48 protein-coding genes, 2 tRNA genes, 2 pseudogenes and 1 riboswitch are annotated in these 56,739 nt (G+C 71.5%); of the genes and pseudogenes, 23 read left to right on the plus strand and 29 right to left on the minus strand.

The window, feature by feature from the left end:
* Positions 1-475: 475 nt before the first annotated feature.
* The gene (locus ABD366_RS42690; protein ID WP_324769446.1) at positions 476-1,030 is read right to left on the minus strand and encodes a MarR family winged helix-turn-helix transcriptional regulator; all 555 of its coding nucleotides are present in this window, start codon (positions 1,028-1,030) and stop codon (positions 476-478) included.
* A gap of 118 nt (positions 1,031-1,148) precedes the next feature.
* Here ABD366_RS42690 and ABD366_RS42695 point away from each other — a divergent pair, with 118 nt between their 5' ends.
* A complete protein-coding gene (locus tag ABD366_RS42695) occupies positions 1,149-2,420 on the plus strand; it encodes an MFS transporter (RefSeq protein WP_324769449.1) in 1,272 nt (423 codons plus the stop codon).
* A 69-nt stretch (positions 2,421-2,489) separates the two neighbouring features.
* On the opposite strand, the gene ABD366_RS42700 is transcribed toward ABD366_RS42695, so the two are convergent.
* Both ABD366_RS42700 and ABD366_RS42705 read right to left on the minus strand, forming a co-directional pair.
* Positions 2,490-4,139: an ATP-binding SpoIIE family protein phosphatase gene (locus ABD366_RS42700; RefSeq protein WP_324769445.1), complete on the minus strand. Its 1,650-nt coding sequence runs from the start codon at positions 4,137-4,139 to the stop codon at positions 2,490-2,492.
* A gap of 247 nt (positions 4,140-4,386) precedes the next feature.
* Positions 4,387-5,790 carry an NAD(P)/FAD-dependent oxidoreductase gene (locus ABD366_RS42705; RefSeq protein ID WP_324769448.1) on the minus strand — a complete coding sequence of 468 codons (1,404 nt, stop codon included), beginning with the start codon at positions 5,788-5,790 and terminating at the stop codon, positions 4,387-4,389.
* A 361-nt stretch (positions 5,791-6,151) separates the two neighbouring features.
* Between ABD366_RS42705 and ABD366_RS42710 the strand changes: the two genes are divergently transcribed.
* Both ABD366_RS42710 and ABD366_RS42715 read left to right on the plus strand, forming a co-directional pair.
* Positions 6,152-6,916 (plus strand): TetR/AcrR family transcriptional regulator, encoded by a 765-nt coding sequence (locus ABD366_RS42710; protein ID WP_324769444.1) that lies wholly within the window; start codon positions 6,152-6,154, stop codon positions 6,914-6,916.
* Between the two features lie 249 nt (positions 6,917-7,165).
* A complete protein-coding gene (locus ABD366_RS42715) occupies positions 7,166-9,169 on the plus strand; it encodes a sigma-70 family RNA polymerase sigma factor (protein WP_411293715.1) in 2,004 nt (667 codons plus the stop codon).
* A gap of 24 nt (positions 9,170-9,193) precedes the next feature.
* Here ABD366_RS42715 and ABD366_RS42720 read toward each other — a convergent pair.
* Together ABD366_RS42720 and ABD366_RS42725 are read right to left on the minus strand one after the other, a co-directional pair.
* A pseudogene (locus ABD366_RS42720) lies at positions 9,194-9,630 on the minus strand (AfsR/SARP family transcriptional regulator); the annotation flags it as partial.
* A gap of 402 nt (positions 9,631-10,032) precedes the next feature.
* A complete protein-coding gene (locus ABD366_RS42725; protein ID WP_344443611.1) occupies positions 10,033-12,132 on the minus strand; it encodes an asparagine synthase-related protein in 2,100 nt (699 codons plus the stop codon).
* Between the two features lie 605 nt (positions 12,133-12,737).
* Here ABD366_RS42725 and ABD366_RS42730 point away from each other — a divergent pair.
* The 4 genes from ABD366_RS42730 to ABD366_RS42745 all read left to right on the plus strand — a co-directional run bounded on the left by ABD366_RS42730 (position 12,738) and on the right by ABD366_RS42745 (position 17,679).
* A complete protein-coding gene (locus ABD366_RS42730) occupies positions 12,738-14,159 on the plus strand; it encodes an NsdA family TPR-like regulatory protein (protein ID WP_324768507.1) in 1,422 nt (473 codons plus the stop codon).
* 69 nt (positions 14,160-14,228) lie between these two features.
* A complete protein-coding gene (gene lhgO, locus ABD366_RS42735) occupies positions 14,229-15,437 on the plus strand; it encodes an L-2-hydroxyglutarate oxidase (RefSeq protein WP_324768509.1) in 1,209 nt (402 codons plus the stop codon).
* A gap of 89 nt (positions 15,438-15,526) precedes the next feature.
* Complete coding sequence (gene trmB, locus ABD366_RS42740; protein ID WP_324768510.1) at positions 15,527-16,300, plus strand: tRNA (guanosine(46)-N7)-methyltransferase TrmB; 774 nt, start codon at positions 15,527-15,529, stop codon at positions 16,298-16,300.
* Positions 16,301-16,374: 74 nt separating this feature from the next.
* Positions 16,375-17,679: a PrsW family intramembrane metalloprotease gene (locus ABD366_RS42745; RefSeq protein ID WP_324768511.1), complete on the plus strand. Its 1,305-nt coding sequence runs from the start codon at positions 16,375-16,377 to the stop codon at positions 17,677-17,679.
* 6 nt (positions 17,680-17,685) lie between these two features.
* Here the strand turns inward: ABD366_RS42745 and ABD366_RS42750 are convergent, their stop codons facing one another.
* From ABD366_RS42750 to ABD366_RS42765, 4 genes are all read right to left on the minus strand, one after another.
* A complete protein-coding gene (locus ABD366_RS42750; RefSeq protein ID WP_324768513.1) occupies positions 17,686-18,642 on the minus strand; it encodes an aldo/keto reductase in 957 nt (318 codons plus the stop codon).
* A 69-nt stretch (positions 18,643-18,711) separates the two neighbouring features.
* Positions 18,712-19,752 (minus strand): M23 family metallopeptidase, encoded by a 1,041-nt coding sequence (locus tag ABD366_RS42755; RefSeq protein WP_324768514.1) that lies wholly within the window; start codon positions 19,750-19,752, stop codon positions 18,712-18,714.
* Between the two features lie 11 nt (positions 19,753-19,763).
* Positions 19,764-19,922: riboswitch (cyclic di-AMP (ydaO/yuaA leader) on the minus strand.
* A 244-nt stretch (positions 19,923-20,166) separates the two neighbouring features.
* Entirely contained in the window at positions 20,167-21,267 is a 1,101-nt protein-coding gene (locus tag ABD366_RS42760; RefSeq protein ID WP_324768515.1) for a PP2C family protein-serine/threonine phosphatase, read from the minus strand.
* 155 nt (positions 21,268-21,422) lie between these two features.
* Positions 21,423-21,496 (minus strand) — tRNA-Met (locus tag ABD366_RS42765).
* 85 nt (positions 21,497-21,581) lie between these two features.
* Between ABD366_RS42765 and ABD366_RS42770 the strand changes: the two genes are divergently transcribed.
* The gene (locus ABD366_RS42770; protein WP_324768516.1) at positions 21,582-21,857 is read left to right on the plus strand and encodes a hypothetical protein; all 276 of its coding nucleotides are present in this window, start codon (positions 21,582-21,584) and stop codon (positions 21,855-21,857) included.
* A gap of 78 nt (positions 21,858-21,935) precedes the next feature.
* On the opposite strand, the gene ABD366_RS42775 is transcribed toward ABD366_RS42770, so the two are convergent.
* Positions 21,936-22,343 carry a rodlin gene (locus ABD366_RS42775; RefSeq protein ID WP_324768517.1) on the minus strand — a complete coding sequence of 136 codons (408 nt, stop codon included), beginning with the start codon at positions 22,341-22,343 and terminating at the stop codon, positions 21,936-21,938.
* Positions 22,344-22,517: 174 nt separating this feature from the next.
* Entirely contained in the window at positions 22,518-22,928 is a 411-nt protein-coding gene (locus tag ABD366_RS42780; RefSeq protein WP_324768518.1) for a rodlin, read from the minus strand.
* A gap of 208 nt (positions 22,929-23,136) precedes the next feature.
* Between ABD366_RS42780 and ABD366_RS42785 the strand changes: the two genes are divergently transcribed.
* The 3 genes from ABD366_RS42785 to ABD366_RS42795 all read left to right on the plus strand — a co-directional run bounded on the left by ABD366_RS42785 (position 23,137) and on the right by ABD366_RS42795 (position 24,920).
* Complete coding sequence (locus ABD366_RS42785; RefSeq protein ID WP_324768519.1) at positions 23,137-23,547, plus strand: rodlin; 411 nt, start codon at positions 23,137-23,139, stop codon at positions 23,545-23,547.
* Between the two features lie 173 nt (positions 23,548-23,720).
* Positions 23,721-23,954 carry a chaplin gene (locus ABD366_RS42790; RefSeq protein WP_324768520.1) on the plus strand — a complete coding sequence of 78 codons (234 nt, stop codon included), beginning with the start codon at positions 23,721-23,723 and terminating at the stop codon, positions 23,952-23,954.
* A 114-nt stretch (positions 23,955-24,068) separates the two neighbouring features.
* Positions 24,069-24,920: a chaplin gene (locus ABD366_RS42795; protein ID WP_324768521.1), complete on the plus strand. Its 852-nt coding sequence runs from the start codon at positions 24,069-24,071 to the stop codon at positions 24,918-24,920.
* Between the two features lie 259 nt (positions 24,921-25,179).
* Here the strand turns inward: ABD366_RS42795 and ABD366_RS42800 are convergent, their stop codons facing one another.
* Together ABD366_RS42800 and ABD366_RS42805 are read right to left on the minus strand one after the other, a co-directional pair.
* Positions 25,180-26,457, minus strand: a complete 1,278-nt coding sequence (locus ABD366_RS42800) for an NAD(P)-binding domain-containing protein (RefSeq protein WP_324768522.1) — start codon at positions 26,455-26,457, stop codon at positions 25,180-25,182.
* Positions 26,457-27,749 (minus strand): carboxylate--amine ligase, encoded by a 1,293-nt coding sequence (locus tag ABD366_RS42805; protein ID WP_344443616.1) that lies wholly within the window; start codon positions 27,747-27,749, stop codon positions 26,457-26,459. The genes ABD366_RS42800 and ABD366_RS42805 overlap by 1 nt, the downstream gene beginning before the upstream one ends.
* A 130-nt stretch (positions 27,750-27,879) precedes the next feature.
* On the opposite strand from ABD366_RS42805, the gene ABD366_RS42810 reads away from it, so the two are divergent.
* Entirely contained in the window at positions 27,880-29,109 is a 1,230-nt protein-coding gene (locus tag ABD366_RS42810) for a glycoside hydrolase family 26 protein (protein WP_324766643.1), read from the plus strand.
* A gap of 37 nt (positions 29,110-29,146) precedes the next feature.
* Here ABD366_RS42810 and ABD366_RS42815 read toward each other — a convergent pair whose 3' ends face one another.
* From ABD366_RS42815 to ABD366_RS42855, 9 genes are all read right to left on the minus strand, one after another.
* The gene (locus ABD366_RS42815; RefSeq protein ID WP_324766642.1) at positions 29,147-30,271 is read right to left on the minus strand and encodes a GNAT family N-acetyltransferase; all 1,125 of its coding nucleotides are present in this window, start codon (positions 30,269-30,271) and stop codon (positions 29,147-29,149) included.
* A gap of 8 nt (positions 30,272-30,279) precedes the next feature.
* The gene (locus ABD366_RS42820) at positions 30,280-30,945 is read right to left on the minus strand and encodes a YveK family protein (RefSeq protein WP_324766641.1); all 666 of its coding nucleotides are present in this window, start codon (positions 30,943-30,945) and stop codon (positions 30,280-30,282) included.
* Positions 30,942-32,081, minus strand: coding sequence for a glycosyltransferase (locus ABD366_RS42825; RefSeq protein ID WP_324766640.1), 1,140 nt, complete (start codon positions 32,079-32,081; stop codon positions 30,942-30,944). The genes ABD366_RS42820 and ABD366_RS42825 overlap by 4 nt, the downstream gene beginning before the upstream one ends.
* A complete protein-coding gene (locus tag ABD366_RS42830; RefSeq protein WP_411293630.1) occupies positions 32,078-32,779 on the minus strand; it encodes a polysaccharide deacetylase family protein in 702 nt (233 codons plus the stop codon). The genes ABD366_RS42825 and ABD366_RS42830 overlap by 4 nt, the downstream gene beginning before the upstream one ends.
* A gap of 70 nt (positions 32,780-32,849) precedes the next feature.
* Positions 32,850-34,538, minus strand: a complete 1,689-nt coding sequence (gene murJ / locus ABD366_RS42835) for a murein biosynthesis integral membrane protein MurJ (RefSeq protein WP_324766638.1) — start codon at positions 34,536-34,538, stop codon at positions 32,850-32,852.
* On the minus strand, positions 34,535-35,932 hold the full coding sequence (locus tag ABD366_RS42840; protein WP_411293629.1) for an O-antigen ligase family protein: 1,398 nt from the start codon (positions 35,930-35,932) through the stop codon (positions 34,535-34,537). Before ABD366_RS42840 ends, murJ begins: the two co-directional genes overlap by 4 nt.
* Positions 35,933-35,936: 4 nt before the next feature.
* Positions 35,937-37,367, minus strand: coding sequence for an exopolysaccharide biosynthesis polyprenyl glycosylphosphotransferase (locus ABD366_RS42845; RefSeq protein WP_324766637.1), 1,431 nt, complete (start codon positions 37,365-37,367; stop codon positions 35,937-35,939).
* On the minus strand, positions 37,364-38,512 hold the full coding sequence (locus ABD366_RS42850; protein WP_324766636.1) for a glycosyltransferase family 4 protein: 1,149 nt from the start codon (positions 38,510-38,512) through the stop codon (positions 37,364-37,366). The genes ABD366_RS42845 and ABD366_RS42850 overlap by 4 nt, the downstream gene beginning before the upstream one ends.
* Positions 38,513-38,554: 42 nt before the next feature.
* Positions 38,555-39,652, minus strand: coding sequence for a DUF3344 domain-containing protein (locus ABD366_RS42855; RefSeq protein ID WP_324766635.1), 1,098 nt, complete (start codon positions 39,650-39,652; stop codon positions 38,555-38,557).
* A 331-nt stretch (positions 39,653-39,983) separates the two neighbouring features.
* On the opposite strand from ABD366_RS42855, the gene ABD366_RS42860 reads away from it, so the two are divergent.
* The 7 genes from ABD366_RS42860 (at position 39,984) to ABD366_RS42890 (ending at position 44,059) form a co-directional block, all read left to right on the plus strand.
* Complete coding sequence (locus ABD366_RS42860) at positions 39,984-40,223, plus strand: chaplin (RefSeq protein WP_324766634.1); 240 nt, start codon at positions 39,984-39,986, stop codon at positions 40,221-40,223.
* A 145-nt stretch (positions 40,224-40,368) separates the two neighbouring features.
* Positions 40,369-40,917 carry a hypothetical protein gene (locus ABD366_RS42865; RefSeq protein ID WP_324766633.1) on the plus strand — a complete coding sequence of 183 codons (549 nt, stop codon included), beginning with the start codon at positions 40,369-40,371 and terminating at the stop codon, positions 40,915-40,917.
* Positions 40,918-41,001: 84 nt separating this feature from the next.
* Positions 41,002-41,307 (plus strand): hypothetical protein, encoded by a 306-nt coding sequence (locus ABD366_RS42870; RefSeq protein ID WP_324766632.1) that lies wholly within the window; start codon positions 41,002-41,004, stop codon positions 41,305-41,307.
* A 173-nt stretch (positions 41,308-41,480) separates the two neighbouring features.
* Positions 41,481-41,984, plus strand: a complete 504-nt coding sequence (locus tag ABD366_RS42875; RefSeq protein ID WP_324766631.1) for a DUF5949 family protein — start codon at positions 41,481-41,483, stop codon at positions 41,982-41,984.
* A 135-nt stretch (positions 41,985-42,119) separates the two neighbouring features.
* Positions 42,120-42,680 (plus strand): vitamin K epoxide reductase family protein, encoded by a 561-nt coding sequence (locus tag ABD366_RS42880; protein WP_324766645.1) that lies wholly within the window; start codon positions 42,120-42,122, stop codon positions 42,678-42,680.
* Between the two features lie 98 nt (positions 42,681-42,778).
* A complete protein-coding gene (locus tag ABD366_RS42885; protein WP_324766630.1) occupies positions 42,779-43,183 on the plus strand; it encodes a tyrosinase cofactor in 405 nt (134 codons plus the stop codon).
* A gap of 6 nt (positions 43,184-43,189) precedes the next feature.
* Complete coding sequence (locus tag ABD366_RS42890) at positions 43,190-44,059, plus strand: tyrosinase family protein (RefSeq protein ID WP_324766629.1); 870 nt, start codon at positions 43,190-43,192, stop codon at positions 44,057-44,059.
* Positions 44,060-44,148: 89 nt separating this feature from the next.
* Here the strand turns inward: ABD366_RS42890 and ABD366_RS42895 are convergent, their stop codons facing one another.
* Positions 44,149-44,454: a chaplin gene (locus tag ABD366_RS42895; protein ID WP_324766628.1), complete on the minus strand. Its 306-nt coding sequence runs from the start codon at positions 44,452-44,454 to the stop codon at positions 44,149-44,151.
* A gap of 137 nt (positions 44,455-44,591) precedes the next feature.
* On the opposite strand from ABD366_RS42895, the gene ABD366_RS42900 reads away from it, so the two are divergent.
* The gene (locus ABD366_RS42900) at positions 44,592-45,788 is read left to right on the plus strand and encodes an FAD-dependent monooxygenase (RefSeq protein ID WP_324766627.1); all 1,197 of its coding nucleotides are present in this window, start codon (positions 44,592-44,594) and stop codon (positions 45,786-45,788) included.
* Positions 45,789-46,109: 321 nt separating this feature from the next.
* Positions 46,110-46,361 (plus strand): chaplin, encoded by a 252-nt coding sequence (locus ABD366_RS42905; protein WP_324766626.1) that lies wholly within the window; start codon positions 46,110-46,112, stop codon positions 46,359-46,361.
* Positions 46,362-46,426: 65 nt separating this feature from the next.
* Here the strand turns inward: ABD366_RS42905 and ABD366_RS42910 are convergent.
* From ABD366_RS42910 to ABD366_RS42930, 5 genes and pseudogenes are all read right to left on the minus strand, one after another.
* Positions 46,427-46,499: transfer RNA gene (locus tag ABD366_RS42910), tRNA-Lys, on the minus strand.
* Positions 46,500-46,644: 145 nt separating this feature from the next.
* Positions 46,645-49,692, minus strand: a complete 3,048-nt coding sequence (locus tag ABD366_RS42915; protein ID WP_324766625.1) for an FG-GAP-like repeat-containing protein — start codon at positions 49,690-49,692, stop codon at positions 46,645-46,647.
* Positions 49,693-49,900: 208 nt separating this feature from the next.
* Positions 49,901-52,159, minus strand: coding sequence for a DEAD/DEAH box helicase (locus ABD366_RS42920; RefSeq protein ID WP_324766624.1), 2,259 nt, complete (start codon positions 52,157-52,159; stop codon positions 49,901-49,903).
* A gap of 232 nt (positions 52,160-52,391) precedes the next feature.
* Positions 52,392-52,928, minus strand: a complete 537-nt coding sequence (locus ABD366_RS42925; RefSeq protein ID WP_344443622.1) for a hypothetical protein — start codon at positions 52,926-52,928, stop codon at positions 52,392-52,394.
* A 158-nt stretch (positions 52,929-53,086) separates the two neighbouring features.
* Positions 53,087-53,152, minus strand: a pseudogene (locus ABD366_RS42930) (metallopeptidase family protein); the annotation flags it as partial.
* A 100-nt stretch (positions 53,153-53,252) separates the two neighbouring features.
* Here ABD366_RS42930 and ABD366_RS42935 point away from each other — a divergent pair.
* Positions 53,253-54,935: a recombinase family protein gene (locus ABD366_RS42935; protein WP_344443624.1), complete on the plus strand. Its 1,683-nt coding sequence runs from the start codon at positions 53,253-53,255 to the stop codon at positions 54,933-54,935.
* Positions 54,936-55,013: 78 nt separating this feature from the next.
* On the plus strand, positions 55,014-56,135 hold the full coding sequence (locus ABD366_RS42940) for an IS630 family transposase (protein WP_324771134.1): 1,122 nt from the start codon (positions 55,014-55,016) through the stop codon (positions 56,133-56,135).
* A 9-nt stretch (positions 56,136-56,144) separates the two neighbouring features.
* Here ABD366_RS42940 and ABD366_RS42945 read toward each other — a convergent pair whose 3' ends face one another.
* Complete coding sequence (locus ABD366_RS42945) at positions 56,145-56,579, minus strand: hypothetical protein (RefSeq protein WP_324771135.1); 435 nt, start codon at positions 56,577-56,579, stop codon at positions 56,145-56,147.
* Positions 56,580-56,739 lie beyond the last annotated feature (160 nt).

The following is a 56,739-nucleotide window of genomic DNA, read 5'->3' on the forward strand; positions in this document are numbered from 1 at the left end:
CAAGGAACGGACGCTTCCTTTGTACTCACCCTCTCGGGCTTTCCTCCGGGCGCTTCCCTTCGATCTTGCGTTTCCGACTCTATCAGATCTTTCCGATCCGATTTCCTCGGGGTCCTGCTCGGTACTTCTTTCGCTTTCCGGCCTTTCGGCCTTCCTGCGGTGTCGACTCTATCAGATCCTTTCGGGCCTGATTCCCAGTCAACCGGGGGTGCCTTTCCGGCTGTTGGGCCGTTCCGACGTCCCAAACATTAGCGGATCCTCGCGGCAGTTCCTAATCGGACCGATCAGGTCGTTCGCAACCCAAAATCGAATTGAATTCGGGCACGCCGAAATCAATCCCAGGGGAAGATCGTGCTGGTGTTTGAGTGCCGCTTCAGCGGCGGGAGGTGCTGTCGCAGAACCGTTACGGCTCCGTGGCAACCCGAAGAACCTTACGGACCGGCCCGGGCAGTGTCAACCCCCGTCTGTGTAGGGCTCAGTCGAGATCGGTGAGGCGGCCGCCGGCGTCCGGCTGGGCGTCCTCGACGCGGCGCAGCAGGCGGATGAGGACCTCGCCGAGGAGGCCGCGCTCCACCGGCGTGAGGTCCTGGAGGAGGTCCTCCTCGAAGACGGACGCGAGACGCATGGCCGCGAGCCACTTCTCGCGGCCCTGCTCGGTCAGCTCCACGATCACGCGGACGCGGTTGTTCTCGTCGCGGTCCCGCGTGACCAGGCCCTCCTGGACCATGCGGTCGATGCGGTGCGTCATCGCCGCGGGGGTCAGACCCAGCCGCTTGGCGAGCTCACCCGGGCCCAGCCGGTACGGGGAGCCGGAGAGGACGAGGGCCTTGAGGACCTCCCACTCCGTGTTGCTGATCCCGATCTCCGCGGTCTGGCGCCCGTACGCCACGTTCATCCGGCGGTTGAGTCTGCCCAGCGCCGAGACGATCGCCTCGACCTGGGGGTCGAGGTCCTGGAACTCCCGCTGATACGCGGCGATCTGCTCGTCGAGGGTCGGCTCGGCTGGCGGCCCGCCGGTGGTGTCGGCCATGCCGCGCAGTATGGCACGCAAGTGGTTGGCGTTGAAGTCCTTCTCTGTGTATTGTTTAGTTTCTAACTTTAGCTTCGAAGTCTTGACTGCGAAAGGACAGGTGAAAGTGACCAGGGCGATGGGCGCTGCGATGCGCCGGGTTCAGGTGGGGAGCGCGCTGAGCGCGTTCGGCGTCGGCTTCACGGTTCCGTTCCTCTATGTGTATGTGGCCGAGGTTCGGGATCTTGGTGCCGGTGCGGCCGGCATCGTGCTGGCCGCGTTCGCCATGGCCGCCCTGGTCGTCCTGCCCTTCACCGGCCGCGCCATCGACCGGCGTGGTCCGCTGCCCGTCCTGCTGGTGGCGTCGGTCGTGGCGGCCGCGGGAGCGATCGGTCTGGGGCTCGCGACCAGTGAGCCGGCCGCCATCGGCGCCGCCGCGGTGCTCGGCGCCGGGACCGCGGTGCTGCAGCCCGCCCTCGCGACGATGATCGTCTGGTGCTCGTCGCCCGAGACGCGGACGCGCTCCTTCGCCATGCAGTTCTTTCTGCAGAACCTGGGGCTCGGCATAGGCGGCCTCATCGGCGGCCAGATCGTGGACGAGAGCCGACCGGACAGCTTCCTGCTGCTCTTCGGCATCGAGGCCGTGATGTTCCTGGTGCTCGGCGCGATCGTGCTGAGCGTGCGGATGCCGCACGCGCCCTCGTTCGGCGAGGCGATACCGACCGGCGAGTCCACCGGCGGGCTGCGCGCGCTGCTCGGGAACCGGGCGATGGTGCAGCTGTGCGGGCTCGGATTCGTGCTGTTCTTCGCCTGCTACGGGCAGTTCGAGTCGGGGCTGAGCGCCTACGGGGTCGAGGCCGCCGGTATCTCGCCGTCGACGCTCGGGATCGCGCTCGCCGCCAACACCGCGATGATCGTGGTCGCGCAGTTCGCCGTGCTGAAGTTCGTCGAGCGGCGCAAGCGGTCGCGGGTCATCGCCGCCGTGGGGCTCATCTGGGCCGTCGCCTGGATCGCCGCAGGTTACGCGGGCCTCGGGCACGGCAGCCAGGCCATGGCCACCGCCGCGTTCATCTCCACGTACGCGCTCTTCGGGCTCGGTGAGTCGATGCTGTCACCGACCCTGGCGCCCCTGGTCGCGGACCTCGCGCCGGCCGGGATGGTCGGTTCGTACAACTCGGCGTTCGCGCTGGTCAAGCAGCTCGCGCTCGCGGTCGGTCCGGCCGTCGGCGGGCCGATGGGGGCCGCGCTGCACGGTCCGTACATCGTGACCTTCCTGCTGTTCTCGCTGGGCATCACCGCCCTGGCGCTGCGGCTCGGGAAGCGGCTCACCCCCGTACAGAACCAGCCGTCGCTGGCCGGGAGCCGTGTCGTGATGCAGAGCTCGCCGGCGCCGGCCCCCGCGGAGGCGTGAGCGGGCAGGACGCGTGAGGCAGGGTGCGCAAGGCGGTCGGTTCCTTCGGGGGCCGGCCGCCTTCGTAATTCACCCGGGCGTGCTCGGCAGGACGAACTCGCACCAGACCGCCTTGCCGCCGCCCGGAGTGCGCCGCGAGCCCCAGTTCGAGGCGATCGTGGCGACGATCGCGATGCCGCGGCCCGTCTCGTCGGCGGGCTCCGCACGGCGGCGGCGCGGCAGATGATCGTCGCCGTCCGTCACCTCGATGATCAGGCGGCGGTCGGTGCGACGCAGGCGCAGGCGCATGGGCGGGGTGCCGTGCTGCAAGGAGTTGGCGACGAGTTCGCTCGCGGCCAGGACGCCCAGGTCGTGCAGGTCGGGGGCGAATCGCCAGCTGGTCAGGACGCCGGAGGCGAAGGCGCGGGCGCGAGGCGCCGCCTCCACGCCGCCGAGCAGTTCCAGAGCCGCGTTGCGGAAACGCTCGCCGTCAGGCCCCTTGCGCGCCGGATGCTGGAGGACGAGGACCGCGACATCGTCGTCATGGTCGGCCGTGACCCCCGCCGCCCTGATCAGGCGGTCGCAGATGACCTGCGGCGTGCCGGTCGCGCCCGACAGCGCGTGCTCGAGCGCCGCCACGCCCTCGTCGATGTCCTCGTCCCTGCGCTCCACCAGGCCGTCGGTGTACATGACGGCCGTCGAACCGGGGCCGAGCGGCACCGAACCCGAGGTGTGCAGCCAGCCTCCGGTACCGAGCGGCGGGCCCGTCGGCTCCTCGGCGCGATGGATCGTGCCGTTCTCGTCGCGTACGAGGATGGGGAGATGGCCCGCCGACGCGTAGACGAGGCGGCCCTCGTTCGGGTCGTGGACCGCGTAGACGCAGGTGGCGATCTGCTGCGGGTCGATCTCGATGGCAAGGCCGTCCAGCAGTTGCAGCACCTCGTGCGGAGGCAGATCGAGACGTGCGTAGGCGCGGACGGCCGTGCGGAGCTGGCCCATCACGGCCGCCGCGCGCACGCCCCGGCCCATCACGTCGCCGATGACCAGGGCCGTGCGGCCGCCGCCCAGGGTGATGACGTCGTACCAGTCCCCGCCGACCGCGGCCTCCGTCCCGCCGGGCTGGTACGTGGCCGCGATCCGCAGGTCGTCGGGCTCCTCCAACTCCTGCGGCAGCAGCGATCTTTGGAGGGTGACGGCCGTCTCCCGCTGCTCGCGCTCGCTCGTGCGCAGCCGCTCCGCCGCCTCCGCGTGGTCCGTGACGTCGGCCGCGAAGACCAGGACGCCGGGGCCCTCGGCCGTCTCGAGCGGGGTGCAGGTGACCGTGTACGAGCGGCCGCCCGCCTTGCGGGACTTGACCGTACGGGGCTTCGCGCTGCGCAGCACCTGGTCCAGGAGGGGCAGCAGGCTCAGCTCGTCGAGCTCGGGCATGGCCTGGCGGGCCGGCTCACCGGCGGGCCGGTCGCCGAAGGCCGCGACATACGCGTCGTTGACGTACGCGACGCGGTGCTCGGGGCCGTGCACCAGGGCGACGAGGGCGGGGATGCGGTCCAGGACGGCGCGGACGGGCAGCTCGTCCACGCCGCCACCGCCCGGGCCGCCCTGCTCGGGTTCGTCGGGCGGATGCTCGGCGCGGGCCGCGGGCACGGCGCTCTCGGCTCGCTGGGGGAGGCCGTGGTCGGCCCGCGCTGCGGCGCGGCGCTGTGTTCCGGGGAGCCGGGCGCTCCAGCGCGTGAAGTTCACTGTGGGGCAAGCCTCGTATGGTCGAGGGCGGGCGAGGGGCCCGCCCAGGGTCGTGGACCAGTCTGGCCGACCGTACTGACAAACGTCAGATGCCGTACCGGGAGGAGGAGTTCCGCGCTCCGGTCGAACGGCGGTCGAAACTTCGGTCGTACGGTCGTCAGGTCGTCGCCGGGGCGTGTCGGCGTGGCGCCTTCGGGGTGGGGTCATCGGGCTGGGGTTCTGCGGCGTGGCGCCGTCGGCCGATCGGTCAGGGTGACCCCTTCGGGCCGCCGGCCGGCGGTGCGGAAGGGTCCTCGGGAGGGACGGGCCCGGCCGCGAGTTCGAACTCGGCACGCGGCCGCTCCAGCGAGCCCAGCGAGACGATCTCCCGCTTGAACAGGGCGGACAGTGTCCATTCGGTCAGGACGCGGGCCTTCCGGTTGACGGTGGGCACCCTGCTGAGGTGGTAGACGCGGTGCATGAACCAGGCAGGGTAGCCCTTCAGCTTGCGTCCGTAGACGTGTGCGACACCTTTGTGCAGGCCGAGGGAGGCCACCGAACCCACGTACGCGTGCTCGTAGTCGGTGAGGGCCTGGCCGCGCAGGGACGCCGCGATGTTGTCGGCGAGTGTCCGGGCCTGGCGCACCGCGTGCTGGGCGTTGGGCGCGCACTGCGTGCCCTCCTCCTCGGCGGTGAGGTCGGGGACGGCGGCCGCGTCGCCCGCGCCCCATGCGTGCGCGGCGCCGTCGACGGCCAGGGCCGCCGTGCACCTGAGACGGCCGCGGTCGGTCAGCGGCAGGTCCGTGGCGGCGAGCAGCGGGCTCGGTTTGACGCCGGCCGTCCACACGACCGTACGCGTGGGAAAGCGGGAACCGTCGCTGAGCACCGCCGTGCGGTTCTCGCAGGACTCGAGGCGGGTCCCGAGGCGTACGTCGACGTTGCGGCCGCGCAGTTCGCGGATCGTGTACAGGCCCATCTCCGGGCCCACCTCGGGCAGGATCCGGTCACTCGCCTCCACGAGAATCCACTTCAGGTCCTCGGGCTTGACGTTGTGGTAGTACTTCACCGCATATCGGGCCATGTCCTCCAGCTCGCCGAGCGCCTCGACACCCGCGTAGCCGCCGCCCACGAAGACGAAGGTGAGCGCCGCGTCACGGACCGCCGGGTCGCGCGTGGAGGAGGCGATGTCCAGCTGCTCGATGACGTGGTTGCGCAGGCCCACGGCCTCCTCGACCGTCTTGAACCCGATCCCGAACTCGGCGAGCCCCGGCACCGGGAGCGTCCGGGAGACCGAGCCCGGCGCCAGGACCAGTTCGTCGTACGTGAGTGCGGCCGGGCCCGTGCCCTCGTCCTTGCTGGCGAGCGTGGTGTACGCCGCCGTGCGCTTGGCATGGTCGACGGAGACGACCTCCCCGACGATCACATGGCAGTGCTCCAGGACGCTGCGCAGCGACACGACGACATGGCGCGGTGAGATCGAGCCGGCCGCCGCCTCCGGCAGAAATGGCTGATACGTCATGTACGGGTCGGGGGTGACGACGACGATCTCCACCGCGCCGCTTCTGAGCTCCTGTTTCAGCTTCTTCTGGAGGCGCAGGGCGGTGTACATCCCGACGTAGCCGCCGCCGACAACGAGAATGCGCGCAGGTTCCCTCACCCACCCATGACGCATCGGGCTCTTGCGTTTGTCCACAGCCCCGACAATTTGTGTGACGGAGCGGAGGCGCTCGTACCGGTCGGGCGGTCCACCGCGCTGTGGGACAGGTGTGCAGGTCAGCGGGTGGGGCGGGGGCACGTGCCAGGGGGGCAATCGGGGTGGAATCGCCGCGTACTCCGTTCGAGGGGCGCTCCGTGCGGAACCTGCCCCTTCTGAATTGACCCCCGCTCAACTATGTTCGTGTGCTGTCGGGGTGTCGGGGGATGCGCTGTGGGGGCCGCAGGACGGACCCGAAATCGCTGTCTGTTCCGCACGCTCCGGCTGACAATGGCGGGGAGTGTCTCCGGGGGGAGACGTCATTACCGGGGGAACACATATGCACATTCAGGAAAGTCAATGGACCTCAGCGTCTGCCGTCGCGCCCACGGGCGCCTCGGGAGGGGCCAACGGGCGGCCGGGGAGCGACAGTTCACGCTCCACGCCGCTGCGGGTGGACGCCCAGCGCAATCTTGAGCATGTGCTGCGTGCGGCCCGCGAGGTCTTCGGCGAGCTGGGGTACGGGGCGCCCATGGAGGACGTGGCGCGCCGCGCCCGCGTCGGTGTGGGCACGGTGTACCGGCGCTTCCCCAGCAAGGACGTACTGGTGCGACGGATAGCCGAGGAAGAGACGTCCCGGCTGACCGACCAGGCGCGTACCGCGCTCGGTCAGGAGGACGAACCGTGGTCGGCGCTCTCGCGCTTCCTGCGGACCTCGGTCGCCTCGGGCGCGGGCCGGCTGCTCCCTCCGCAGGTACTGCGGGTGGGCGTCGCCGACGAGCGCTCCGACGGTGTCCGCGACGAGACGCGCGTCCCGGAGCAGCGCAGCGGGGCGCCCGAACTGCGGCTCGTGGAACAGCGGCCGGCCGTGTCCGACGACGGCCTGTCCGCGGACGACACCGGCGCCGCGACGCTGCTCGAGGTCGTGGGGCGGCTCGTGGACCGGGCGCGAGAAGCCGGTGAGCTGCGCGGTGACGTGACCGTCTCGGACGTCCTGCTGGTCATCGCCACGGCAGCGCCCTCGCTGCCGGACGCGGCGCAGCAGGCGGCGGCGTCGGCTCGGCTGCTCGACATCCTTTTGGAAGGGCTGCGTTCGCGGCCCTAGTGAGTGCGTGGGTGCGAGGGCCGCGGACGGCGTGCTTGTAGCGCTGTCCGCGGTCAACACCCCTGCTCGACACCCAGATTGCGCCATTTCTGCCCGTCCAGCGTTCCCCGGATGAGTGAACCGTAGTGCTCAGGTACGGGGAATCTCCACGGATGAGTGGTTGCTGTGCACGGACCGGATCCGTGGGACCCCTGTGTGGCACGCTTTGCCGGTGGTCGGGTCAGAGTGTGCGGTCGGGGGCTTTCCGCGATGAGCGTTGACGGGCGGGACGAGCAAGGGGCCGAGGGCGGGAGGGGTGGCGCGGAGGGGGTTTCCTCCGAGTCGCTCGAGCCTCCTCAGGTGCCACAGCCGTCTCATGAGCCGCAGCCGCCCCAGGTGCCGAGTCAGGGCGGGCCCGGTAGGACTTCCGGGCAGACTCGGGGCGCGGTGGCCGACGTCGCCACGGTCGACACAGTGGACGCCGATGTCTCTGTGCCCGCCCAGCGTGAGAGCGGCGGTTCGGCCGGCACCGAGAGCGCCGGCGGCGAAGGCGAACTGCCCTTCTCCGACGCCGACTTGATCGAGCGGATGCGCTCCGGCGACGACAGCGCCTACGAAGAGCTGTACCGCCGGCACGCCGCCGCCGTCCGCCGGTACGCCCGCACCTGCTGCCGTGACGGCCACACCGCGGACGATCTGACCGCCGAAGTGTTCGCCCGCATGCTGGGCGCCGTCCGCGGCGGCCACGGGCCCGAGCACGCCGTGCGCGCCTACCTCCTGACCACCGTGCGCCGCGTCGCCGCCCACTGGACGAAGAGCGCCAAGAGGGAACACCTGGTCGACGACTTCGCCGTGTTCGCCGTACAGGCCACCCGGTCGAACGAGGTCTCCGACGACGACACCCTCGACCTCGGCGCCGACGTCCGCGCCATGCACGAGGCCGAACAGTCCATGGCCATGCAGGCCTTCCGCTCACTGCCCGAGCGGTGGCAGGCCGTTCTCTGGCACACCGAGGTCGAGGACGAGTCCCCCAGCGACGTCGCCACACTCTTCGGCCTCGACGCCAACGGCACCCGCGTCCTCGCCAAACGAGCCCGCGAAGGCCTGAAGGAGGCCTACCTCCAGGCCCACGTCTCCGCCACCCTCACCGAATCCGAAGAATGCTCCCGCTACGCGGACCGGCTCGGCGCCTACGCGCGCGGCAGCCTCCGTACACGCGCCGAGCGCGGCCTGCGCAAGCACATGGAAGAGTGCGCCAAGTGCCGGCTGGCCGCCGGGCAGATCAAGGAAGTCGCCAGCGGCATCCCCGCAGTCGTCCCGATCGCCGTCATCGGCTGGTTCGGCGCCGCCGGATACGCGAAAGTCGTCGCCCTCATCGGCGGCGGCACCGCGGGTGCGGCGGGAGCCGGAGCCGGTGCGGCCGCGGCAGCGGGCGGCAGCTCGGGCAGCGGCGCAGCCGGCGGGGCCGCCGCCGAAGGGCTCGGAGCGCCCGCCAAAGCCGGGATCGCCGCCGGGGTCGCCGCGGCCGGAGTCGCCGTCGCCGTCGCCATCGCACTCGCCGGAGACCCGAAGGCCAAGCCCGAGGCGAAGGCCGACAAGCCGCCCGTCTCCCAGCCCGTCCCGCCGCCGGAACCCTCCCCGGAACCGCCGACACCCACCCCCGCGCCCGAATCCCCCGCGCCGAAGCCCGAGCCCACACCGTCGAAGCCCGCCCCTACGGTGAAACCGGCCCCGAAGCCCGCCCCTGCCGAGCCCACGCCGAAGCCGACACCCACTCCGACCCCGGCGTCACCGCCGCCGCCCGCAAAACCGAGGCCCAAGCCCACGCCTCCGCCGGCCCCCGCCGTCTACCAGTGGAACGCGCTGGCGTACGGCGTCGTCGGCGACGGCACCAAGCCCGAGATGCGGCTCGGCGAGAGCAGCTGGGTGTGGCAGCGGTATGGCATGTCGATCGGCGGCAAGCAGTATGCGAACGGGGTCACCGTGCACGCCAGGTCCTCCGTCACCATCGACCTGAACCGCGCCTGCACCGCGTACGACGCGTCCGTCGGCGTCGACGACATGACGCTGGGGCTCGGCGCCGTCCGGTTCTCCGTCTACGTCGACGGCGCCCCGGCCTGGAACTCCCCGGTCGTCCGGGGCAACGATCCGGCCGTGCCGGTGCACGTCGGGCTGACCGGGCACAAGACGATCCGGCTCGTGGCCGAACCGCACACCCCGTTCGGCGCGGTGGGGCTCGCGGACTGGGCCGAGTCTCGGTTCACTTGCGGTTGATTGGTCGGCGGGTGGGGGGCGCTCGCGGGTGGCCGCCGTGTGGTCGGGGAGGTCGGCCAGCGCCGGGCCCTGCCAGAGGGCCAGGGCCTCGCGCAGGATGCGGGCCGCTGTTGCCGGGTCGTGCGCGGTCAGGGCCGCGGTGCCCTCGCGGACCAGGCTCTCGAAGACGTACAGGTCGATGTCGGCGCGGGTCGCTGTGAGGCGGTAGCCGCCGGCCTCCGAGGTGATCGCTTCCTTGCCCAGGGCTCTGCGCAGGCGGCCTACCAGGGCCTGGAGGGCGGCTGGGGCGTCGGCGGGTGGGGTGTCGGCCCATACGTCGTCGATGAGGGCGTCGATGGGGGCCGTTCGCGGGGTGTGCGGGGCCAGGGACGCGAGCAGGGCGCGGAGGCGGGGGCCGCCTACGGGTACGGGGGTGCCCTGTCGTCGTGGGCCTGTGTCGTGCCCAGAATTGTGTACTGCACCGGGGCATTGTCGCTGGTTCTTGCGCTGGGGTCGTGTGGGTTGGGTGGGGCCGGGTTGGTGTACCTCCTCGGCCGGTTCGGTCTCCACGCCTGTTGTCCGCCATAGGCGAGTGGGCCGGGATTGTGTGCCTGCGGAGTCCTGCGGGGGCACACCAACCCGTCCCCACCCGCCCGTCTCGTACCCGACTGACCACCGGAGCACCGGGACACCGAGGGCACATCCCGCCCCGCCCCGCCTTGGGCAATCTGCCTCCCCCAGGCTCCGTTCGGGGGGCCCCCAGGGCGGCAGGGTGGGCAAGGCGGCCCCCAGCGCCGGGCGCGTGTCAACAACCGGGCCGAGGGCAGGCCCCGAACCGGTGCCGGGCGACCCTCGACAACCCGCCCGGGATGAATACCGCCGACCTAGCGGAGCGGACCCGCTCCGAGAGCCCTGTCCGGGACCACGCTCCCCGTAGGGACCGCCCGGGCGCGGGCCGGCGTGCCGGTCCAGCAGGTGCCGCGGCGCGACAACAGGCGGCGCAGCCACAGTTCCAGGGCGACCAGGTCGGCGAGGCCGTCCAAGGGGAGGGGCTCCCCGTCGGCCCCCGCACGCAGCGCCTTGCGGACCACGCGGGCCTCGATCAGGCCCGTCTGCGCCAGCAGCGGCGTGTCGAAGAGGGCGATGAGATCGTCGGCCGCCACGCGCAGGCCCGTGCGGGCCGCCGCCGCCGAGGAGGCATGGGAGGGTGCTCCCCAGCCCGGCGGCAGGTCGGCGACGCCGGCGCCCTCCAGGACCGTACGCAGGATCGTCGCGCGGGCCCCCGGCTGGACACGCAGGGTCTCGGGAAGCGCACGGCAGGCGCGGACCACCTGGTTGTCGAGGAACGGGGCGTGCAGGCGCTGGAAGCGGATCTCCGCGGCCTGTTCGAGGATGCGTAGGTCCGCGGCATGGCGGGCCAGGGCTGCGCGGGCCCGGAATTCACCGGGGCGTTGGCCGGGCCCGGGTCCGGGACGCGTCGTTCCGAGAGTGAGGCGAACCGATACTTCTCTGAGGGCCTCACCGGTCAGCCAGCGCGCGGCCGGGCCGGGCCTGGCCCACGTCAGTGCGGCGAGGGACGCTTCGACGGCGCCGCCGGGCTCGTCGAAGCTGCGTTGCAGGAGCCGGTCCGCCAGGCCCTCGAGGCCCGCCTTGTACGGCGTGCGGGCCAGTTTGCGGGCCGCGCCGTACACGCGCGCGGGCACCGCGAGAGAACCACCGTCCGCCTTCGTGAGCGCCGCCATCGGCCGCACCATGTGACGGCGTCTGCGGTCCATCAGGAGGTCGGTGAGACGGGCGGGGTGCGCGTCCAGGACCTGGCGTGCTCCGTAGCCCGTGAAGTGGTCGGCGCTCCCGGAGGAGAGCCGCGCGCGGTGCCGGGCCGCCGTGACGAGCGTGGCGCTCGGCTCGTCCGTGAGCGGGCCCTCCAAGTCGGCATAGGGCAGCGCTTCTTCGCCCGCCGCTACTACTACGTGGTGCAGGCGCGGGTTGGCCGCGATCGCTCCCGCTCGTTCGAGTTCGGCCTCGCGGGTCGCGGTGGTGGTGGAGATGTCGTTGAAGGTGACGGCCAGGAGTCGTTCGCCCGCGCCCGTGCCGTGGCCGAGGACCGTGCCGGGCAGGCCCGGCAGGCCCGCCGCGAGGAGGGCGAGGGTGCCGGAGGCGGGGCCGCCCGAGAGGTCCGCGCCGATGCCGGGCACGGGCATACCGCGGGCGGCGCGCCGCTCGGCGGGGCCCATGCCGGGCACGGGCCCGGGGTCCAGGTCGGTGCCGGGCACGTGCCGGGGCGCCGCGAGGCGGGTCCGTACGGCGTCCACGAGCGCGTCCCGTACGCCGCTCACCGCCGTGTCCGGGTCGACGGGGCCCGCGCCCACCGCGAGGGACGCCACGGCCTCGTAACCGGCGATCTCGCGCGCGCCGGCCCGCAGGATCAGCGCGTGGCCGGGCGGGATGCGGCGTACGCCCTGGTACGGCGTCGAGTCGTGCAGCGCTTCGGGGACGTCGGGGGTGGCGAGCAGCGCGGCGAGGTGGCCCACGTCCAGGTTGGCCTCGATGAGGTCGGCGAGGGGCAGGGCGGCGGTGGCGTAGGCCGTGCCGCCCGCCCACGGGGTGTAGAAGACCGGGCGGGCGCCCGCGAGGTCGCCGATGACCATGACGCGGCGGCCGACCTGGACGACGGCCGTGTAGCTGCCCGGCCAGTTGGTGAGGTGGCGCAGGGCGCCGCCGCGCGCGGCGAAGAGGCCGACCCGCAGTTGTTCGTCGGAGGCGCCGCACACGCCGAGGACCGCGATCCTCGTGTGGTCGTCGACCTTCACGACGCGCACCTCGTCGGGGCGCCAGTCGCCGACCGCCCAGAGCGGATCCGGGTCACCCCACAGGAGTTGGGAGCCGACCGGATGTACCGTTTCGCCCTCGCCTCCCATGGCTCCCGCGGATTCGAAGGCAACAGGCCCAGCGGTGGTACTGCTCCATCCCACCAACCACCGCATCGCCGCCTCCACAACCTGTGGACAACCAAGGGGAACCCATGCTGCCACGAAGGAGGCGTCGGAGAGGGGCCAAGTGGGGAGCGAGCCATGGCGTGCACTCCCCCTAATGCGCCCCTTTCGAGCCGTGGTTGAACCGTGGCACCACCACGGCGACGTAGGACGACGGGGGCGAGATTCGGCCAAATCGGCCGCGGTTGGCCGGAGCTGGACACCCCGGTTCGGCCACAGCGCGCAACGCACAGTCCGGGAGGCGCACATCGCCTCCCGGACCGGTCCGCCGCCCGCGGGGATGTAGGCGGCGGTGTCCCCCAGCCCACTGGATCCAGTACAGCGGGCCGACCCACGCAGGTCCCATGCAATCGCTCCCCCCATGCCCGAGTAAGAGCGCACGCACGGGCGCACGGCGCCACAACCGGAGCACACGGTCACGGGGCGTGGCCTGCGCCGTATTTCCGTACGGACAACAATCTCGCCATCCGGAACTGCGCCACTTAACGCTTGGGATCCGGCGAACTACGCTGGGTGTACGAATGCCGCGCGGTTATGCCAGGCCGAGATGGTCTGCGAAGTGCCGGCGCGGCAGCGTCTGTGTCGAGGGGTGGCGCATGTCCAGGGAGCTACGCGGACCGAACGAGAAGCTCGGCGCCGTCCTCGCCCTCGCGGGGATCAGTAACGCGGGACTGGCGCGGCGTGTCAACGACCTAGGTGGACAGCGCGGGTTGACCCTTCGCTACGACAAGACGTCGGTGGCGCGCTGGGTGTCGAAGGGCATGGTGCCGCAGGGCGCCGCCCCGCATCTCATCGCGGCCGCCATCGGCCAGAAGCTCGGCAGGCCCGTACCGCTGCACGAGATCGGTCTCGCCGACGCCGATCCCGCGCCGGAGGTGGGCCTCGCCTTCCCCCGTGACGTACGGGCGGCGGTGAAGGCGGCCACCGAGCTGTACCGGCTCGACCTCGCCGGGCGCCGGGCGGGCAGTGGCGGCATCTGGCAGTCCCTGGCCGGTTCCTTCGCGGTGAGCGCGTACGCGACGCCGGCCTCGCGATGGCTGATAAATCCGGCCGACTCGTCGGTGGCGCGCGAGGCCCACATCACGGAGGAGGGCTCGCCCCAGAAGGTCGGCCACAGCGACGTGCTGAAGTTACGGGAGGCCGCGCAGGACGCGAGGCGCTGGGACTCCAAGTACGGCGGCGGCGACTGGCGTTCGTCGATGGTGCCGGAGTGCCTGCGGGTCGAGGCGGCGCCGCTGCTGCTCGGCTCGTACTCCGACGATGTGGGGCGTTCCTTGTTCGGCGCCTCGGCCGAGCTGACGCGCCTCGCCGGGTGGATGGCGTTCGACACCGGGCAGCAGGAGGCGGCGCAGCGGTACTACATCCAGGCGTTGCGGCTTGCTCGCGCGGCTGCGGACGTGCCCCTGGGCGGCTATGTACTCGCCTCCATGTCGTTGCAGGCCACGTACCGCGGGTTCGGGGACGAGGGCGTCGATCTCGCGCAGGCCGCGCTCGAGCGCAACCGCGGCCTTGCGACCGCCCGCACCATGAGCTTCTTCCGGCTCGTCGAGGCGCGCGCGCACGCGCGTGCCGGTGACGCGCAGGCGGCGGGCGCCGCGCTGCGGGCCGCCGAGGGCTGGCTGGAGCGGTCCCGGGACGGTGACAGCGACCCGTCCTGGCTCGGCTTCTACTCCTACGACCGGTTCGCCGCGGACGCCGCCGAGTGCTACCGGGACCTGAAGGCGCCGCGGCAGGTGCGCAGGTTCACGGAGCAGGCACTGTCGCGGCCCACCGAGGAGTTCGTGCGCTCGCACGGACTGCGCCTCGTGGTGTCGGCGGTGGCCGAGCTGGAGTCGGGGAACCTGGACGCCGCGTGCGAGCAGGGGACCCGCGCCCTGGAGGTGGCGGGACGGATCTCCTCCGCGCGGACCACGGAGTACGTGAGAGACCTGCTGCACCGCTTGGAGCCGTACGGTGACGAGCCGCGGGTGGTCGAGCTGCGGGAGCGGGCCAGGCCTCTGCTGATGGCTCCGGCATAGCGATGCCCCCTGTCCCGCATGGATTGTCAGTGGTGTCGGGCAAGATGCAGGACATGGAGGTGAGGCCCGGTGAGCACGACTGCGTATGACGGGGATGTGCTGGTGGTCGGCGGCGGAATCGTCGGGCTCGCCACCGCGTATGCCGTCTCGCGCTCCGCGCCGGGCACGCGCGTCGTCGTCCTGGAGAAGGAGGCGGGCCCGGCCCGGCACCAGACGGGGCGCAACAGCGGGGTGATCCACAGCGGGATCTACTACCGCCCGGATTCGCTGAAGGCCCGGTTCGCGGTGCGCGGCGCCGCCGAGATGGTCAAGTTCTGTGCGGAGTACGGGATCGCGCACGCCGTCACCGGAAAGCTGATCGTCGCCACCGAGCGGGACGAGCTGCCGCGCCTGCACGCCCTCGCCCAGCGCGGCAGGGAGAACGGGATCGCGGTGCGCGAGCTGGGCCCCGCGCAGATCCAGGAGTACGAGCCCGAGGTGCGGGGCCTGGCCGCCATCCAGGTCGCCAGCACGGGCATCGCGGACTACCGCGCGGTCGCCCGCCACCTCGCCGAGATGTCCGGCGCCGACATCCGGTACGGGGCGGACATCGTGCAGATCGACCGGCGGCCCGCGCGGGGCGTCGCCGTGCGGACCGCCGCCGGGACCGTCGTGCGCGGCAAGGTCCTGGTCAACTGCGCGGGGCTGCAGTGCGACCAGGTCGCCCGGCTCGCCGGGGACGACCCGGGGATGCGCATCGTGCCGTTCCGCGGCGAGTACTTCGACCTGGCCCGGCCCGAGCTGGTGCGCGGGCTCGTGTACCCGGTGCCGGATCCGGCGTTCCCGTTCCTCGGGGTCCATCTGACGCGCGGCATCGAGGGCTCCGTCCACGTCGGACCGAACGCGGTGCCCGCGCTGGCCCGTGAGGGCTACGACTGGGGCACCGTCCGCCCCCGCGAGCTCGCCGGGACGCTGGCCTGGCCCGGGTCGTGGCGGATAGCGCGGCGCCACTGGCGGTACGGGGCGGGCGAGCTGCTGCGCTCGGCCTCCAAGCGCGCCTTCACCGACGCGGTGCGCCGTCTGGTACCCGCGGTCGACCCGGAGGACCTGGTGGCGGCGCCGGCCGGAGTGCGCGCGCAGGCGGTGCTGCGGGACGGCACCCTCGTCGACGACTTCCTGATACGCGAGGGCGCCCGCACGGTCCATGTGCTGAACGCGCCGTCACCGGCCGCGACAGCCTCCCTGCCCATCGGCAGAGAGGTCGCCCGGCGCGCCCTCGCCGCACTCGCCTCGGCCTGAGGCCCGGCCTGCACCGAAGGCCCGGCCGGCACCGAGCTGCGGCGGCGCCTGTGCGGCCGGGCGCTCCGGACCCGTAAAATCGCCCCACTGTGTCTGAGTCCGAAACCCCCCAGAACCCCGCCCCGCCCGCGCGCCCGAACGAGCCGCGTTTTCCGGACGGGCCCCGGCCCGATCCCGCCGGATCGCACTTCGAGCGGCGGATCCGCAGCTTCCAGCCGCGCCGCAGCCGGGTCACCACCTCGCAGGCCGACGCGTTGCAGCGGCTGTGGCCGAAGTGGGGCCTCGACATCGACGGGCAGCGCGTCCTCGATCTCGCCGAGATGTTCCCGGGCGTCGACCGGGTCGTCCTGGAGATCGGCTTCGGCATGGGCGAGGCCACGGCGCAGATGGCGGCGGACGACCCGTCGACCGGGATCCTCGCGGTCGACGTGCACACCCCGGGCCAGGGCAATCTGCTGGGCCTCGCCGAGCGCGGCGGCATGACCAACGTACGGGTGGCCAACGGCGACGCGATCATCCTGCTGCGCGCGATGCTCCCCGACGCCTGCCTCGACGGGCTGCGCGTCTATTTCCCCGACCCCTGGCCGAAGAAGCGGCACAACAAGCGGCGGCTGATCCAGCCCGAGTTCCTGTCCCAGGTGGCCGGCCCGCTCAAGCCCGGCGCGCTGGTGCACTGCGCGACGGACTGGGAGGAGTACGCGGAGCAGATGCTCGAGGTGCTCACCGCCCACCCCGACTACGAGAACACGCGGCCGGACGGCGGCTACGCGCCACGCCCCGCGTTCCGTCCGCTGACCCGGTTCGAGGGTCAGGGCCTGGACAAGGGGCATGTGGTGCACGATCTGCTGTTCCGGCGCCGGTAGCGGGTCACGGTCGAGGATCGGCCCAAGAGTCCGGCCCCGTCGCGGCGCCGCGCATCCCTCGTTAGGGTCAATGAGTGGCTTCGTACCCCGGCTGCCCGCCCCCGCAGGACCACGCCCCCGGCACACAGCCGACCGGCGCGGTCCCGCATCCGCGCTGGTGGGAGCGGAAGGGGGTCAGGGTCACGGCGCTCGCCACGCTCCTCGCGGTGTCCGGCGCCGTCATCCTGGCGCTGGTGCGGGAGCAGACCGGTACCGAGGGGTTCCTGGTCGGGCTCGGCCTGGCCGTGCTGCCCGTGCCGCTGCTGATATCCGCGTTCCGCTGGCTGGACCGGGTGCAGCCCGGGCCCTGGCGGAACCTGCTCTTCTCCTTCGCCTGGGGCGCCTGCGCGGCAGCCCTGATAGCGATCGTCGCGAACAGTTTCGCGACGCGGTGGATAGAGACCGCCACCGCCGACCCGACCGGCGCCGACACCCTCGGCGCCACCGTCATAGCGCCCGTCGTCGAGGAGTCCGCCAAGGCCGCGGCCGTGCTGCTCGTCTTCCTGTTCCGCAGACGGGACTTCACCGGCATCGTCGACGGTGTGGTGATCGCCGGAGTCACCGCGACCGGCTTCGCGTTCACCGAGAACATCCTGTATCTCGGCAACGCCTTCGGCACCGATCAGCTGACCGGCACCGGACCCGGCCTCACCTCGGTGACGGCGGCGACCTTCTTCGTGCGGATCGTGATGTCGCCGTTCGCGCACCCGCTGTTCACGGTGCTCACCGGGATCGGCTTCGGCGTCGCCGCGGTCATCGCACCCGACCGCGGCCGGGCCCGCCGCGTCCTGCTGCCGCTCGCCGGGCTGCTCGCGGCGATGGGCATGCACGCGTTCTGGAACGGCTCGTCGTCCTTCGGCGAGTACGGCTTCTTCGCGGTGTACGCGGCGTTCATGGTGCCGGCGTTCGGCCTGCTGACCTGGCTCGCCGTGTACGTACGCCATCGCGAGCTGCGCACCGTGCGGGCCGAGCTGTCCGCGTATGTCGTGGCCGGGTGGCTCGCGCCGCCCGACCCGTTCGCCCTCGGCTCGCTCAAGGCACGCCGCCTCGCCCGGGAGTACGCCGCGTACTACGGCGGCAAGGAGGCGGAGGCGGCGGTCACCGAGTACGAGGCGTACGCGACGTCGCTCGCGCTGCTCAGGCACCGCGGCCGCAAGGGCCGGGCCGGCGCCGATTTCGTCGTACGGGAGCGCGAGTTGCTCGAAGCGCTGTGGGAGCGGCGCCATCACGCACGTCCCGCGCTCGCGTACGCCTCCCAGGTCGCCGCCCCCATGTGGCGGCCACCGGTGTACGCGGGGCCGATGCCGCACGTTCCCGCGTACAACCCGTACCGCTACTGACAAGGCTCAGGCGGACGCGGCCGTGAGGCGGCCGAGCTCCTCGTCCGTCAGGGTCAGGTCCGCCACCGCGAGCAGCGCCGGAAGCTGTTCCACCGTGCGCGCGGACGCGATCGGCGCCGCCACGGTGGGCTGCCCGGCGAGCCAGGCGAGGGCGACCGTGGCGACCTCGGCGCCGCGGGCCTGCGCGATCTCGTCGAGGGCGGTCAGCACCTTCTGGCCGCGCTCGGTCTGAAGGTGCTTGGACGCGCCCCCGGCCCGCGCGCCGTCGACCGTGACGCCCGGCCGGTACTTGCCGGTCAGGAAGCCGGAGGCGAGCGCGTAGTACGGGACGGCGGCGAGCCCTGCGCGCGAGGCGATGTCCTGCCGGGCGCCCTCGTAGGTGGAGCGCGAGACGAGGTTGTAGTGCGGCTGGATGGCGACGTAGCGGGCGAGGCCCTCGCGGTCGGAGACGTCGAGGGACTCCTGGAGACGCTCGGGCGAGATGTTCGACGCGGCGATGTTGCGCACCTTGCCCGCCTTCACGAGGTCGTCGAGCGCGCCGATGATCTCCTCGACGGGGATCGTCTCGTCGTCGTCGAAGTGCGTGTAGTACAGGTCGATGTGGTCGGTGCCCAGGCGCGTGAGGGAGGCGTCGGCGGCGGCCTTGATGTTGGCGGCGCGCAGGCCCTTGAAGTCGGGGTGGCGGGCCACCTTGGTGGCGATGACCAGGTCGTCGCGGTTGCCGCGGGCCTTGAGCCACTTGCCGATGACGGTCTCCGACTCCCCGCCGTGGTTGCCCTCGACCCAGGCCGAGTACGAGTCCGCCGTGTCGATGAAGTTGCCGCCCCCGGCGGTGTAGGCGTCGAGCACCGCGAACGAGGCGGCCTCGTCGGCGGTCCACCCGAACACGTTGCCCCCGAGGGCGAGCGGGAAGACCTCGAGGTCGGAGGAGCCGAGCTTGCGCAGTGAGGGGGAAGAAGTCATGCCCTCAGTTCTACGCCCCCACGGTACGAGGTGTTCCGTAGGGGCGGGAGGCGTTCGAGGGCCGGGCTCTCAGGGGGTGAGGCCCTTGTCGCGCAGCCAGGCCGCCGGGTCGACGCCGGTGGCGGCACCGCCGGGGTGGACCTCCATGTGGAGGTGGTCCCCCGTGACGTTGCCGGTGGCGCCGACGCGGCCTATGACGTCGCCGGTGCTGACCTTCTGGCCGACGCTGACGTTCAGCGAGGACTGGTGGCAGAACCACAGCTCGGTGCCGTCGTCGAGGGTGAGGATCGTGCGGTAGCCGTACGCGCCCGCCCAGCCGGCCTCGGTGATGGTGCCGCCGTGGACGGCGTAGATCGGCGTACCGGTGGAGGCCGCGAAGTCCAGGCCCGTGTGGTAGCCGGAGGACCACAGGGATCCGGGCTGGCCGAAGGTGCCGGTGAGCGTGTACGAGGTGACGGGGAGCTTGTAGCTCTTGGCCAGCTTGGCCAGGCGCTCGGCCTCGGCCTTCTTCTTGGCCTCCTCCTCCGCCTTCTTCTTCTCGGCGGCGGCCTTGGCCTCGGCCTTCTCCTGCTTCGCCGCGGCTTCCGCGGCGGCCTTCTGGGCGGCGGCCTCCTCGGCCGCGGCCTGCGTCCTGGCGTCGGCGGCGTCCTGCTGCGCCTCGGCCTGCTGCATGATGCGCGACCGCAGCGCTTCGCCCGCGCCCGACCGGCCGTTGCCCATGGAGGTGAGCGGGGCGGCCTCGGTGGCGCCGGACGAGGAGTCGGCGGTGTCGGACATGAGCGCGCCCACGCCGGGCAGCGACTTGGCCTCGGGCAGCGAGTCCTTGACCGCCGAGAGGTCGGGCATGGAGATGTGGACCGGGGGCTTGCCGCCCTGCGCGGTGGCGATGCCGCCCGCGCCGACGGCGGCGATCACGCCGACGCCGAGGACCGTGGAGCTGCGCGCGAGTCCGCCGCGCTGCCGGGCCACGCGGTGCCTGCCGCGGACGGGACGGACGGATTCCTCGGTGGGATTCCACTCCTCCCAGGTCCCCTGCTCGACACCGGACCCGCCTGGGGCGGGGTCGGCGGAGAATCCGGGGAACTCGGGGGCAGGACGGTTCGACGCCACGGGGGCGCTCTCCTTTCCTTCCTTCTCGCCTACCGGGTTAGCTGACGGGTTCGGAGCAGGAAGGTCTCCTACGAGCACGGTCCGACGCCCGAAAAGCGACGGAACTATGCCTGATTCACCCCAAGTTGGTGGTTCCCCGGCTCCCTTGCGGGATTAAGCGTGTGCGCACGGAGCCGTCGCTTGTGACGGCTGGGACGACCGCGCTGCGTTATCGAACGTTAATAGACAGCCGATAGTAATTCCAAGCTGTTCCCGTTGATCGTTCACGTTCTTGGCCTGGACTTAACGGGGCACTACCGGGCGGAATCGGGCGAGTTGCCCGTCGTTTTTGACGCGCTTCAAACCCATCAGTTTCTGACGTAGTGTCAATTGTTATGCGAAGAGGGGTCGTCCGGTCACCCCTCGTGAGGTTGATCAAGGACGCCGCACGGCGAGCAGCGCCATGTCGTCGGTGGCGCCGTCCCCGGTGTGCAGGCGTACCTCTTCGGCCAGCGCGGCGAGCAGCTCATCGGGCCCCGGGAAGATCCGGCCCACGAGCCGGGCCGCGGGATCGTAGAAGACGCCCTTCGCGTCCCGTGCCTCGGAGAGCCCGTCGGTGTAGAGCAGGAGCGTCGCCGCGGGCGGGAACTCCGCCTCGGTGGCCCGGTCCGGCCAGGACCCGAGCTCGCCCAGGCCGAGCGGCAGCGCCGCCTCCGCGGGCGTGATCACCTGGACCGTGCCGTCGCCGAGCAGCACGACCGGCTCGGGGTGGCCGCGGTTGAGGATGCGCAGGAGCCGGCCGCCGTGCGGGATCTCGGCGAGCACGGCGGTGGTGAAGCCCTCGAAGTCGTCGATGCCGCGCCGCCGGGAGCCCTCCCGGGCCAGCGCCCGCTCCAGCCGCTGGGCGACCGCCTCCAGACTGTCCTCCTGCTCGGCGGCCTCCCGAAAGGCGCCGATGACGACGGCCACGGCGGCGACCGCGCCCATGCCCTTCCCGCGTACGTCCCCGACGACTATCCGCACCCCGTGCGGTGTGTCCTGCACCGCGTACAGGTCGCCGCCGATGAACGCGTCGGCCTGCGCCGCCTCGTACCGGGCCGCGATCGCCAGACCGCCGATCCGCCCGGCCGGCTCCGGCAGCACGGCGAGCTGGGCCGCCTCCGCGATCTGCCGCGCGGACGCGAGCTGCTCGTCGCTGCGGCGCTTGATCCGGTTGATGAAGCAGGCCAGCACGCACACGGTGGCCACGGTGGCCATCTCCGTATAGACGCCGGTGTGGAAGGCCGTGTACCTGAGATGCACGGCGACGATGGCGGCGATCGACGCCGCTCCGGCCGCGATCGTGCTGCCCAGCGAGAAGAACGGGGCGACGACCAGGGGCGCCGCGCTGAACAGGGGTGAACCGGCGAATCCGGACGGTGTGCAGTACTCGTAGACCGCGCCGCCGATGATCAGCAGCAGGGGCAGCACCCGGAGGAAGGCGCGCGTGCCGACGGCGTCCGCTCCGTGTCTGTGCCGCCCTCCTCGCTGCCCCACCACTCGTCTCCTGCCACAGTCCGCGCCCGGATTCCGGCGTCTGTCCAAGGGTTCCCGGGGCGGGAGCCGGAGGCGAGCGTTACTGCTCCGTCCGGGTCAGGGCCCATAAACAGACCGAGGCCGGAATCTCGAAAGATTCCGGCCTCGGCCTTCAGTAGCGGGGACAGGATTTGAACCTGCGACCTCTGGGTTATGAGCCCAGCGAGCTACCGAGCTGCTCCACCCCGCGTCGGTGAATGCAACACTACGCCATCAGGGACGACGAATGCCAATCGCGGCCGTGTCCGGCGCCTTCCGACTGGCGTTAAGAGGACATGACCTCAACTCGACGAGCCATCACCGCTGTCCTGCTCGCTGTCGGCGCCACCGCGATCGCCGCCCCGGTCGCCCAGGCCGACACGTCCGGCAACACCATCTCCCCCACCGCGACGCTGGACGCGGTCTCCACCATGGCCATCCCGGCCGCGCAGCGCGACAAGGTGCCGCACACCGCCGAACAGATCCAGGGCCTCAACCAGCTGAACAAGCTGAGCGAGCTGCACCAGGTCACGGACCTGGTGGCGCCGGTCACCAACCTGGTCGGCGCGTAGCGACACCCGCACCACATACCCGGACACGCCTGAGGGGCGGCTGCCTGACGCAGCCGCCCCTCAGGTGTGTCAAGCGTGTCAGCCGTTCTGCACACCGTTGGCCGACAGGGCCGAGATGTCGTCCAGCACGTGCGACAGCGGCTCGTCCTCCTTGGCCTGCGTCGAGTTCTCCGCGCACTGCTGGTTCTGCGGGGCCGACAGGATCGGGATGTCCTGGACGCCGACGTTGACCAGACCCACGATGTTCTGGACGTTCGCCTTGACCGGCAGACCGACACAGAGCTCGTTCAGCGTGCCCTGGACCAGGGTGAGCTGCGGACTCTGGTCCCCGTCGGCGGAGGAGTTGCCGAACGCCTCCTGGGCCCCGTTGCCGCTGGCCGAGGTGGTGCCGCTGTCGTCACCGATGGCCAGGGCCTGGGGAGCAGCCACCGCCGACAGGCCGGCGATGGAAGCGACGATCGTTGCGGTTGCCCACAGCTTCTTCATGCGAATTCCCTTCATTACCGTACTCCGTTGACGGAGCTACGGTTAGACAACTGGTCAGAATTACGACGGTTGCGGACCCTGACCCATTCGGGCTAATACCTGAGAGCTATACGCGCACTCGTAAAGCGCAGTTGGGCCGCCGAATACGGCGGCCCAACGCGTGCGGCATACGGATCAGTCGTTGCCGGTGCCGTTGGAGGAGAGAACCGGGATGTCGTCCAGGATGTGCGACAGCGGCTCGTCGCCCTTCGCCTGCGTCGAGTTCTCGACACACTGCTGGTTCTGCGGGGCCGACAGGATCGGGATGTCCTGGAGGCCGACGTTGACGAGGCCCACGATGTTCTGGATGTTGGCCTTGGCGGGCAGGCCGATGCAGGGCTTGTTCAGGGAACCCTGGATGAGCGCCATCTGCGGGCTCATGTTGCCGTACGTGGCCGAGTTGCCGAACGCCTGCGACGAGTGGTTGCCGCTGAACGAGGTCGTCGGGCTGTCGTCCCCGTTGGCGAGCGCCTGGGGCGCGGCCGCGGCGGAGATGCCGACGAGAGACGCGGTGACGGCGGCAGCCGCCACAGCCTTCTTCATCATGTGGGATTCCCCTTCAGTTGTTTCCGAGAGCATCCGTACCAACTACACGCGACCTTGTTTGGTTGCCCGAATTCACTCGGATGGGGAACTGCGCGCCGTGCGGATAATAAGACTCTCGGCGCAACGGGTGAACCTGCGGAACCATCGCGATCCCGGGGAGTTGTTCCTTTCGCAGTAACCGGTGCCTGTCAGAAAAGGAACAGAAAAAATGCTCAAGAAGGCAATGACTGCAGCCGCAGTCGCCGTGTCCGTCATCGGCATCTCCGCCGCGGCCGCGCCGCAGGCGCTCGCCAACGGCGACGACAACGGCACCACCTCGGCCAGCGGCAACGGCGCCCAGCAGGCATTCGGCAACTCCTCGACCGACGGCGACATGAGCCCGCAGCTCAGCCTGGTCCAGGGTTCCCTGAACAAGCCCTGTGTCGGTCTGCCGGTCAAGGCCAACATCCAGAACATCGTGGGCCTCGTCAACGTCGGCATCCAGGACATCCCGATCCTGTCTGCCCCGCAGAACCAGCAGTGTGTCGAGAACTCGACGCAGGCGAAGGGCGACGAGCCGCTGTCGCACATCCTGGACGACATCCCGGTTCTCTCCTCCAACGGTACGCAGAACAGCTGATTCAGCTGCGCACCCGGCCCGGACCGTCCGCGTCGTTCGACCGCGGGCGGTCCGGGCCTTTTTACCGGGCGTCGGTCCGCTTCGTCGCCCGGTCGGCACAGTTTCCTCGACTGGTGCCGGCTCGTTTGATCTGCGGAGTCCCAAGAATTTTCCTCGGTAAAAAGGAGAAAGACATGTCTCTCAAGAAGAGCGTCACGATCGTGGCCGGTGCGGTCATGGCCTTCGGTATGGCGGCCCCGGCGTTCGCCGACGCCGGTGCGCAGGGTGCGGCCGTGAACTCCCCGGGTGTGCTGTCGGGCAACAACGTGCAGGCCCCCATCCACATCCCGGTCAACCTCTGCGGCAACACCGTCGACGTCATCGGTCTGCTGAACCCCGCCTTCGGCAACACCTGCGCCAACGACTGACGCAGGAACCGCAGTTGTCACCCAGCCGACCCTGGTGCCTTCGGGCTCCGGGGTCGGCTTCGAATTTGTAGCGGGAAAGGAAACACATTGAGGCAGGCACTGAGAATCGGGGTAGTGGCAGCAGCGGCGGCGACGGGATTCCTGTCCGTGCCCGGGGCGGGCGCGTCCGCGATGGCGGGTGACCAGGGGCAGTCGGGCGGTTCTCCCGGTGTGCTGTCGGGCAACTCGGTCGAGGCTCCGCTGTCGGTCCCCGTCAACGCTTGCGGCAACTCCGTCGACGCAGTGGGTGCCCTGAATCCCGCCATGGGCGACAGCTGCGCCGAGAAGAACGCCTCCGCCGTCGCTTCCACGGACAGCGGGCGTGGTGGCGGACACGGCGGCGGGCACGGCAGTGGGCGGCCGCATGCGGCGAGCGGGCACGACGCGACCGCCATCGGGAGCAGCTCCGCCCGGGCACCCGCGCCTCGCGCGCCTCGCTCGGCGAGCAACTCCTCGGGTACGACGCAGTCCGCCGGCGTCCTGTCGGGCAATTCGGTGCAGGCTCCCGTGAGCGTCGATCTGAACGTGTGCGGCAACACCGTCGACGTGGTGGGCGTGGGCAACCCCGCCTTCGGCAACTCCTGTGCCAACGGCGGAGAAGCGGCGGCGGTGCCGACACCCTCGGACGGCGACGAGCGGCCTCCGGCGTCGCACGAGGAGGAAGGCGAGGGCGAGGGGCATCCCGGCGCACCGCCCTCCAGCAGGGCCATGTCCGGCTCGGCCCACGGCAGCCAGGCCAGGTCGGCCCTGCGTCAGCAGGACGTGCGTACGGGCGAGACAGTGGTTGATCCGCAGGCACCGGTGGCGCGGGGGCGGCTCGCCGAGACGGGGATCGATGAGCGGGTCCTGGGGTCCGCGGCCGCCGGGGCGGGGCTGCTGCTCGGCGGCGGGATCCTGTACCGCAGGTCGGCCGCGGCGCGCCGCTGAGTGCCGGGACTCGAACCCGCCGGGCCGGGCGGCCGGGCTGAGGAGTCGGGCCGAGGAGTCGGGCCGGGAAGAGCTACCAAGGTTCTTCCCGGCCCCCTGAGGACGGCACGGTTACCAGCTGTCTGCCCAACGGCGTGAAGCCGACGGCTGGGAGGGAGACAGCGCGGCCATTCTCATGACAGGCGCCAGTGCACCATCGGACGGCGGGCCCCGGATGCCCGATTCACCCGTTTGCCAGCTTTGTCACCCCAATGGGTTCTCAGAGCCTGTCCGACGGGACCGGCACGGGCTCCGGCGTATGCCGTCTGCCCATCGGCACTACGGGACCACGCCGCCAGTTCCGCCGGGTCAGGTACCGCTCGACCCCGTCGACCAGCGAGGGCGCGGTGTAGGACGCGCCGTGGACGAAGCGCATCGCCGGGCCGTAGTCGGGCGTCGTCACCAGGCCCGCGAGGAAGAGCCCCGGGTAGGCCGATTCGAAGCCGCGTCCCACGCGTGGGGTGTCCTCGGGCCGCCGGGTCAGCATGTGCCGTACGCCGGGCGCCAGCAGGGTCATCCTGGCGCAGGTCGCCTGGAAGCCCGTGGCGGCGATGATGTGGTCGGTCTCGAAGTCCTCCATGCCCTGGGTGGTGCCGAGGGCGCGCACGTGGATCCGGCCCGCCGACGGTCTCGCGTCCACGATGGTCCGCCCCATCCGGATGTCGATGGCCCCCGTCCCCACCCGGTCCCGGACCCACCAGGCACCCGCGGGCCCGAGAGCGGTCGCGGTGACGGCGGCCCGGGTCCGCTCCGGCAGCCGTCGGAAGGCGCCCGGCTTCTCGGAGTAGAACCAGTTGCGCCAGCCGCAGCCGAGGCCGCTGTGGGGAGCCCGCAGGCTCTGGTGCCAGGGGCGCGCCCAGGGCGGCGGGACGGTGTTCCAGTCCAGTCGGGAGGCGCGCGCGAGGATGCGTACCCGCGTGCCCTGTTCGGCGAGGAGCGCCGCGATCTCGAGGGCCGCCTGTCCCGCGCCGACCACGGTGACGTCCGAGCCGGTGAACCGGCCGAGGTCGCTGTGCCGGCTGCTGTGCGACACGTGCGCGTCCGACAGGTTCCGCAGCGCCTCGGGGATGTGCATGTACGGCAGCACCCCGTTGGCCAGGGCCACCGCGCGGCTGCGCAGGAGCTGGCCGTCCTGGGTGCGCAGGACGAAGCCGTCGGGCGCCGCGTCGATGTGCTCGATCATCCGCTCGTCCAGCTGGTCCACCGCCTGCCGCGCGAACCACAGGCCGTAGGACGCGAACGTCTCCACGGGGATCGGGTGGCCGTGCCGCGCGGTGCTGCCCTGTTCGGCGCAGTACTGGTCGAGGCGGAACGCGGCGCCCGGCGCCGAGAGGTTGGAGGCCCAGGGCTCCGACTTGAGGAACATGCCGCGGGGCATGTGATCGCGCCAGGACTGCATCGGGCGTCCAAAGACCCGTGTGTCGAGTCCGCGCGCTTGGGCATGGGCGGCGATGGACAGGCCGTAGGGGCCTGCGCCCACCACCAACAGGTCGTGCATCAGCAGCTCGCCTTTCGTTCAGCCGTCGCGGTCCGGACGGCAGCTGCGGGTTCGGTCGGGCGGAGAGGCGCGGAGCCGGGTGCGTCGGCCGCCGTCGGCCGCGCCCGGCGCAGCAGCCGGCGGGCCGCGTGCCGGGGCCACCCGGCGGCCATGGCCCGCGCGGGGCCGGGGTCGTCCTGGGCGTGCCAGGCGAACTCCGGTGACGTGGGGCCGCGGCGGGCGGGGAGGGTGCCGGCCATCAGGGCCCGTAGGGCGGACAGCGGCGCGTAGTTCTCGACGATGAAGGTGCGCCCCGGCAGGGTTCGCGCGGCGGGCAGGGCCTGGTGCGTCAGGTCGAGGTACTGGGCGCGTACGACGTCCAGGCCGCCCGCGTCGGCGAACAGCCTGAACTGCGCGCCGGGGCGGGGGTTGAAGTCCAGGAGGTGGTACGCGCCCGTCTCGGCGTCCCTCCGGAAGTCGATGTCGAAGATGCCGCGGTAGCCCAGGGCCTCGACGAGATGTTCGGCCATGGCGTGCAGTCGGGGAGCGTGGTCCCAGCGGCCGACGGCGGTGAGGCCGGCGCCGCGGGGCCAGGCGTGCCGCTTGGTGCCGGCTCCGCCGCCGTGCAGTGCCCCGTGCCGGTCGGCGTAGCCGTGGAAGAACCAGTCGCTGCCGGGGCCGGCGGCGACGTAGCGCTGGAGCAGTAGTTCGCTGCCGGTGGCCGCGCCCTTCAGGTAGAGGTTTCCGGCCTCTTCCGGGGAGCTGACCAGGCAGGTGCTGCGCAGGCCCGAGCCCGGGGGGAGGAGCCAGGGGTGGCTCCATTTCGCCACGACCGGCAGGCCGAGTTCGAGGGCGGCGGTGTACGCCTCGTGCTCGTCGCGCGGCAGCAGCGTGCGGGGGTGCTCGATGCCGACGGCCCGGCAGAGTTCGGGCAGGCGCGCCTTGTCCGCGACGTACTCGGCGAGGTGTTCGGGCTGTTCCGGCAGCAGGAACATCTCGGTCAGCGTGGTGCGCAGCCGGCTCACCGCGATGGCTCCGGCGTCGTCCATCGGGATCAGCACCGCCGGGCGGGCGACACGGGCGGCGGTCCGGCGCAGGACGGCGGCGATCTCGCCCGGTGACGCTTCCGGGCGCGGCGCGGGGTGCGTCCGGGTGACGTAACGCGAGCGGGCCACCGGGCTGCCGGCCGCCTCGGCCGCCACGTGGACCTCCACACCGCAGCGTCCCAGGGAGCGGGCCGCCCCGAGTGTCCCGTGGTGAAAGGGGTTGGGGTCGATCCGTAGCAGCACGACCGGGACACAGGGGTCGAGCATGTGTCGTCCTTTCGAGGAACTAACCCGTGAGGGTGATCAAGGGCGGCCATCGGCTGTTCCACGAATGGCGCCCGGAGCATTCATATGACTGATTGTCAGAAAGGGAGCGAACACGGGACGAGGAGAAGAAATGGTGAGAGAACGCCGATGGACGAGGCGCGGACGCCTGCCGCTGCTCGCGACGGGCGCCCTGGTCACAGCGGTGATCGCGACCGGATCCGTCTCCATCGAACGGGCGGACGCGACCCCGCGCGGTGAACCGACGCCGTCCGCCGTGGCGACCCCCGTACCGGCGCCGGCCGCCACACCGCCCGTCACGGACACCCGGCCGGCACCGGGGCCGGACAGGTTCCCGGCGTTCGGGGCCTACCTGGATTACGGGCCGCTCGGTGTGACGCGGATGGGGAATCTGTCGCGGTGGCTCGGCGGAGCCGATCTGCGCGTGGGGCACACCTATCTTCCCGGTGACAGGTGGAGCAACATCGAGGGCTCCCCGACGTTCCTCGACAGTTGGGCCAAGTGGCGCCGGGAGCGCGATGACCGGCTCTTCGTACTGAACGTACCGATGCTCGAACGCAACGAGGGCAACGTCCCGGACACGGAGGTGCGGGCCCTGTTGCAGCGGGGCGCGGCGGGCGACTTCGACCAGCACTTCCGGACGCTGGCCGAGCGTCTGGTCGACCTCCGTGTGCCGGACACCGTCATCGTGCTCGGCTGGGAGATGAACGGCGTCACCTACACGCACCGCTGCGGGCCCGACCCCGAGGCGTGGAAGAAGTACTGGACGCGGATCGTCGAGGCGATGCGGTCCGTGCCGGGTCAGAAGTTCCGCTTCGACTTCACGCCGAGCCGGGGCCGCGACGCCGTGCCCTGGCCCGACTGCTACCCCGGTGACCGCGTGGTGGACATCATCGGTATGGACGCCTACGACCAGCCGGAGGGTCTGTCCTTCGACAAGCAGGTGTCCGAGCCCTATGGGCTTCAGCAGCAGGTCGACTTCGCGAAGGAGCACGGCAAGCCGGTCTCCTACCCGGAGTGGGGGCTGTTCCGCAACGGCGACAACCCCGAGTACATGCGGCGCATGCTCGCCTGGATGGACGAGCACAAGGCGCTCTACAACACCCTCACGGACTACTGCCCGCACGGGGTGTGGCAGTGCGCCAGGAATCCGCAGGCCTCGAAGGTCTACCGGACCGCGCTGACCGGGCGCGACAAGCCGGCCACGCCCACACAGCCGGCGGAGCCGACCGCTCCGGCCGAGCCCTCGAAGTGTTCGCCGGTCAACCTGGGTGAGTGGGTCGAGCGCTGGCTCGGCGGCAAGCTGTGCCTGAGGTTCGACCGGTGGGGGCACCGCTCCTGACGCGGCACGGCCACCCGGCGCGGTGGCGGTCCGGGCTCTATGCCGGGTCGCCACCGCGCTCCTTCCAGGTCCGCCGCACCCGCTTGGCCAGAGAGCGGGCCCGCACGTCGGCGAGGAGCGCGCCCAGCAGCGGGGCCGTGCCGCGGCGGGCCAGGACGAAGCGCTGGTTGACGCGTTCCTCGGGCCGCCAGTGCAGCTTGTAGGGCTCGGTGCCGCGCAGCAGGCTCAGCACCTTGTCGCCGGAGCCGCCCTGCAGATGCTGGGCGCACGAGCGCAGCAGCATGGTGGCCACGTCGATCTTGCGCTCCCGTAGCTGCGGGTGGGCCCCGTAGAGGTAGCCGCCGGCCAGCCGGGGGGAGAGGAACGTCAGGTCGGCGGCGACGACCGAGCCGTCCAGGGTGAACTCGGTGACGACGGCGTCGCCCGTCTGGGCCATCGCGGTGACCGAGCGGGTCAGGTGCTCGGCGAAGCGCGGCCGGACGTGCTCGGTGGTCACCTTCCGCTCCTGCCACTGCAGTTGATGCAGGTCCAGGAGGCGCCGTACCGAAGGGCCGACCTCCGTCGAGGGGACGACGCGGCGCTCGATGCCCATCGCGTCCAGCTTGCGCAGCTTGGCGCGGGCCCGCTGCGCCCTGGGCCGCGGCAGGCGTTGCACCAGGTCGTCCATGGGGAGCGCGGGCAGTTCGAGGCACGGGGAGTCGTCGAGGCGGCGGCGGGGCCCCGGCCAGCGGTCGTGGAGCCGCTCCACGGTGCTGCCCGGCCGCACCTCCCGGAAGTCGATCACCGCTCGCCCGGCCAGCCGCCAGAGGGCGGCGCCGAGGGCGTCGACGGCCCGGCCGCGCACTCCGGCGGGCTCGTCCTCGACGAGGATGTCGCTGAAGTCGGAGATGGCCGTACCGAGCGGCGTCAGCGCGGGGAAAGGCCGCAGCCGCAGCATGAGCGGCGCCGCCGCCACGAGCCGGCCCTCACGGCGTACGAGTACGACGCGCAGCCGGCCGGGGCGGCCGTAGGAGAGCCACCAGGAGTGCAGCCAGGCGTGGCTCTGGAACGGTGTCGCGGTCGCGCAGGCCCGGTGCAGGCGGTTCCACTCCTCGCGCAGCGCCCCGAACTCGGCGGTGTCCGTGCACACCGTGACGACCGGGTCGCACCCGCTCTCCGGCATCAGGAGCATCAGGCACCGCCCCGCTGTTCGCCCGCGGCGGGCGCCGGCACGGTCGGCGTCGTGTGCCCCGTCTCCCGGCGCGGGCGCAGCAGCAGGGCCAGTCCGCCGAGCAGCCCTCCGGCGCAGGTGCCGACGAGCGTGGTCAGTCCGGCCGAGGGCGAGGAGGGTTCGGTCGGCTTCACCGCGCGCGTGAACCGCAGGAGTTCGACGTGGGTGTCCTTCTTGGCGTGGGCGGCGTTGGTGGTCAGCGCGCGGGCCACGGCGTTGGCCATCGCGGTGGCCGTGGCGGGTGCGTCGGAGGAGGCGGAGATGGCGACCATGGGCGCGTCGGGCGAGGTCTCCGCGCGGACGCCGGCGCGCAGGGTGTCCACCGGCACGCCCGCCGCGACCTGGGCGTCGCTCAACACCGCGACCTGCGTGGCCACCTTGCTGTAGGCCTGGGCGAAGCCCGTCGCGGACATCGGGTCGGCATCCTTCGTCGGTACGGCGATCACGTAACTGGTCGCCGTGTACTGGGGCGTGCTGACCGCGCCGTACACACCGCCGGCGAGCGCGCCGAGCAGGATGCCCGCCGGCAGGGGCCACCAGAGCGGCACCTTCCTCGTGCGGGTGCCGATGCGGGCGGCCAGTGGGCGGAAGGTGGACCTTTCCTGTTCCTGGGCGGCTTCGGTCATCGCGTACTCACTCCTGTGGTCGGGGCTCCCAGGGCCGACGCGTACACCTCGAGGTGCTGGGCGGCGCTGCGGGCGATGTCGTAGTGGAGGGCGGCCTGTGAGGGCGGCCGGTCGGCGGCGGGCCGGTCCCGCAGCGCCCGGATCTCCCGGGCGAACGAGGCGGGCGCGCACGGGACGCGGACGGCCCGGGCGGCAGGGCCCGCGGGCAGATCGTCGATGGCCGGGCAGGTGACGTAGAGGACGGGCAGGCCGCTGGCGAGCGCCTCCACCACGGCGAGGCCGAACGCCTCGTCGAGCGAGGGGGAGGCGAGCACGTCCATCGCCGAAAGCAGCGCGGGCAGGTCGATGGTGTGCGGGTCGGCGCCGGTGTGCGGGCGCTCCCCGGCGAGGACGACGCGGTCGCGGACCCCGGCCTCTTCGGCCGCCCGGCGCAGCGCGTCCTCCTGCGGGCCGGTGCCGACGAGGAGGAGCCGTACGTCGTCCGGGAGGTCGCGCAGTGCGGCGATGATGACGTCGAAACGCTTGCCCGGCACCAGTCGTCCCACCCCGCCGACGACGAACGCGTCCGGGGGCAGCCCGAGTTCGGCCCGCGCCTTCACCCGGGCCCGCGGGTCGAAGGTGAAGCGGGAGACGTCGACGCCGTTCGGTACGACGTGGACGCGGTGCGGGGCGACGCCCCAGCCGTGCAGCCGCTCGGCGACCGCCGGGGAGACCGCGATGGTCGCCCGGCCCAGCCTCTCCCCCGCCAGGTACAGGGCCCGTACGCCGCGGGTGAGCGGGCGGCCCTCGATCTGCGCGTCGCCCAGCGAGTGTTCGGTGGCGATCACGGCGCGCACTCCGGCCAGGCGTGCCGCCGTGCGCCCGTAGAGGCAGGCGCGGTAGAGGTGCGTGTGGACCACGTCGTAGCGGCCGCCGCGGACGAGCCGCATTAGGCGGGGCAGCGCGCGTGCGTCCCGGTTGCCCGCCATGCCGAGGTGGGCGACGCGTACGCCGTCGCGGACCAGGCCCTCGGCGACCTGGCCCGGGTTGGTCAGGGTCACGACGTCGTGTCCGCTCGGCAGGTGCCGCAGGAGCAGCCGCAGTTGTTGTTCCGCGCCACCCGCGCCCAGGCCTGTGATGACGTGGAGGACCTTCACCGTGCGTCCTCCGCGAGGTGCCAGGCCCGCCTGCGGACGCGGTGGACGCGGCGCTTGAGCTCGAGCCGCCAGGGGGTGTCGCGCTGGCCCACGTAGACCCGCGGCAGGGCGTACACGCTGGTCAGCGGGCCCGGGGAGATGGCGCAGCCGTACCGGTAGCCGGCTCCGCGTACGGCTTCGACCGTCGGCGCGTCGATGGAGCCGTACGGGTAGCAGAAGCCGTGCACCTCGTGCCCGATGAGCTCCTCGATCCGCATCTTGCTGTGCCGGAGCTCGGCGCGGCGCTGTTCCTCGTCCACGCGTGTGAGGTCGACGTGCATCAGGCCGTGCGAGCCGATCTCGATGCCGGCCGCGGCGGCCGTCCTGATGCCCTGCGCGCTGAGCAGCGGCTTGCGCGGGCCCTCGGCGTCCCAGCCGTTCTCGCCGCCGATGCGGCCCGGCAGGACGAAGACGGTGGCGGAGCACTCGTAGTGCCGCAGCAATGGGAGCGCGTTCTCCAGGAAGTCGCCGTAGCCGTCGTCGAAGGTGAGGGCGACCAGGCCGCGGCCGGCTCCGCAGCTGCGGGCGTCGAGGAGTTCGGCGACGCTGACGCCGCGCAGCCCGCGCGCCCGCAGCCAGTGCAGCTGCTGCCGCAGGCGGTCGGGGGTGACGGTGACGTTGTAGGGGTCGTCGGGGCAGTCGTCGACGGAGTGGTACATCGCCACCCACGGGGACCGCCCGGGCAGGCGGTCTCTCGATCTGGAGAGGGGTGGTTCCCGGAGCGCTGTTTCAGCTGACATGGCGAAGCTTTCTGGTCGCGATGCGGACGGCCGGCAGGAACGCCTGGACGTGGAGGGCCCACAGGAGGAGGACGAAGACGGCCACGATGGCGAGGGAGCCGACGGCGAGCGCCGCCGACGGGCTTTCGAACCTGGCCGCGCACACCAGGCCGGCGCCCGCGGCGGCCACGGCCGCGAGCAGCGTCTTGGCGAGTTCGAGCAGCACGACGGGCAGCCGTACGGGGACGCTGCGCCGGTCCATCGCGGTCAGCAGCAGGACCGCGGTGAAGGTGATGCCGAGGGCGTTGGCGGCGGCGATGCCCCCGACGCCCCAGAGGGTGACCGCCCAGGTGCCCGCCCCGGCGGTGAGCAGCATGCCCGCGGCCATCGCGGCGACCGGGTACCAGGTGGGGCGCCCGGCGGAGAAGTAGGAGCGGACCAGGGCGCCGACGAGGCAGTGGCCGAGGAGCCCCAGCGAGTAGACGCGCATGATGGCGGCGGTGGCGGCGGTGTCCTCGGCGGTGAAGTGGCCGCGCTGGAAGAGGAGTTGGATGATGTCGGGGGCGCAGGCGAACACCACGGCCGCGCCGAGCAGGACGATGCAGGCGGCCAGGGCGATGTCGCGCTCCACCCGCTCCCGTGCCTTCTCCGTGTCGCCGCGGGCCAGGGCCTTGGCCACGACCGGGAAGGTGACGGTGCACAGCATCAGGGACAGCACCATCGGCAACTGCGCGACTTTCTGCGCGTAGTTGAGGTGGGAGATGGCGCCGGACGGCAGGGAGGAGGCGAGGAAGCGCTCGATGAAGACCTGCGACTGCCGGCACAGCGCGAAGAGCAGGACGGTCGCGATCAGCATGAGGTTCAGGGACTGCCTCTTGGCGGCTTTCGCGTCCCCCGCCCGTACCTCGGCGCTTCCGCGGGCCGCGCCCTTCAGACGGCGGCGCAGTACAGGTGCCTGGACGAGGACCATCAGACAGCCGCCCACGGCCACCCCCGCGGCGGCGGCACGCACTCCCCAGCGGTCGGCGAGGAGCAGCAGGGTGGCGATGATGCCGGTGTTGTACGCGACGTAGATGGCGGCCGGTGCCAGGAAACTGCTGTGGGCCCGCAGGGCGGCGCTGCAGTACCCGGTGAGCCCGAACGTCAGCAGGCAGGTCGCCGTCAACCGTGTGCAGTCCACGGCCAGTTGGGGGTCGGGCAGTCCAGGGGCGAGCAGTTCGACCAGGTAGGGCGCCCCGACCATCAGCAGGACGGCGGAGGCCAGGAACGCCAGGGTGAGGCGGGGCAGCGAGGCGGCCACCAGGGCCCGCACGGGGTCGTGGCCCGACGGCAGTGCGGCGCCGCGCGCGGCGATCGCGGCGCTGAAGGCGGGGACGAGCATGAAGGCGAGGCCGTCCTCGATCAGCAGCGTCGTGGCCACTTCGGGCACGGTCCACGCCACCAGGAAGGCGTCCGTCTCGCTGCCCGCTCCGAAGAGGTGGGCCAGTGCCTGGTCCCGGCCGAGGCCGAGGAGCGACCCGGCGGCGGAGAGTACGGCGGTCAGCAGCGCGGCACGGGCGAGGAAGGTGCTCGAAGTGCCCTGCTGTTCCGGACTGTTCCCCGGGCGCTTGTCGAGAACGGGCGGGTCGGCGGTCTGCTGGGCCGGCATGGCGTCGGAGCGCAAGGTCTCTTCTTCGTCGACAGGAAGGGTGGGTTTCATCGCCCGGCCGCCACCTCTTCGGCCCCGGCCGCCGCCCCGGCCGCGGCGGGCGTCTCGTCGACCGCGGCCGGCGCCAGCGCCCACCAGGCGGCCAGGCCGAGGACCACGGCGGTCAGGACCGTGGACGGGCCGCCGATGTCGGCGTACGCGAAGTCGATGAGCTGCCAGGTGAGGAGTCCGCAGGCGAGCAGCGCGCAGTCGAGGCCGCGGGCCCGCCGGTGGGCCGTCGCGAGCCGCCGCAGGCCGCACACGAGAAGAGCCGCCCAGCTCCCGGCCATGGCGCACAGGCCGAGGAGCCCCTGCTCGCTGAGGACCAGCAGATACATGTTGTGGGGCGAGAGCAGGGGCTGGCGGCGGAAGGTGGCGCCCGCGCCCGCGACGTCGCTGCCCGCGGAGAGCGCGATCGAGGCGTGACTGTCGCGGTAGGCGGGGAAGTTCTTGAGCCCCACCCCGGTCGCGGGGTGCTCCTCCCACATGCCGATCGCCGCGGCCCACATGGTGTACCGGTCCGTCACCGACTGGTCCGGGGTGGCTGTGACCTGCGTGATGCTGCTGAGCCGCTCCTGGAGCATGGACGTACCCACGCCGAATCCGCCGACGAGGACGACGGCCGCGGCGGCCCCCACGGCGAAGAGCCGGGTGGCGCGCCGCAGTCCGGCGAGCACGATCTGCAGGACGCAGGCGACGGCGGTGGCGATCCACGCGCCGCGGCTGAAGGACAGCGCCAGCGGCACGAGGAGCCCGAGCGCGCAGGCCAGCGCGGTGAGCCGGGCCCGCGGTGTGCCGCCGCCGAGGGCGAGGGCCACGGCGCAGATCAGCCCGTACGCGACGACGGTGGACATGCCCATCACGTCGGTGGCGCCGAACGTGCCGACGGCCCGCACGTCCTCCCCCGCGTACGAGGCGCCCGTACCGGTCAGGTACTGGTAGACGCCGATCGAGCCCTGCCAGAGTCCGAGCCCGACCAGGGCCCGACCGACGAGCCGGAAGTCGCCCCGGTCGCGCACGAGCAGCAGGACGGCGGCGGGGACGAGCACGAAGATCTGGTAGTAACGCGCCAGCCCTTGCAGGGAGTTCGACGCCGAGTCCGCGCCGAGGGCGGCCACCGCGACGGCGAGCACGGGCAGGCCGAGCACGATGTACGCGGTACGGGTCAGCGGCCGCTGTCCGGCGCGCGCCGCCCGTACCGCGCAGAAGATCACCACGAGGCCGGAGACCGCGTCGGCCGGTGTCAGTCCGCTGCCCTCGCCCTGGGCTCCCGGCCCGAGCGGCAGCGCCAGCAGGCTGATCAGCAGCAGGACGGGGAGTACGGGGCCCGCCCGGCGTACGGCCCGCTGCCAGGCCGCCGCCGCGGGACTGGCACGTACCTGGGTGAAGGCGGGGACGGCTGTCACTGCGTCAACTTCCCGTAGGGCGGAAGAACTCGGTCGCCGTGCGCGCCAAGATGCTGAGGTCGCCCCAGAGCGACCAGTTGTCGATGTAGGCGTTGTCGAACCGGCAGCGGTCCTCGATGGAGGTGTCGCCGCGCAGCCCGTTGATCTGGGCGAGGCCGGTGATGCCGGTCGGTACGCGGTGCCGGTCGCTGTAGCCGGGGTAGGTCTCGCCGAACTTCATGACGAAGTACGGGCGCTCGGGGCGGGGGCCGACCAGGCTCATGTCGCCGCGGAAGACGTTCCACAGCTGGAGCAGTTCGTCCAGCGAGGTCCGGCGCAGGAACCGGCAGAACCACGGCATGTGGTGCTCGTTGGCGACGCTCCAGCGCGTCGCGGACTCGAGCGGGTCGGCCGGCCGGTGCGTACGGAACTTCAGCAGCGTGAAGGGGCGGCCGTCCTTCCCGACGCGCTCCTGCCGGAACACCACGCCGGGCCCCTCGCTGACGCGCAGCCACAGCGCGCAGACCAGGAGTACCGGGCTGACCAGCAGCAACAGCACGGCGGATACGGCCAGGTCGAGGGCGCGCTTGCCGGGGTGCAGCCGGTGGGCCGCCCCGCTGAGGGAGCGGCAGCGGAATCCGGCCAGATGGCCCTCGGCCGCGCCCCGCTCGGGCACGTACGCCGAGTGGTCCGGGTCCAACTCCCAGAAGGAGCATCGCAGTTCATCCAGAGCGCTCAGCCAGGGCCGGTACTCGGGGGCGCCGGCGCTGCCGAGGAAGATCGCGCGCCGCACCCCGTTCTGGATGACGGCACGTCGTACGTCGTCGGCGTTCGTCAGCACCGGGACCGTGGGCTCCTCGCCCTCCGCGTGCGGGCCCGCCGTGCCCCGGCCGACGATGCCGACCAGGCGGATCCCGCTCGGCCGGTGCCGTTGCAGGGCGGCGGCGACCCGGGAGGCCGCCGGTTCGGGGCCCACCAGGAGGGTCGCGCAGGGTCTGCGGATCAGGGCGGCCCGGCGCCGCCGCAGGACGAGCGCCCGGCCCGCGACGGTGAGCGCCAGGTGGACGGCGCACCCCGAGAGCACCGCCCGGAGCGGGATCGGCTGGAGCGTGGGCAGGCTCGCCGCGGCGGCGGTCAGCGCGCACCAGGCGATCCCGACGCGTCCGGCGAGGGCCGGGCAGTCGTCGAGGATGTGCCGCCCCTCGGCCCGCCGGTACAGGCCCGCGGTCCGGTGCAGGGCGAGGACGAGCAGGACGAAGCCCGCCAGCAGGAGCGGCTGTCGCTGCAAGGGGGTGAGCGCGACGGTGCCCAGCAGAGCCGCCGTGCTGTCCGCCGCGAGCAGGAACGTAGGGGAGGAGTGGTCCCGGGCGGGGCCACCGATCAGGGTGAGCTTGTCGCCGTCGGTGGTCCGCTGGGGGATGACCAGGGGGGAGGCAACGGTCTGTTCCGAGGTCACGTCGTGATCGGCTCTCTGTCAGCGGTGGTCGCCGGACCCAGCAGTTCGCCGTACACCTCCGCGACCGCCGCGGCGGTGCGCCGTACGTCGTGGTGGGCGTGCACATGGCGGTAGGCGGCGCGGCCGAGGGCGCCGAGCCCCTCGGTGTCGCGCAGCAGGCGGACGAGCGCGCGGGCCAGCGCCGCGGTGTCCTCCGGCGGGACCACGCAGGCGCGGGCCAGTGGGGGCGGCAGGCTCTCGCGGGCTCCGGCCACGTCCGTGACGAGCACCGGGCTCCCGCAGGCCATGGCTTCGAGAGGGGCGAGCGCCATGCCCTCCCACCGCGAGGGCATGACGACCAGATCGGCCGCCCGGTACCAGGGGACCGGGTCGTCGACCGGCCCGGCGAACGAGACGGTGCGGGGCGCCGCGGCCTTCAGCCGCTCCGCCTCCGGCCCGTCGCCCACCAGCACCAGACGCGCCCGCGGCAGTTCACGCAGTACGTCCTTCCATGCCCGGACCAGGAGGTCCTGCCCCTTCTGGCGGCACAGCCGGCCCACGCACACGACGAGCGGCCCGTCGCCGGACCCGTGCGGCTCCGTATCAGGGGGCGCCGCCGGGTGGAAGCGCTCCAGGTCGACCCCGTTGGGGACGAGGCGCCATTCCGCCTCGATGCCCCGGCTTCTTCCGGTGCGCTGCTCGGCGCGGCTGACGCAGACCAGGCGGGAGGCCCAGCGCGCGCCGAGCCGCTCCCAGTTCAGGGCCATCCGGGCGGGGACCCCGCGGACGGCCTCGAAGGACCAGGCGTGCGGCTGGAAGACGGTGGGGACGCGGCCCCGCACGACGAGCCGGGTGATCAGGCCCGCCTTGGCGCTGTGGGCGTGGATGAGATCGGGCCGCGTCCGGGCCACCACGCCGGCCAGCCGCCGCCCCTCCTGGATCACGCCCTTTCCCGGGGAGCGCGACGCCTCCCACTCCAAAACCTCGCAGCCCGTGGAGGCCAGGAGGCGGGGGAGGCTGCCGGACGCGGGGCAGGCCACCGAGACGTGCATCCCGGCGGCGAGCTGCCCGCGTACGAGGTCGGCCACCACGCGCGCGACTCCGCCGTCGACGGGTTGTGTCACGTGGAGAACGCGCGGCGGCGCGGGTGCAGACGTCACAGGCATCGCCTTTTCCTCGGCTGGTGAACGGGGTTCGGCTGAAGCGCTCTAGGACCGGACGTCGACGGCACCGAAGAGCACGCCGGTCCAGGCCGCGTCCTCGGGAGAGGTCAGCCGGAGGTCCAGGGCCCGCGCGCCGCTGCGGACGGCCCGGCCGAGCGGGAACACGTCGGAGTCGTAGCCCAGGGTGTTGGCGTGGGCGGGGACGCGCCGCGAGGGCCGGGTGCCGGGCTCGCTGATGGTCGAGTTGAGGACGTCACGCGCGGGGTTGGCCCGGTCGGAGAGCGCCACCGGGCGGCCCCGGCCGGTGGCGACGGTCAGCGAGTCGCCGGTGCGGCCGCGGTCACCGTTGTAGGCGACGAGTCCCACGTAGCCGCCCGTGCCCGCGGCCGGTGCCGTCCGCTGGTGGAAAGCCTGACCCGGGTGCCGCGCGGTGAAGGTGCCGAACCCGTCCTGGAGGAAGAGGTGCCGCAGCGGTTCGGACTTCTTCTCGTAGGCGACGACGAGCGTCCAGCCGCCCCAGGCACCGGCGGCGGTACGCCCCCTCGCCACGTTCACCTGGGCCACGGTGTAGAGCCCGGAACCGCCGGCCCGCACCAGGTCGGTGACGTCCGCCGAGGCCTGGAACGCGTCGGCGCCGTTGGCCGTCAGATGCCCGGCCGGCTCGTCGGCCAGGAGTTGCTTGTACGCGCCGCCGGGCTCCGCGACGAGGACGCGGCCGTTGTCGCGCGGCGGCTTCTGTTCACCGGCCCGCAGGTTCCCGCCCCAGTACAGCCGCGCGTAGGTGACGCGCGCACCCTCGGGAACGCGGACCTCGGCCCGGGTCGAGTTGTAGGTGTTGGGGTCGCGGTCGACGTCCGTGTAGAACATGTCGAAGTCGCCGTTGCTCGCCGTCGCGCCCGAGCGCGCCGCGGAGCATCCGGCCTTCTCGGCCGAGCCGGCACCCCGGCAGGTGATCGCCGCGTTGGCCGCACGAACGATTCCGCCGTGCAGCACGGAGTCGTACCGCGTGGTGAACGGGATACGGGACTTCTCGGGGCCCGGGTCCGGCACCGTCGCGGTCGCCCGGCCGGGCAGGGCCAGCGCCGCCAGGGACAGCAGGCCCACCGTCGTACGACGCAGGAAACAGCCTTTGAGATTTCGCACGGCCGACTTCCCTTTCAGGACTGAGCAGGTTCTTCGCAGCGCGGCGAGATAAATAAGAAAGTCACACTTATCCGTCGACCACCTTCGCTGCATACCGCTCCAAAGAGGGAACGGCCGACGGCAACCACGCAATGCGAGTTTCACTTGATACACGATGTGTGTTGGAGTTGTGAAATTACCGCTCACTTCGTGACGCCACTCCGTGACGCACTTCAATGCCCTAACGGCTATTCACCCGTTCGGAGCCGCAACCCCGAGTAAGGGCGGCGCGTTGCACCACAAGCCGGGCGCCTGCCCCGGCCGAACAGAACGACCCCCAAGGAGCATGTTCATGTCGCGTACCGCCAAGGCAGTCGTCTTCTCCGCTGTGGCCGCCGCCGCCATGGCCGGCAGCGCCGGCATCGCCACCGCCGACAGCGGCGCGCAGGGTGCCGCCACCAACTCACCCGGCGTCATCTCGGGCAACGTCGTGCAGGCCCCCATTCACATCCCGGTGAACGTCTGCGGCAACACCGTCGACGTCATCGGCCTGCTGAACCCGGCCTTCGGCAACACCTGCGCCAACGACTGACGGCCAGTCGGATCCCGTACAGCCGCTCCCCTTTCCGGGGGGCGGCTGTACTGCGTTGGCCCGTATGAGGGCGGTTCAGTTGCAGGTGCTAGTGGGGCGTCCCACGGTGATCACAAGCGACAACTCACCCTCGAAAGGCCACACCATGCCTGCACTGCCCGTACGGCGCCTCGCGACCACCGCTCTCTGCGCGTCCCTGCTGCTCGCTGCCGCGACGCCCGCGTTCGCCGCGAACGCCGCCGACGAGCGCACCGGTCACACGTTCGTGTCAGCCGATCCCGCACCGGGGGCGGCGGCACCGGCGGACCCGCCGAACCCCCTGCAGAGCATCACCAGCATCCTCACCCCGGTCACCGGCCTGCTCACCAGCCTTCTCACGCCGCCCACCGGCAAGGTGGCCGAGCAGGACGTGCAGAAGCACACCGACGCGATCGACGCGGCCCTCGACAAGGCGGAGAAGGACAACGCCGCGCGGGAGTCGACCACCCGCCCCGGCGCGCTTTCTGACGCCGCGACAACCACGCGCGAGGGACAGAGCGACGCCATGGCCGAGCTGCAGTCCGCGATCGACGCCCTGGTGAAGGGAGCGGCGACGGGCGACACCACCGCCGCGACCAACCAGTTGTCCCTCGCCGTGAACGGACTGGTCCAGGAACTGCTGAGTTCGGCCATGACGCCGAAGCCTGCCGCCTGATTTCGTGACCTGCCGGAGTTTCCGTCGGCGAACCCGCTCGTTGTAGCGGGCAGAGATGCAACATCGTCGAAGGAAGGAAACACGATGAAGGCTCTGAAGGCCGCCGCTGTCGTAGCCGGTTCCCTGGTGATCGCCGGTGCCGCCGCTCCCGCCTTTGCCTCGGACATGCCCTCGGACATTCCCCCGATGAGCCTGAACGGCGGGCTGAACGACGCCCTGACGACGATCACCAACCAGCCGACGCTCGTCTCGCCGGTGGACACCAATCTTCTCGACCCGAAGCACGAGAAGAGCCTGGTCGACACGGTGGCGGAGACCGTCAACGGCCTGAAGTCCAAGGGTGGCACCAACGCTCCGTCCAGCCTGCTCGGCGGTCTTCCGCTCGGATAGCGGCCGACCGCGCCGACGCACGGCGAATCACCCTTCGAAAGCTGGTCCGGGAATTTCGGTTCTCGAACCAGCTTTCGTCTTTTCTCATTACCGCACGCTCGATCGGGGGCGCTGTTCGGCCGATCGAGTGACAGCGTGCCGGGGGCCCGCCCGCATATCGCTAGGGTTGCCCGGTGACTTCTACGTCGAGCATCGAGACCACATTCCGGCCGGCCGATCTGGGAACTCTGGCCGTTATCGCCTGGAGTGGCGAGCCCGCCGAAGGAGAGGGCGCCATGCCTTTCCTTCTCGCCTACCCCATGGGGGATTCCCCGGCCGGTCCCGAGGCGGCGGAGGCAGCCGTCCGCACGCTCCTCGGCAACAACGGGCTCACGGTGGGCACGACCGTCCACAGCGGCGTACGCCAGCCGAGCTTCCCCGTTTCGCTGCTCGTCGAGGCGGGCCACGCCGTCATCTCCATGCCGCCGCTGAACGCCCAGTGCCCGGCGCCGCCCGAGTGGCTCGCGGCCGCGGAAGCGCGGGGAACCGCCTACTTCCTCTTCACCGCCCGGCCCTGGCCGACCGCGACCCCCGGTGAGCCCGTCACCGAGGAGGAGCTGATGGCCTTCGCCGGCGACGAGGCGACCCTGACGGCCGCCGCGCACTGCCTGCTGCCCATCCGGCGCATCCGCAACTAGTGGCCGTACCCTGCTCGGGCCGTCAAGGAGCGTCGAGTGAGCACTGACCAACAGCGGGCCGCCACATCCGTCCCGTCCCAGGCCGGGCGCCGGGACCCGGGCGCCGGCCGAGCACCGGCCCCCGCGGACCGGAACCTGCCCCTCGCGCTGGTCCTCATCGTCACCGGGGCCGCCGGAGTGCTGGCGTCCTGGGTCATCACCCTCGACAAGTTCAAGCTGCTGGCGGACCCGGACTTCCAGCCCGGGTGCAGCCTGAACCCGGTGGTCTCCTGCGGCAACATCATGAAGAGCGAGCAGGCGGCCGTGTTCGGCTTCCCCAACCCGATGCTGGGACTCGTCGCCTACGGGATGGTCCTCTGCGTCGGGATGAGCCTGCTGGCGGGCGCGCGCTTCCCCCGCTGGTACTGGCTGACCTGCAACGCGGGCTGTCTCTTCGGGGTCGGGTTCGTGTCCTGGCTCCAGTTCCAGTCCCTGTACCGGATCAACGCGCTGTGCCTGTGGTGCTGTCTGGCGTGGGTGGCGACCATCGTCATGTTCTGGTGCCTGACCTCGTTCAACGCCCGCAACGGTTTCCTGCCGGTCCCGGCCGGGGCGCGTGCCTTCTTCGCCGACTTCACCTGGGTGCCGCCCGCCCTGCACATCGGCGCCGTCGGCATGCTGATCCTGACGCGCTGGTGGGACTTCTGGACGAGCTGAACAGCTGCTTCCGGACGAGCCGAACGGCTGAACCGGCTGAACGGCTGATCGGTTGAACGGCTGAACGCATCCCGCGGGAGACGGCAGAGGAGTCGGACGTGAATCCCGAGATGTTCCTGACCCGCCGCAGCGCGGCCCTGATCCTGCTGGGCGCCGCCTCCACCGCCACGGCGGTCGCCCGGCTCCGCTCCCCCGCCGAGCCGGATCCGGAGCCGGAGCGGGCGGCGGGAGCCGATCCCGATTCCTTCGAGGAGACGTACCTGGGGCGGCGCGTCCGCGGGATCAGGTCGCCCGGCGAAGCGGGTACCTGGCAGGTCACCGTCGACGGGCGTCCGCTCCACCTCATGCGCCGGGCCGACGGCACGTATCTGAGCATGGTCGACCACTACGACTCGTACGCGAGCCCGCTGGCCGCGGCGAGGGGAGCCGTCGCCGAGCTCGGCGATCAAGCGCTGCGGACCCACGAGGGCCGGCCGGGGCCCGCCCGAGACCGGAAGGTGTGAGCAGCGGTGGTCCACGCCCGCCAGAACCAGAGCACGCTCGGCAAGACGCAGAAAAAGCGCTTCGTGGACGCCGTGCTCGCCCTCAAACGCACCGGCCGCTATGACGAATTCGTGCGGACGCACATCGACTTCTACACGGGAGACGGTGACGGCCACCTGCGTGTGGCGCACATGACCCCGTCGTTCTTTCCCTGGCACCGCAAATTCCTGCTGGAGTTCGAGACGGCTCTGCGGCAGATGGATTCAGGGGTCACGGTTCCCTACTGGGACTGGACCGTGGACCGTACACCGGCCGCTTCTCTGTGGCACGCCGATTTCCTGGGCGGGAACGGCCGCCGCTCCGACCGCCGGGTCACCACCGGCCCCTTCGCGCACGCGCACGGGAACTGGACCGTCACCGAGTCCGTGACGGACGGCGACTTCCTCATGCGGGACTTCGGCCGTCCCCAGGACCCGGTCGAACTGCCGGGCAAAGAGGAACTCGCCACGGCGATGCGGGAGTCCGTGTACGACGCGAAGCCGTGGAACTCGCTGTCGTCCACCGGGTTCCGCAACAGGTTCGAGGGCTGGCCCACCCGCCGCGGCGACCGCACCTGGTACAACCACAACCGGGTCCACCGCTGGGTGAGCGGGCACATGCTGGGCGCCGGATCGGTGAACGACCCCGTCTTCTGGCTGCACCACGCCTTCGTCGACCTGTGCTGGTCGCGGTGGCAGGAGCGCCATCCGGGAGCGACCCCCTACCTGCCCGCCGAACGGCTCGGGCCCGGTGACCCGCAGCGCCGTCGGGTCCTCGCCGCGGACGACACGATGCCGCCGTGGGACATCCCGGTGCGCTCGATGCTCGACCACCGGTCCCTGTACCGGTACACGTGACCGGTACAGGGACCGGTACAGGGACCGGTCCCGGACAGGCGAAAGCCCCCAGCACCGCCGTGCCGAGGGCCGTCGGGAACGCTCGGGGCTCAGCTGCCGTAGCCGCCGCCGTTGTTGCCGTCCTCGTGGTCGCCGTGGTCGTCGTGGTCGTCGTCCACGTCGCCGGCGCACTGGTTGCCGAACGCCGGGTTCAGCAGACCGATGACGTCCACGGTGTTGCCGCAGGCGTTGACCGGGATGTGAATGGGGAGCTGGACCAGGTTGCCCGACAGGACGCCCGGCGAGTCGGTGGCAGCACCCTGGGCACCCGCGTCGGCCGAGGCCAGACCGGCGCCACTGAGCACCACGGCGCCCGTGCCGAGAGCGACAGCGGCTGCCTTCGCGATGCGCGACATCACGTTCTCCTTCTGCTTGGCAGTGCGGCCGCGTGGTCGCAGCCGTCGGCCTGTTCAACGGCAGGGCACACGGGCAGTAACGGCCGATACATGGATACATCCTGAAAAGCGCAGAACTCCGTGAAATGAGGCAGCAAATGAAGGTGCACTGCGTGGGCGGAGGGCCCGCGGCCCTGTACCTGGCCATCCTCCTGAAGGCGCAGGACCGGCGGCACGACATCAGCGTCTACGAGAAGAACGCCGCCGGCTCCACGTACGGATGGGGCGTCACCTACTGGCCCGACATGCTCGACACCCTCATGGCGCACGACGAACCCTCCGGGCGCGCCATCAGGGACCACTCGGCGCGCTGGAGCGACGGTGTCGCGCACGTCCGCGACCGCGTCACCGTCCACCACGGTGACGAGGGCTTCGCGATCGGCCGCCACCGCCTGCTGCGCATCCTGACCGAACGGGCGCTCTCCCTGGGCGTCCAGGTCCACTTCGACCGTACGGTCACCCCCCGGGACCCCCTCCTCGACGCCGACCTGGTCGTGGCCGGCGACGGCGGGCGCAGCACGCTGCGTGACCGGTACGCGGACCACTTCGGCACGCAGGTCACGCCAGGACGCAACCGGTTCGTCTGGCTCGGCACCACGAAGGTCTTCCGCTCCTTCACCTTCGCCTTCGTGGAGACCGACCACGGCTGGCTCTGGTGCTACGCGTACGGCTTCGACGGCGAACACAGCACCTGCATCGTCGAGTGCTCGCCCGGCACATGGGCGGGGCTCGGCTTCGACGCCATGGACCGGGACGACGCGCTGCGCCTGCTCGAAAAGCTGTTCGCGGAGCCGCTGGAGGGCCATCCGCTCATCGGCCGGACCGATGTCGACGGCCCGTCGCAGTGGCAGAACTTCCGCACCGTCACCAACCGCGTCTGGTCGCGCGGCAACCTCGTCCTGCTCGGCGACGCCGCCCACACCACGCACTACTCCATCGGCGCCGGCACCACCCTGGCGATGCAGGACGCCATGGCACTGGCCCGCGCCCTCCAGAACCCGGGCCCGCTCCGGACGGCCCTGGGCGAGTACGAACGCGTACGCAAGCGCGAGTTGCTCCCGTTGCAGAGCGCCGCGCGGCACAGCGCCGGCTGGTACGAGAACCTGACGCGCTACGTCGGCCTGGAGCCGCACCAGATGTTCGCGCTGCTCGGGCAGCGCCACTCCCCGCTGCTCCCCCACGTCCCGCCCCAGCTGTACTACCGGGTCGACCGGGCGATCGACCGGACCCAGAGCCTGCGCTCGCTCAAGCGCTGGCTCGGCCCGCGCATCGCGCGCGCACTCCAGAACAACTGACCGGCACGATCGGCGCGCCATTCGATTTCCGCGGCCGACGCCTTTCGTTGAGCACGGCATGGAATCGAGGAGAAAAGATCCGCCGAGCGAGTCGCGTCGCCCATCGGACACCCCGATCTACGAAGCCGTGGTGCGGCTCTGGCAGTCGCACGGCCGGACGGTCCCGGGGACCCCACGCCCCGTCCGTCCGGCCCGCGGATGGGTACGGGTGGAGGCGCCGCCCGGGTGACATGCCCTCCAATGGCCCAATTCGCCAGGCATGCCCGGTTAGGCGGTGTGATAGTCGAGTCATCCCCTTTCCCCATCTATCAGGGAGATTCGATGCGTCTTCGCGCATTCGCAGCCGCCGCCGTTCTGGCGGGCACCGTCGTCGTGGGCTCCGCCGGCCTGGCCTCCGCGCAGGACGGCCCCGACGGCGCCACCGCCGTCGGGAACGCCCAGAACAGCCCGGGCCTGCTGTCCGGCAACAACATCCAGGTTCCGGTGCACGTGCCGGTGAACGTCTGCGGCAACTCCATCGACGTGATCGGGCTGCTGAACCCGGCCTTCGGCAACCAGTGCGCCAACGACTAGGCACACAGCCGACGAAAGAAGCGCCCCCACCCGCGGTTTCCGCAGGTGGGGGCGCTTCTCGCTCGTAGACCCTGTGGGACTCGAACCCACAACCAATGGATTAAAAGTCCACTGCTCTGCCAATTGAGCTAAGGGTCCACGCGCCGGCCCTCGCCGACGCACCCCTGAGCATAGCCGGACGACACGCGATCGCCGATCGGGTATCGGTATCCCGGGTCTGCGCAGGAACCGGCGGCGGCCCGACACCGCCGCCGGCCCAGGACGTGACGTGCTCCCGATCGAGCTACGAGAGGCCGCCCGCGTAGTTCGTGTAGGTGTCCCACACCTGGGTGCGGCCCCCGAACGACCCCTTGCCGTCGCCCAGGTTGCGCCACAGGCGACCGGACGTGTCGAACGACAGCAGGTCGTTCTTCCCGTCGTGGTTCAGGTCGCCGATGCCGATGACCTTGCGGTACGCGGAGCCCCAGTTCTTGAAGACCGTCTTGCGGTCCTTCAGCGTGCCGTTGCCCGCCCCGTCGTAGCGGAACAGGGTGCCGGCCTTGTCGCGCGCGAGGACGTCACCGATGCCGTCACCGTTGAGGTCGCCCGCCCCCAGGAGCTGGTTGTACGTCCATCCCGAGCGGATCTTCTTGCCCGCGGCCAGCTTGCCGGCGGCGGTCCCCGCGAAGACGTAGATGTCCCCGGTGGACGTCTTGCGGGCGAGCAGGTCGGGGCGGCCGTCGCGGGTCAGGTCACCGGCCCAGCTCAGGTAGTTGTACGCGGACCAGCCCGTGCCGAGCGAGACGTGCGGGCTGTTCTTGTTCACCGCGCCCGCGCACTTCCCGTCGTAGCGGTAGAGCGTGCCGGACGAGGTGCGCACGAGGACGTCGTTGCAGCGGTCGCCGGTGAGGTCGCCGAACGGGAAGAAACGGTTGCCGGCCGGCCAGCCGGAGCTGGAGGAGGACCACATGGCGCCCGAGTGGAACCCGTCCACGTGCAGGGTGCCCGCGGAGCTGAAGCCGAACAGTTCCCCGATGCCGTCGCCGTTGTAGTCGCGGTGCGTGGTCTTCGCGCCCTCGACGTCCGTGGTGCCCGACTTCACCGTGCGGAAGCCGTCACCGCCGTCCACGTCCAGGGCCCAGGTGTAGCGGCCGCCGTCCACCACGCTGCCGTCGGCCCGCTTGCCGTCCCAGGTCAGGCTCAGGCGCGCGCCCTCGGCCCCGCCCGTGGTGACGGTGCGCGCGGTGCGTCCCGTGGCGTCCTTGAAGGTCAGCTTCCAGGCCCTGGCGGGGCGGTTGAGCTGGACGGAGCCGTGCCAGACGTTCTGCTCGGCGTCGTTGTCCCAGCCCAGGTTGATGAAGGTGTCGGTGGTCGACTCGATGTTCGTGACGCGGGTGCGCGGCACTCCGGTCGGCCTGACGTGGATGCGCTGCGTGGCGTCCGCGTACACGACGGTGCCTGTGAACCGGTCGACGTCCCAGGTGACGTGGCGCTGCGACGGCTTGTCCCCCGCGGGCAGGTCGGCGAAGTCGCGGGTGGTCACGGAGGTGCCCGCACCGCCGTGGAAGTCGGTGAGCACGAGCTTGCCCGCGCCGGTGCGGTCGTGCCGCACGAGGAAGCCGTCGCCGAGCAGTGTCTCGCCGCCGGAGGGCACGGTGATGTTCTTGCCGGCGGTGGAGTCCCACACGCCCGCCTTGCCGGCCGGGCCGCAGTTCCAGTAGAGCCAGCGCCCCACCGCCTGGAGCTCCTGGGGCACACAGCCCGAGCCGAGCTTCACGTCGGCGAGGGTCTTCTTGGACTTCAGGTCGTACGCGTTCACGCTGCCGGTCGCCGTCGCGGGCTTCCAGAGCCGGGTGCCCCACAGCGCGGCGGCGCCACGGGCCCGGGTATGGACCACGTCGTCCGCGGTGTGCGCCTCGGTGTCGCCGACGTAGAGCTTCTTGGCGGACGCCGACTCGAACAGCGTGTAGCGGCCGGACGTGTCGAGGACCCGGACGTCGGAGACGCCGCCCGGACCGAGGATGTGCAGGCTGTTCGTGCTGATCGGCAGGTGCACGGAGCTGCCCGACGAGTACCCGGTGAGGCCGTTGCCGGTGCCGAACAGCTCCACACACGACGAGCCGGCCGCGCAGTCCTTGTAGGTGTCGCCGACCCGGTAGCGCAGGGTCCGCTCGCCGGGGCGGCCCGCCGCGTCCAGGTCGTAGGTGTACAGGCCCCGTGCGTCGGTTCCGTCGCCGAGGGCCACCGTGGAGATCCGGCCGGCCGCGGCCGACAGGCCGTCGACGGCGGCGGTCACGGGCGGCACCTCGCGGACCACCGATCGGCCGCCGTCCGGCGTGAAGCGGTGCACCGCCCAGTCACCGGGGCCGGTGCCGCCCACCGCGAGGACGCTGCCGTCGGGGGCGGTGGCCAGTCGGTGATCGGATCGGGCGAGCAGCTCGGTCGCGCCGCCGCCGATCGCCACGGACCAGAGCTTCTGGCCCGCCGAGTAGGTGGGCACCGCCTCGCGGTGGACGACGAGGATGCGGTCGCCGGCGAGGGCCATCGTCGCGTTGCGCGTGGTGGTGGAGTTGCTGGGGTCCGGCACCGAGGTGCGGGTGACCGGCGCGTCCGTGCGGCCGCGCTCGGTGGTGAACGCCGTGGCCGAGGACGGCTTGTAGCCGAGCACCTTGTCCTTCGACAGGGCTATGGACGTGGGCAGTTCGGAGCGGTCGAGGCCGGCGAAGACCTCGCTGACGGCGCCGGTGGCGTAGTCCAGCGCGATCAGGTGCGGCTGTCCGTCCGCGTCGGCGAACTGGAAGACGGCGCCGTCGCGGTCCTGGGCCACCATGTACCGGAACATGAGCCCGGCGGGTATCGCGTCCGCGGGCCGGTCGGTGCCGTCGGCGGAGATCAGGTGCAGGGCGGCGAGGCGGTGGTCGCCGCTCTCCTCCACGGTCACCACGACGGACTCGTTGTACGCCTGCACCCAGCCCTGCCCGACCGGGATGCCGAACGTGGTGGCAGCGGTCGTCCCGAGGTCCATCACCGTGATCGTGCCGCCCGGATCACCGTTGCCGCTGGTGCCCAGGCCGGTGTTGAGGTGGCTCGGGAGCCGCGTCTGTGCCCGGCTCTCCCCGGTGGCCGCGTCGGTCCACTGGCGGCCCTTGCCCTCCTGAACGTGCAGGTACCCCGTGGTTCCCGCGGTGTACAGCACCTCGGAGCGCGGCAGGGACCGGTTCGGCGCGGCGATCACGCTCTCGGCCGGCTGGTCGGCGGCGCTCGCCGGGGCGCCGGCGGGCAGCAGTGTGCCGGCGAGCGCGAGCACGGCTCCCGCCGCGACGGCGGTGGAACGTCTGTGTACGACCCCCATGGGTCCCCTCCCGAAACGGCGCGCGGCAAAGCCGGCAGCGCGCGCACGACGCATCGGAGGGTGTGGGGCCCCTCACAGCAAGTTCATGCCCTCTACACAGGGCCCCCGGAGCCTAGCAGCGGGTACGCCGCGCCCGGGCCCGGGAGACAGCGAAGCGGGCCCACCCCCGCAAGGGGATGGGCCCGCTTCTGCGAACTAGCGCTCAGTGTCAGCCGTTGCGCTTCCAGCGCGGCTTCTCGTCACGGCGGCCGAACGAGGAACCGGTGGAGCCGGAGCCCGAACCGGCGCCGTCACGACGGCCGTAGGGACGGTGGCCGCCGGCCGAGGGACGGTCGCCCTGGCGGTCGCGGTTGAACGGGCGGTCGCTGCCCCGGTGACCGCCGGACGGGCGGTCGTCGCGGCGGAAGCCGCCACGGTCGTTGTCACGGCGCTCGAAAGGACGGCCACCACGGTCGCCACCACGGTCACCGCGGTCGTCACGGTTGAAGCCGCCACCACGGTTGTCGCGGTTCTCGCGGTTGAAGCCACCACCGGACGGGCGGTCGTCGCGGCGGAAGCCGCCACCACGGTTGTCGTCACGACGCTCGAAAGGACGGCCACCACGGTTGTCGCGGTTGAAGCCACCACCGGACGGGCGGTCGTCGCGGCGGAAACCGCCACCACGGTTGTCGTCACGACGCTCGAAGCCACCACGGCCACCACGGTCGTTGTCACGACGGTCGTCGCGACGGAAGCCGCCACCACGGTTGTCGTCACGACGCTCGAAGCCACCACGGCCACCACGGTCGCCGTCACGACGGTCACGGCGCTCGAAGTTGCCCCGCTCGTCACGACGCTGACGCGGCTGCTCGTACGAGGACGAACGCTCGTCGCGCTCGGACTGCTGCGGAACCTCGGCGGCGACGGCCTCGGCGACCTGCGCGGCGGCGGCCTCCGAAGCGGCGGCGACGGCCGCGGCCACGCCCTCCTCGTCCTCGCCGCGGTCACGGGCGGCGCGGGCGGTGAGGCGGTCGGCCTGGTCGCGCAGCTCGGCGGCGCGACGGGTCGCGCGCTCCAGCTGCTTGGTCAGGCTGGACACCTCGCGCTCGGCCTGCTGCGCGGCGTTGCCCGCGGACTCGGCCTCGACCTCGGTCATGGACCGGGCACCGGTGATCTCCGCGACCTCCGGGTCGAAGGCGGCGCCGCCCTGGATGATGTGACGCCCGGCGTCGACGCCCGCGTCCTCCATCAGCCGGAAGATCTGGCGGCGCTGGTGCGGCAGGGAGAGGGAGACGACCGTACCCGTGCGGCCGGCACGCGCCGTGCGGCCCGCGCGGTGCAGGTAGTCCTTGTGGTCACCGGCCGGGTCCACGTTCAGGACCAGGTCGATGCCGTCGACGTGGATGCCTCGGGCGGCGACGTCGGTCGCGACGAGCGCGTTGACGTAGCCCTTCTTGAAGTCCTCCAGGACGCGGGTGCGCGCACCCTGCGTCATGCCGCCGTGCAGCGCGTCGGCCTTCACGCCCGAGTCGCAGAGCTGCTCGGCGATGCGGTCGGCGCCCAGCTGGGTGCGGACGAAGATGATCGTGCGGCCCTTGCGGGAGGCGATCGCGGCGGTGACCGGCGCCTTGTCCTTGGGCTTCACGATGAGGATGTGGTGCGACATCGTCGTGACGTTGCCCTGCGCGCTGTCGACCTCGTGCGTGACGGGGTTCGTCAGGTAGCGCTTGACCAGCGTGGAGATCTCGTTCTCCATCGTGGCCGAGAACAGCATCCGCTGGCCGCCGGCCGGGACCTGGTCGAGCAGCTCGGTGACCTCGGGCAGGAAGCCCAGGTCGGACATCTGGTCGGCCTCGTCGAGGACGGCGACCTCGATGTTCTCCAGGGAGCAGGCGCCGCGGTTGATGATGTCGCGCAGGCGGCCCGGGGTGGCGACGAGGATGTCGACGCCGCGCTCGAGGGCGTAGATCTGGTTGCCCATCGAGGTGCCGCCGCAGACGACCTTCATCTTCAGGCCGACCTGGTCGCCGTAGGGCTGCAGGGCGTCCGCGACCTGCATCGCGAGCTCGCGGGTCGGGGTGAGGATGACGGCGCGCGGCTTGTGCTTCTCGGTGCGGCCGCCGGCGAGGCGGGCCAGCACGGGCAGGCCGAACGAGAGGGTCTTGCCGGAGCCGGTGCGGCCACGGCCGAGGATGTCCTTGCCGGCCAGGGCGTCCGGGATGGTCGCGGCCTGGATCGGGAAGGGGGTCGTCACACCGTTCTGCGCGAGCTTGCGCACGACCGGCTCGGGCAGACCGAGGTCGGCGAAGGTGAGGGTGGGCTCGGCGTTCTCGACGGCGTCGGTGTCGCTGTCGGCGTTCTCGACGGCCTCTACGGCCTCTACGGCCTCTACGGCCTCGACGACCGCTTCGACGATGTCGGCGTTCTCGACGACGGTCTCGTCGGCGTTCTGGGTGTTCTCGATGGTCTGGTCAGCAGAAATGGACATGCGAAATGCGAAACCTTCCGGAGTTTCGGCACGCGCCCGTCAACTCCGTGTATTCGCGGTTTCGCAAATCGACCGCCTCAATGCGGTCCAGCCACGGCAAGGGAGAGTACGCGCCACGCGGCGCTCCTGTGCGGCGCCGGGCAAATGGGATCAAACGATCTACCACCATACGCACCCCCCACCCCCGAAGGCAAACCGCTTCCCTGAGACGCCGCTCACACCCGCCACAGGGTCAGGCCGGACTCCCGGCCTGCGGTGCCGGCTCCCCCATCAACCGGGGCGCGGCGGCCTGCTGCTCGTGCGCGGACGACGACGGCTCCGCGGTCGTCTGGGACGGCTCGGGCGTGGGCGTCGGCGTCTGCGGGGGCGGCGTCGGCGACGGCGTGTCGCGGGGCGCGGTCGGCTTCGCAGGCGGTGTGCCGCGCGAGGGCGGCGCCTTCGGCGTCGGCGTTTCCTTCGAGGAGGGCGCGCCGCGCGACGCGGAGGCCGACGGCGCCCCGGACTCCCCGGCCGGCGCCGAACCGTCCCGGCCCGCGGAGGCCCCCGGGGCCCGCGCCCCGACGCCGCCCGCGCCACCCGCGCCGCCAGAGATCACCGTGCCCCCGTCGGGCGCGGCGCCCCCGCCGCGGTGCGCCGCGGAGTGCGAGGGTGCGGGCGGGCGCCCGTCGTCGGCCACGCTCATGCACCCGGCGGCCGCGGCGACAGCCACCGTCGTCGCCGCCAGGCGGCTCAGTCGAAGGGCACAAAGCGGTACGGGCAGCTGGCGCACGGGCGAGCACCTCCGGGCACGTGACGGGGTCACCTGTCCCAACTCCGGCGCCCCGCAAGAGGACACGCGCCGCGTGCGCACCGCACAAAGCCCGCACAAAGCGCGGTGCGAAGACCCGTACGAAGACCCGTACGAAGAACGGCCCGGGCCGCGCCCCCTCAGCCGTACCCGAGCGCGTGCAGCCGCGCGTCGTCGATACCGAAGTGGTGCGCGATCTCGTGCACGCAGGAACACCCGTAAGACACCTTGTCCGACCTGGGACCTAGGCTGATCTGCGGGGATAGGGGAGGTTGCATGTCACCACGAGAGCCATTCTCGCGCGCCATGGCCGTTCTGCGCGCGATCTTGTACCTACGGATCTCGGATCTCACGGACACGTCCACGTCGATTCCCCGTCAGGAGAAGGCGGGCCGGGGGCGGGCCGAGGACCTGGGCGCAGACGTGATCAAGGTGTTCAAGGACGAGGACAAGTCCGGGTTCCACACCTACGTGAACCGCCCCGACTGGGAAGCCGCCCTCAACATGCTCCGCGAGCGGCTGGCGGACGTGCTCATCGTCTTCAAGGTGGACCGGGCGACCCGCCAGGGCATCCCCCAGGCGTCGGAGATCATCCGGATCGTCTACGAGACCGGTTGCCGGTTCATCTCCATCGCGGACGGGATCGATTCGAACAACGAGGGCTGGGAGATCCAGCTCACACTTGCCGCGCACCAGGCCCACAAGGAATCCAAGAACACATCCATCCGGGTCACGGACCTACGGGCGGACGAGCGAGACGAAGGCCGCTGGATGGGCAACCGCCCCTACGGCTTCATCGTCACGCCGGAGCGGAAGCTCACGCCGCACCCGAAGGAGTCGGAGATCATCCGCGCCGTCGTGGCCAAGCTCCTGGACGGCCAGTCTCTGCGTTCCGTCGCGAAGTGGATGAATGACGAGGGGTACGACTCCCCGCGTTGGGCCAGCCGGAAGCAGCGCATCGCCCAGCTTGAAGCCAAGGGCGAACCACTCAAGGCGCAGAAACTCCGCGAGAAGCCGATCAAGACCCCGAACTCATGGTCGTGGCCGGTCGTCCGGCAACTGGTCGTCGCCCCCACGCTGGCGGGTTATCTGCCCCACAAGGGTGAGGTGCACCGCCACACCGTGACGGGTGAGATGGTCCGGATCAGCGAGGAGATCATCAGCTTCGCGGACCACACTCGTTTGCGGTCGATGTTCGGGAGCCGGGTTCCGGTCCACTGGACCCGCGATGCCACACCCGGGAACAAGTCCAAGGAGACGGGCCGCGCGGTCACGGGGCTCCTCACGGACTATCTGCACTGCGCCGAGTGCGGGTCGCGAATGTCCTACGACACAGCGTTCGTCCGGAACGGGGAGGTCTGGCCCCGCTACCGCTGTATCCGGCGACACTTCAGCGGCCGATGCCCCGGAGTCCTCATCAAGGGCACTCTCGCTGACGCACTTGTGACCGGAGCCATGGCCAGCCGGCTCGGTGCACTCGATGACGACGACCCCGCCGTACTGGCAATCGCGCAGCGCTGGGCAGACATGAAGCATCCGGACCGCAAGGCGCGGCGCTCTCAGCTCGAAGCACTGATTCGGGAAGAAGAACAGTTCCTTGACCGCTTGGAGGCGGAGAAGCTGAACGGTCTCTTTCAGGGAGCACGAGGAGAGGCCCGCTTCAAGCGCCGCTACGACGAAAGTAACGGGCGGTTGGACGGATACGAGAAGGAGTTGAGCCAGCTTCCGCAGGGAGGGGCGCTCGACATCACGTTCCTCCGGGACATGATGCTCTTCGAGGAAGCGTGGGAAGTCTGGCCGCTTGCGGAACGGCGGGAGATCATCGGTCTCGTTCTCGAACGTGCGTGGGTCGTCAAGGCCCGCAAGACCGGCGTTCGTCCCACCATCGATCGCTTCCGATTCTGGTGGGTCGGGGAGGAGCACCCGGAGGACATGCTCTTCCCCACCACCCTCTCGGGACTAGCAGACTCACCAAAAACCCTTAACTAGTGCTCTGACCGGGAAGGTTCGCCGGGTCGACTGTTCCAGCGGTTGGATGTGACGTCCGATCCGACCGCAGGGGGCGTGGTGGCAGAGCCTGTCCGTGTGCGCAGGTTGACCGACCAGGAGGGGCAGAAGCTGCAACAGATCGTGCGCCGGGGCAGCACCAGCTCGGTGCGCTACCGGCGCGCGATGATGCTGCTGGCTTCGGTCGGCGGCAACCGGGTCCCGGTGATCGCCCAACTGGTCCAGGCTGACGAGGACACGGTCCGCGACGTGATCCACCGGTTCAACGAGATCGGCCTGGCCTGCCTGGACCCTCGGTGGGCGGGAGGCCGTCCCCGCCTGCTCTGTCCTGACGACGAGAACTTCGTCGTCCAGACGGCTACCACCCGCCCGACCAAGCTCGGCCAGCCCTTCACCCGCTGGTCCATTCGCAAACTCGCCGTCTACCTGCGGAAGGTCCATGGTCGCGTGATCCGCATCGGCCGTGAGGCGTTACGGTGCCTGCTAGCCCGCCGCGGCATCACCTTCCAGCGCACCAAGACCTGGAAGGAGTCGCCGGACCCTGAACGCGACGCCAAGCTCGACCGCATAGAGCAAGTCCTGGACCGCTTCCCCGATCGCGTGTTCGCGTTCGACGAGTTCGGCCCGCTCGGCATCCGACCCACCGCCGGAGCCAGCTGGGCCTCCGCCGGCCACCCCGAGCGGCACCCCGCGACCTATCACCGCACCCACGGGGTGAGGTATTTTCACGGCTGCTACTCCGTCGGCGATGACGCACTGTGGGGCGTCAACCGCCGCAAGAAGGGCGCCAACAACACGCTGGCAGCGCTCCGATCGCTCCGCGCGGCCCGCCCGGACGGCGCTCCGATCTACGTCATCCTCGACAACCTGTCCGCCCACAAGGGCGAGACCATCCGGCGCTGGGCGAGGAAGAACCGGGTCGAGTTGTGCTTCACCCCTACCTACGCCTCCTGGGCCAACCCGATCGAGGCCCACTTCGGACCCTTGCGGCAGTTCACCGTCGCCAACTCCAACTACCGCAACCACACGGCCCAGACCCGAGCCCTGCACGCCTACCTCCGCTGGCGCAACACCAATGCCCGCCACCCCGACGTCCTCGCCGCCCAGCGCCGCGAACGCGCACGCATCCGCGGCGAGAAGGGCATCCGATGGGGCGGGCGCCCCGTCGGTGAAGCAGCGTGAGTTCAGGTCTCAGGTCTGAGGTTCGCCCCGCAGGTCAACGAAGCCGGTTTCGATGTCGCCGCGGAAGGTGAGGGCTTCTTCGCCGATACCGAGAGCATCGAGCAGGAGGCCGAGGGCCGCGTCGATGTCAGCCTGGGCGCGGCTAACCCAGACGAAGACATCAGGGCAAGGGCTGCCCTCCAGTCGGCTGAGCGCAAAGTCGATCTTCTGGATGCTGAACATCGCCGCATCCACTGCGCCCAGGTCCTCCCAACCCCGTTCGATGTTCAACCGCAGTCGCGCGGCCAGTACATCCAGCGACGGCGACAGGCCGGCAACCAGCCGGAAGGAGCTCGCCGCGTACTCCCACATGCTGGTCTGGAAGGCCGGGTTTCGCTTGCCGCCCTGATACTCCAGTGCGCGTTCCCAGTCCGACTCCGGCCCAGGAACCTCGACCTCCGCCATGCGCCCTCCCCACCCCGCCCCTGAGCTGTGACCCCTCACTCTAGAAGCTCAGCTCCTGGCGTCACGGATCACCAACTCGGTGAACGTATGCGGTCACAGCACTAGTAGGACTCCGTTAGGTCTGTCTCGGTCGTGGTGTGGTGTGTGACCTGCTGGGCAG

It is taken from the genome of Streptomyces kunmingensis (genome assembly GCF_039533535.1).
Classification (GTDB): domain Bacteria; phylum Actinomycetota; class Actinomycetes; order Streptomycetales; family Streptomycetaceae; genus Streptomyces; species Streptomyces kunmingensis.

Excerpts from the sequence above, each read along its gene's own strand:
- ABD366_RS42815 (WP_324766642.1), bottom strand. The coding sequence starts at position 30,271 with ATGCCGGAGAGCGGGTGCGACCCGGTCGTCACGGTGTGCACGGACACC.
- ABD366_RS42725 (WP_344443611.1), bottom strand. The coding sequence starts at position 12,132 with ATGCGGTGGTTGGTGGGATGGAGCAGTACCACCGCTGGGCCTGTTGCC.
- ABD366_RS42690 (WP_324769446.1), bottom strand. The coding sequence starts at position 1,030 with ATGGCCGACACCACCGGCGGGCCGCCAGCCGAGCCGACCCTCGACGAG.
- ABD366_RS42790 (WP_324768520.1), top strand. The coding sequence starts at position 23,721 with ATGTCTCTCAAGAAGAGCGTCACGATCGTGGCCGGTGCGGTCATGGCC.
- ABD366_RS42750 (WP_324768513.1), bottom strand. The coding sequence starts at position 18,642 with ATGACTTCTTCCCCCTCACTGCGCAAGCTCGGCTCCTCCGACCTCGAG.
- ABD366_RS42945 (WP_324771135.1), bottom strand. The coding sequence starts at position 56,579 with ATGGCGGAGGTCGAGGTTCCTGGGCCGGAGTCGGACTGGGAACGCGCA.
- ABD366_RS42865 (WP_324766633.1), top strand. The coding sequence starts at position 40,369 with ATGCCTGCACTGCCCGTACGGCGCCTCGCGACCACCGCTCTCTGCGCG.
- ABD366_RS42920 (WP_324766624.1), bottom strand. The coding sequence starts at position 52,159 with ATGTCCATTTCTGCTGACCAGACCATCGAGAACACCCAGAACGCCGAC.
- ABD366_RS42820 (WP_324766641.1), bottom strand. The coding sequence starts at position 30,945 with ATGACCGAAGCCGCCCAGGAACAGGAAAGGTCCACCTTCCGCCCACTG.
- ABD366_RS42800 (WP_324768522.1), bottom strand. The coding sequence starts at position 26,457 with ATGCACGACCTGTTGGTGGTGGGCGCAGGCCCCTACGGCCTGTCCATC.
- ABD366_RS42915 (WP_324766625.1), bottom strand. The coding sequence starts at position 49,692 with ATGGGGGTCGTACACAGACGTTCCACCGCCGTCGCGGCGGGAGCCGTG.
- ABD366_RS42850 (WP_324766636.1), bottom strand. The coding sequence starts at position 38,512 with ATGCCTGTGACGTCTGCACCCGCGCCGCCGCGCGTTCTCCACGTGACA.
- ABD366_RS42705 (WP_324769448.1), bottom strand. The coding sequence starts at position 5,790 with ATGCGTCATGGGTGGGTGAGGGAACCTGCGCGCATTCTCGTTGTCGGC.
- ABD366_RS42730 (WP_324768507.1), top strand. The coding sequence starts at position 12,738 with ATGTCCAGGGAGCTACGCGGACCGAACGAGAAGCTCGGCGCCGTCCTC.
- ABD366_RS42900 (WP_324766627.1), top strand. The coding sequence starts at position 44,592 with ATGAAGGTGCACTGCGTGGGCGGAGGGCCCGCGGCCCTGTACCTGGCC.
- ABD366_RS42805 (WP_344443616.1), bottom strand. The coding sequence starts at position 27,749 with ATGCTCGACCCCTGTGTCCCGGTCGTGCTGCTACGGATCGACCCCAAC.
- ABD366_RS42780 (WP_324768518.1), bottom strand. The coding sequence starts at position 22,928 with ATGATGAAGAAGGCTGTGGCGGCTGCCGCCGTCACCGCGTCTCTCGTC.
- ABD366_RS42770 (WP_324768516.1), top strand. The coding sequence starts at position 21,582 with ATGACCTCAACTCGACGAGCCATCACCGCTGTCCTGCTCGCTGTCGGC.
- ABD366_RS42905 (WP_324766626.1), top strand. The coding sequence starts at position 46,110 with ATGCGTCTTCGCGCATTCGCAGCCGCCGCCGTTCTGGCGGGCACCGTC.
- ABD366_RS42935 (WP_344443624.1), top strand. The coding sequence starts at position 53,253 with ATGGCCGTTCTGCGCGCGATCTTGTACCTACGGATCTCGGATCTCACG.
- murJ (WP_324766638.1), bottom strand. The coding sequence starts at position 34,538 with ATGAAACCCACCCTTCCTGTCGACGAAGAAGAGACCTTGCGCTCCGAC.
- ABD366_RS42785 (WP_324768519.1), top strand. The coding sequence starts at position 23,137 with ATGCTCAAGAAGGCAATGACTGCAGCCGCAGTCGCCGTGTCCGTCATC.
- ABD366_RS42830 (WP_411293630.1), bottom strand. The coding sequence starts at position 32,779 with ATGTACCACTCCGTCGACGACTGCCCCGACGACCCCTACAACGTCACC.
- ABD366_RS42860 (WP_324766634.1), top strand. The coding sequence starts at position 39,984 with ATGTCGCGTACCGCCAAGGCAGTCGTCTTCTCCGCTGTGGCCGCCGCC.
- ABD366_RS42695 (WP_324769449.1), top strand. The coding sequence starts at position 1,149 with ATGGGCGCTGCGATGCGCCGGGTTCAGGTGGGGAGCGCGCTGAGCGCG.
- ABD366_RS42810 (WP_324766643.1), top strand. The coding sequence starts at position 27,880 with ATGGTGAGAGAACGCCGATGGACGAGGCGCGGACGCCTGCCGCTGCTC.
- ABD366_RS42775 (WP_324768517.1), bottom strand. The coding sequence starts at position 22,343 with ATGAAGAAGCTGTGGGCAACCGCAACGATCGTCGCTTCCATCGCCGGC.
- ABD366_RS42870 (WP_324766632.1), top strand. The coding sequence starts at position 41,002 with ATGAAGGCTCTGAAGGCCGCCGCTGTCGTAGCCGGTTCCCTGGTGATC.
- ABD366_RS42895 (WP_324766628.1), bottom strand. The coding sequence starts at position 44,454 with ATGTCGCGCATCGCGAAGGCAGCCGCTGTCGCTCTCGGCACGGGCGCC.
- ABD366_RS42715 (WP_411293715.1), top strand. The coding sequence starts at position 7,166 with ATGAGCGTTGACGGGCGGGACGAGCAAGGGGCCGAGGGCGGGAGGGGT.
- ABD366_RS42710 (WP_324769444.1), top strand. The coding sequence starts at position 6,152 with ATGCACATTCAGGAAAGTCAATGGACCTCAGCGTCTGCCGTCGCGCCC.